This is a genomic window from Akkermansia sp. BCRC 18949 (genome assembly GCF_045011645.1).
In the GTDB taxonomy this organism is placed as follows: Bacteria; Verrucomicrobiota; Verrucomicrobiia; order Verrucomicrobiales; family Akkermansiaceae; genus Akkermansia; species Akkermansia massiliensis.
Map to the genome: position 1 here is coordinate 804,635 of NZ_CP123619.1, position 56,447 is coordinate 861,081.

At 57.6% G+C, this 56,447-nt stretch carries 50 protein-coding genes, 4 tRNA genes and 3 rRNA genes (2 of these 57 running past the window's edge); 37 read left to right on the forward strand and 20 right to left on the reverse strand.

Annotated elements, in window-relative coordinates:
* The 6 genes from tgt to rpsP all read left to right on the forward strand — a co-directional run.
* Positions 1 to 381, forward strand: partial view of a tRNA guanosine(34) transglycosylase Tgt gene (tgt, locus tag P8A25_RS03320; RefSeq protein WP_215442517.1) — the end only. The gene continues 753 nt to the left of window position 1, outside the view; only the last 381 of its 1,134 coding nucleotides appear in the window; its start codon lies off the left edge, out of view; the stop codon is at positions 379 to 381.
* A gap of 8 nt (positions 382 to 389) precedes the next feature.
* Complete coding sequence (gene yajC, locus P8A25_RS03325; RefSeq protein ID WP_240454344.1) at positions 390 to 710, forward strand: preprotein translocase subunit YajC; 321 nt, start codon at positions 390 to 392, stop codon at positions 708 to 710.
* Between the two features lie 109 nt (positions 711 to 819).
* On the forward strand, positions 820 to 1,656 hold the full coding sequence (locus tag P8A25_RS03330) for an EF-hand domain-containing protein (protein ID WP_180973012.1): 837 nt from the start codon (positions 820 to 822) through the stop codon (positions 1,654 to 1,656).
* 11 nt (positions 1,657 to 1,667) lie between these two features.
* Positions 1,668 to 2,570 (forward strand): tyrosine recombinase XerC, encoded by a 903-nt coding sequence (locus P8A25_RS03335; RefSeq protein ID WP_102727680.1) that lies wholly within the window; start codon positions 1,668 to 1,670, stop codon positions 2,568 to 2,570.
* A gap of 14 nt (positions 2,571 to 2,584) precedes the next feature.
* Complete coding sequence (locus P8A25_RS03340) at positions 2,585 to 3,211, forward strand: LysE family translocator (RefSeq protein WP_022397817.1); 627 nt, start codon at positions 2,585 to 2,587, stop codon at positions 3,209 to 3,211.
* 167 nt (positions 3,212 to 3,378) lie between these two features.
* Positions 3,379 to 3,621 carry a 30S ribosomal protein S16 gene (gene rpsP / locus P8A25_RS03345; protein ID WP_012419329.1) on the forward strand — a complete coding sequence of 81 codons (243 nt, stop codon included), beginning with the start codon at positions 3,379 to 3,381 and terminating at the stop codon, positions 3,619 to 3,621.
* 139 nt (positions 3,622 to 3,760) lie between these two features.
* Here the strand turns inward: rpsP and P8A25_RS03350 are convergent, their stop codons facing one another.
* Positions 3,761 to 4,291 (reverse strand): shikimate kinase, encoded by a 531-nt coding sequence (locus P8A25_RS03350; protein WP_180971073.1) that lies wholly within the window; start codon positions 4,289 to 4,291, stop codon positions 3,761 to 3,763.
* A gap of 278 nt (positions 4,292 to 4,569) precedes the next feature.
* Here P8A25_RS03350 and P8A25_RS03355 point away from each other — a divergent pair, with 278 nt between their 5' ends.
* From P8A25_RS03355 to P8A25_RS03390, 8 genes are all read left to right on the forward strand, one after another.
* On the forward strand, positions 4,570 to 5,616 hold the full coding sequence (locus tag P8A25_RS03355) for an L-threonylcarbamoyladenylate synthase (RefSeq protein WP_022397819.1): 1,047 nt from the start codon (positions 4,570 to 4,572) through the stop codon (positions 5,614 to 5,616).
* Positions 5,617 to 5,671: 55 nt separating this feature from the next.
* On the forward strand, positions 5,672 to 6,016 hold the full coding sequence (locus tag P8A25_RS03360; RefSeq protein ID WP_022397820.1) for a histidine triad nucleotide-binding protein: 345 nt from the start codon (positions 5,672 to 5,674) through the stop codon (positions 6,014 to 6,016).
* 119 nt (positions 6,017 to 6,135) lie between these two features.
* Positions 6,136 to 6,627 carry a DUF177 domain-containing protein gene (locus P8A25_RS03365; RefSeq protein WP_022397821.1) on the forward strand — a complete coding sequence of 164 codons (492 nt, stop codon included), beginning with the start codon at positions 6,136 to 6,138 and terminating at the stop codon, positions 6,625 to 6,627.
* A 23-nt stretch (positions 6,628 to 6,650) separates the two neighbouring features.
* A complete protein-coding gene (rpmF, locus tag P8A25_RS03370) occupies positions 6,651 to 6,842 on the forward strand; it encodes a 50S ribosomal protein L32 (RefSeq protein WP_012419324.1) in 192 nt (63 codons plus the stop codon).
* Between the two features lie 149 nt (positions 6,843 to 6,991).
* Positions 6,992 to 8,041, forward strand: coding sequence for a phosphate acyltransferase PlsX (gene plsX, locus P8A25_RS03375; RefSeq protein WP_022397822.1), 1,050 nt, complete (start codon positions 6,992 to 6,994; stop codon positions 8,039 to 8,041).
* A 6-nt stretch (positions 8,042 to 8,047) separates the two neighbouring features.
* Positions 8,048 to 9,802, forward strand: a complete 1,755-nt coding sequence (locus tag P8A25_RS03380) for an HDIG domain-containing metalloprotein (RefSeq protein WP_215442518.1) — start codon at positions 8,048 to 8,050, stop codon at positions 9,800 to 9,802.
* A complete protein-coding gene (ybeY, locus tag P8A25_RS03385; protein WP_215442524.1) occupies positions 9,786 to 10,271 on the forward strand; it encodes an rRNA maturation RNase YbeY in 486 nt (161 codons plus the stop codon). The genes P8A25_RS03380 and ybeY overlap by 17 nt, the downstream gene beginning before the upstream one ends.
* Positions 10,272 to 10,351: 80 nt before the next feature.
* Positions 10,352 to 10,428 (forward strand) — tRNA-Arg (locus P8A25_RS03390).
* Between the two features lie 479 nt (positions 10,429 to 10,907).
* Here P8A25_RS03390 and P8A25_RS03395 read toward each other — a convergent pair.
* Positions 10,908 to 11,534 carry a hypothetical protein gene (locus P8A25_RS03395; RefSeq protein ID WP_404838761.1) on the reverse strand — a complete coding sequence of 209 codons (627 nt, stop codon included), beginning with the start codon at positions 11,532 to 11,534 and terminating at the stop codon, positions 10,908 to 10,910.
* Positions 11,535 to 11,636: 102 nt separating this feature from the next.
* A complete protein-coding gene (locus tag P8A25_RS03400) occupies positions 11,637 to 12,029 on the reverse strand; it encodes a hypothetical protein (RefSeq protein ID WP_022395910.1) in 393 nt (130 codons plus the stop codon).
* Positions 12,030 to 12,354: 325 nt separating this feature from the next.
* On the opposite strand from P8A25_RS03400, the gene P8A25_RS03405 reads away from it, so the two are divergent.
* From P8A25_RS03405 to P8A25_RS03435, 7 genes are all read left to right on the forward strand, one after another.
* Positions 12,355 to 14,490: a redoxin domain-containing protein gene (locus P8A25_RS03405; RefSeq protein ID WP_215442528.1), complete on the forward strand. Its 2,136-nt coding sequence runs from the start codon at positions 12,355 to 12,357 to the stop codon at positions 14,488 to 14,490.
* Between the two features lie 552 nt (positions 14,491 to 15,042).
* Positions 15,043 to 16,554 (forward strand): 16S ribosomal RNA (locus P8A25_RS03410).
* A 170-nt stretch (positions 16,555 to 16,724) separates the two neighbouring features.
* Positions 16,725 to 16,800: transfer RNA gene (locus tag P8A25_RS03415), tRNA-Ala, on the forward strand.
* Between the two features lie 82 nt (positions 16,801 to 16,882).
* A tRNA-Ile gene (locus P8A25_RS03420) sits at positions 16,883 to 16,959 on the forward strand.
* Positions 16,960 to 17,169: 210 nt separating this feature from the next.
* A 23S ribosomal RNA gene (locus P8A25_RS03425) occupies positions 17,170 to 20,005 on the forward strand.
* A 237-nt stretch (positions 20,006 to 20,242) separates the two neighbouring features.
* Positions 20,243 to 20,358 (forward strand): 5S ribosomal RNA (gene rrf, locus P8A25_RS03430).
* Together the 16S, 23S and 5S rRNA genes with 2 tRNA genes alongside form the textbook arrangement of a ribosomal RNA operon.
* A gap of 198 nt (positions 20,359 to 20,556) precedes the next feature.
* Positions 20,557 to 23,070 carry an alpha-N-acetylglucosaminidase gene (locus P8A25_RS03435; protein ID WP_215458453.1) on the forward strand — a complete coding sequence of 838 codons (2,514 nt, stop codon included), beginning with the start codon at positions 20,557 to 20,559 and terminating at the stop codon, positions 23,068 to 23,070.
* Between the two features lie 70 nt (positions 23,071 to 23,140).
* On the opposite strand, the gene P8A25_RS03440 is transcribed toward P8A25_RS03435, so the two are convergent.
* Positions 23,141 to 25,009: an OPT family oligopeptide transporter gene (locus tag P8A25_RS03440; RefSeq protein ID WP_215443632.1), complete on the reverse strand. Its 1,869-nt coding sequence runs from the start codon at positions 25,007 to 25,009 to the stop codon at positions 23,141 to 23,143.
* Positions 25,010 to 25,130: 121 nt separating this feature from the next.
* Here P8A25_RS03440 and pyrF point away from each other — a divergent pair, with 121 nt between their 5' ends.
* The 3 genes from pyrF to P8A25_RS03455 all read left to right on the forward strand — a co-directional run bounded on the left by pyrF (position 25,131) and on the right by P8A25_RS03455 (position 28,528).
* Positions 25,131 to 25,916: an orotidine-5'-phosphate decarboxylase gene (pyrF, locus tag P8A25_RS03445; protein WP_240454291.1), complete on the forward strand. Its 786-nt coding sequence runs from the start codon at positions 25,131 to 25,133 to the stop codon at positions 25,914 to 25,916.
* Between the two features lie 125 nt (positions 25,917 to 26,041).
* Complete coding sequence (locus P8A25_RS03450; RefSeq protein ID WP_022395974.1) at positions 26,042 to 26,815, forward strand: energy transducer TonB; 774 nt, start codon at positions 26,042 to 26,044, stop codon at positions 26,813 to 26,815.
* Between the two features lie 21 nt (positions 26,816 to 26,836).
* Positions 26,837 to 28,528, forward strand: a complete 1,692-nt coding sequence (locus tag P8A25_RS03455; RefSeq protein ID WP_102722913.1) for a putative manganese-dependent inorganic diphosphatase — start codon at positions 26,837 to 26,839, stop codon at positions 28,526 to 28,528.
* 111 nt (positions 28,529 to 28,639) lie between these two features.
* Here the strand turns inward: P8A25_RS03455 and P8A25_RS03460 are convergent, their stop codons facing one another.
* The 3 genes from P8A25_RS03460 to dnaX are packed head-to-tail and all read right to left on the reverse strand — an operon-like array spanning position 28,640 to position 32,255.
* Entirely contained in the window at positions 28,640 to 29,680 is a 1,041-nt protein-coding gene (locus P8A25_RS03460; RefSeq protein ID WP_022395972.1) for an endonuclease/exonuclease/phosphatase family protein, read from the reverse strand.
* Positions 29,681 to 29,692: 12 nt separating this feature from the next.
* Entirely contained in the window at positions 29,693 to 30,007 is a 315-nt protein-coding gene (locus P8A25_RS03465) for a YbaB/EbfC family nucleoid-associated protein (protein ID WP_215443634.1), read from the reverse strand.
* 34 nt (positions 30,008 to 30,041) lie between these two features.
* The gene (gene dnaX / locus P8A25_RS03470; protein ID WP_404838762.1) at positions 30,042 to 32,255 is read right to left on the reverse strand and encodes a DNA polymerase III subunit gamma/tau; all 2,214 of its coding nucleotides are present in this window, start codon (positions 32,253 to 32,255) and stop codon (positions 30,042 to 30,044) included.
* Between the two features lie 246 nt (positions 32,256 to 32,501).
* Between dnaX and P8A25_RS03475 the strand changes: the two genes are divergently transcribed.
* The 4 genes from P8A25_RS03475 (at position 32,502) to P8A25_RS03490 (ending at position 34,569) form a co-directional block, all read left to right on the forward strand.
* Entirely contained in the window at positions 32,502 to 33,251 is a 750-nt protein-coding gene (locus P8A25_RS03475) for a hypothetical protein (protein ID WP_102722916.1), read from the forward strand.
* A gap of 47 nt (positions 33,252 to 33,298) precedes the next feature.
* Positions 33,299 to 34,114 (forward strand): hypothetical protein, encoded by an 816-nt coding sequence (locus P8A25_RS03480; RefSeq protein WP_022395968.1) that lies wholly within the window; start codon positions 33,299 to 33,301, stop codon positions 34,112 to 34,114.
* A 73-nt stretch (positions 34,115 to 34,187) separates the two neighbouring features.
* Complete coding sequence (locus tag P8A25_RS03485) at positions 34,188 to 34,394, forward strand: hypothetical protein (protein WP_146018184.1); 207 nt, start codon at positions 34,188 to 34,190, stop codon at positions 34,392 to 34,394.
* Between the two features lie 82 nt (positions 34,395 to 34,476).
* A tRNA-Ser gene (locus P8A25_RS03490) sits at positions 34,477 to 34,569 on the forward strand.
* Positions 34,570 to 34,656: 87 nt separating this feature from the next.
* Here the strand turns inward: P8A25_RS03490 and radC are convergent.
* The 3 genes from radC to infA all read right to left on the reverse strand — a co-directional run bounded on the left by radC (position 34,657) and on the right by infA (position 37,185).
* Entirely contained in the window at positions 34,657 to 35,397 is a 741-nt protein-coding gene (gene radC, locus P8A25_RS03495; RefSeq protein WP_022395967.1) for a DNA repair protein RadC, read from the reverse strand.
* A gap of 1 nt (position 35,398) precedes the next feature.
* Positions 35,399 to 36,889, reverse strand: coding sequence for an NAD(P)H-hydrate dehydratase (locus P8A25_RS03500; protein ID WP_215443638.1), 1,491 nt, complete (start codon positions 36,887 to 36,889; stop codon positions 35,399 to 35,401).
* Positions 36,890 to 36,984: 95 nt separating this feature from the next.
* Positions 36,985 to 37,185 (reverse strand): translation initiation factor IF-1, encoded by a 201-nt coding sequence (infA, locus tag P8A25_RS03505; RefSeq protein WP_031930865.1) that lies wholly within the window; start codon positions 37,183 to 37,185, stop codon positions 36,985 to 36,987.
* 584 nt (positions 37,186 to 37,769) lie between these two features.
* Between infA and rplM the strand changes: the two genes are divergently transcribed.
* The 3 genes from rplM (at position 37,770) to P8A25_RS03520 (ending at position 39,161) form a co-directional block, all read left to right on the forward strand.
* On the forward strand, positions 37,770 to 38,198 hold the full coding sequence (rplM, locus tag P8A25_RS03510) for a 50S ribosomal protein L13 (protein WP_022396002.1): 429 nt from the start codon (positions 37,770 to 37,772) through the stop codon (positions 38,196 to 38,198).
* A 15-nt stretch (positions 38,199 to 38,213) separates the two neighbouring features.
* A complete protein-coding gene (gene rpsI / locus P8A25_RS03515; RefSeq protein ID WP_022396003.1) occupies positions 38,214 to 38,609 on the forward strand; it encodes a 30S ribosomal protein S9 in 396 nt (131 codons plus the stop codon).
* 117 nt (positions 38,610 to 38,726) lie between these two features.
* The gene (locus tag P8A25_RS03520; protein WP_102726367.1) at positions 38,727 to 39,161 is read left to right on the forward strand and encodes a hypothetical protein; all 435 of its coding nucleotides are present in this window, start codon (positions 38,727 to 38,729) and stop codon (positions 39,159 to 39,161) included.
* Positions 39,162 to 39,165: 4 nt separating this feature from the next.
* Here the strand turns inward: P8A25_RS03520 and P8A25_RS03525 are convergent, their stop codons facing one another.
* On the reverse strand, positions 39,166 to 39,603 hold the full coding sequence (locus P8A25_RS03525) for a 23S rRNA (pseudouridine(1915)-N(3))-methyltransferase RlmH (RefSeq protein ID WP_022396005.1): 438 nt from the start codon (positions 39,601 to 39,603) through the stop codon (positions 39,166 to 39,168).
* Between the two features lie 6 nt (positions 39,604 to 39,609).
* Positions 39,610 to 41,178, reverse strand: coding sequence for an excinuclease ABC subunit UvrC (locus P8A25_RS03530; protein WP_257228106.1), 1,569 nt, complete (start codon positions 41,176 to 41,178; stop codon positions 39,610 to 39,612).
* Between the two features lie 112 nt (positions 41,179 to 41,290).
* Between P8A25_RS03530 and P8A25_RS03535 the strand changes: the two genes are divergently transcribed.
* From P8A25_RS03535 to ispF, 6 genes are read left to right on the forward strand one after another with little or no spacing between them, the layout of a single operon-like run.
* Positions 41,291 to 42,082, forward strand: a complete 792-nt coding sequence (locus tag P8A25_RS03535) for a MotA/TolQ/ExbB proton channel family protein (protein WP_022396007.1) — start codon at positions 41,291 to 41,293, stop codon at positions 42,080 to 42,082.
* 36 nt (positions 42,083 to 42,118) lie between these two features.
* Entirely contained in the window at positions 42,119 to 42,565 is a 447-nt protein-coding gene (locus P8A25_RS03540; RefSeq protein WP_404838763.1) for an ExbD/TolR family protein, read from the forward strand.
* Positions 42,562 to 44,994, forward strand: coding sequence for a tetratricopeptide repeat protein (locus tag P8A25_RS03545; RefSeq protein WP_215443640.1), 2,433 nt, complete (start codon positions 42,562 to 42,564; stop codon positions 44,992 to 44,994). Before P8A25_RS03540 ends, P8A25_RS03545 begins: the two co-directional genes overlap by 4 nt.
* Positions 44,995 to 45,018: 24 nt before the next feature.
* A complete protein-coding gene (locus P8A25_RS03550) occupies positions 45,019 to 46,809 on the forward strand; it encodes a transglycosylase domain-containing protein (protein WP_102722792.1) in 1,791 nt (596 codons plus the stop codon).
* Between the two features lie 30 nt (positions 46,810 to 46,839).
* Positions 46,840 to 47,604, forward strand: coding sequence for an inositol monophosphatase family protein (locus P8A25_RS03555; protein WP_102726370.1), 765 nt, complete (start codon positions 46,840 to 46,842; stop codon positions 47,602 to 47,604).
* 26 nt (positions 47,605 to 47,630) lie between these two features.
* Complete coding sequence (gene ispF, locus P8A25_RS03560; protein ID WP_102728374.1) at positions 47,631 to 48,140, forward strand: 2-C-methyl-D-erythritol 2,4-cyclodiphosphate synthase; 510 nt, start codon at positions 47,631 to 47,633, stop codon at positions 48,138 to 48,140.
* Positions 48,141 to 49,006: 866 nt separating this feature from the next.
* On the opposite strand, the gene yidC is transcribed toward ispF, so the two are convergent.
* The 8 genes from yidC to nadC form a co-directional block, all read right to left on the reverse strand.
* The gene (gene yidC / locus P8A25_RS03565; protein ID WP_215443642.1) at positions 49,007 to 50,902 is read right to left on the reverse strand and encodes a membrane protein insertase YidC; all 1,896 of its coding nucleotides are present in this window, start codon (positions 50,900 to 50,902) and stop codon (positions 49,007 to 49,009) included.
* Positions 50,903 to 50,956: 54 nt separating this feature from the next.
* The gene (yidD, locus tag P8A25_RS03570) at positions 50,957 to 51,205 is read right to left on the reverse strand and encodes a membrane protein insertion efficiency factor YidD (RefSeq protein WP_102730707.1); all 249 of its coding nucleotides are present in this window, start codon (positions 51,203 to 51,205) and stop codon (positions 50,957 to 50,959) included.
* On the reverse strand, positions 51,202 to 51,573 hold the full coding sequence (gene rnpA, locus P8A25_RS03575; protein ID WP_286011383.1) for a ribonuclease P protein component: 372 nt from the start codon (positions 51,571 to 51,573) through the stop codon (positions 51,202 to 51,204). The genes yidD and rnpA overlap by 4 nt, the downstream gene beginning before the upstream one ends.
* 62 nt (positions 51,574 to 51,635) lie before the next feature.
* Positions 51,636 to 51,821 (reverse strand): 50S ribosomal protein L34, encoded by a 186-nt coding sequence (gene rpmH / locus P8A25_RS03580; RefSeq protein WP_012420297.1) that lies wholly within the window; start codon positions 51,819 to 51,821, stop codon positions 51,636 to 51,638.
* 210 nt (positions 51,822 to 52,031) lie between these two features.
* On the reverse strand, positions 52,032 to 54,143 hold the full coding sequence (locus P8A25_RS03585) for a glutamine synthetase III (protein WP_102726373.1): 2,112 nt from the start codon (positions 54,141 to 54,143) through the stop codon (positions 52,032 to 52,034).
* 283 nt (positions 54,144 to 54,426) lie between these two features.
* Entirely contained in the window at positions 54,427 to 55,263 is an 837-nt protein-coding gene (locus P8A25_RS03590) for a D-hexose-6-phosphate mutarotase (RefSeq protein WP_102730708.1), read from the reverse strand.
* A complete protein-coding gene (pdxH, locus tag P8A25_RS03595) occupies positions 55,260 to 55,898 on the reverse strand; it encodes a pyridoxamine 5'-phosphate oxidase (protein WP_022396019.1) in 639 nt (212 codons plus the stop codon). Before pdxH ends, P8A25_RS03590 begins: the two co-directional genes overlap by 4 nt.
* Before the next feature lie 20 nt (positions 55,899 to 55,918).
* Positions 55,919 to 56,447 carry the 3' portion of a carboxylating nicotinate-nucleotide diphosphorylase gene (gene nadC, locus P8A25_RS03600; protein WP_102728376.1) on the reverse strand. 335 nt of this gene lie beyond the right edge of the window, so only the last 529 of its 864 coding nucleotides appear in the window; its start codon lies beyond the right edge, outside the window; its stop codon occupies positions 55,919 to 55,921.

The window sequence follows — 56,447 nt, forward strand, 5'->3', positions numbered from 1 at the left end:
GGGCTGGGCACGCCTCCCCAGCTATTGGAGATGATCGCCCGCGGCGTGGACATGTTTGACTGCGTGATGCCTACCCGCCTGGCGCGCCACGGCGTGGCCCTGACTCCGGACGGCCCCATGCATATCAAGAACCAGCGCTGGGCGGCGGATTCCCGCCCGATCGACCCGGAAGGGCATCCGCATGTCACACAATTCTCCCGCGCTTACGTGCGCCACCTGTTCAAAGCCGGTGAAATACTCGCTTTAAGATTGCTTTCTTTCCAGAATCTGGAATTCTATCTCCGGCTAATGGCTCAGGCGCGTGAGGCCATAGCCGCCGGCACGTTCGGCTCCTTCAAGGATTCATTCATCGCGCGGTACAAAGCAAACGACATTTTATGAATATCTTCATGTTAGCACAGGCTCAGGATGCGGCGGCCGCCGCCGGACAGGAACCCTCCAATATGTTCCAGCAGATTCTCAGCAGCCCCATGTTCATGTTTGTGATCATCATCGTCCTGTTCTGGGTGATGCTGATCCGCCCCCAGAGAAAGGCCCAGAAGGAACAGCAGGCGCGCATCGCGGCCCTGCAGCGCGGGGACAAGGTGGTCACGAACGCCGGGCTGCACGGATTTGTGGAAAAAGTGAATGACCGCACCGTCTCCCTCAAGATTGCGGAAGGCGTGGTGGTTGAACTGGAAAAGAACGCCATCGTTCAAGTGGAGAAGTAAGGTTTTCCGCCTTCCGTACGTTTTCAGCATCCGCCCGTGTCGCCTGACGGCAGGGGCGGATGTTTATTTTTGAAACCGTCTTTTCCCGGCGGGGTTAATAAGAATGATCATGAGATTGCCTCACACGTTCATCCTGTCCTGTTCCGCGGCACTGGCGTTCGGTTTTCTGCCGCCTGCGGCAGGTCAGACCGCGGCTTCCGTAGACCGCAATGAAGAGGAGCCTGTTCCCAGGCCCGGACTGGAATGCCTTCAGGTAACCCTGCTGATTCGCCAGATGGTTCTGGACCGGTATGACAGCACAGGAACGGGCATTTTGTCCGAACAGGACAAGGCCCGGCTGGTGGAGGATGCGCGCGCCGCGCAAAGGGAAGCCCGGAAGAAGTTCCTGATGCAGTTTGACAAGGATGGGGACGGAAAGCTTTCTCCGGAAGAATACAAGGCCTTCCGGGAGCATGTGGAGAAACGCCGCGGTTCCCGCAGGCCGGACGCCGCCCCGGACAGGCGGGGCGAGCTGCCCCCTCCTCCCCCCCCTCCCGGCGAAGGGCGGGAAATGCCCATGGTGGAAATCCGGACGGCGGCCCGGAAGCGCTTCATGGTGGCTCCCGGCCTGTTCCTGCTGACCCGGAACATGCTGATGCAGAAGTATGACGCCAACGGAAACGGCCGCATTGATCCGGAGGAGCATGCCGCTGTCATGAAGGATGCGGCGGCTCTGTACCAGGCCAGAATGAAGGAGATGATGGATCTTTACGACCTGGACCAGGATGGCGTGCTCAGCCCGGTGGAGAAGGAGCAGGCTCTGGCGGACAGCCATAAGGACAGTCCCCTGTATGCCATGGAGGAACCGGACGACATTGACCTGTTCATCCGGGCGAATATCAGTGAAGTGCTGCTGAAGGAGGCTTCCGTGAACAGCGGGGAGGAAAAGGAGAAGGGCACGGAATAATTTTATTCTTCATGATGGAGAACCCTCTGGAACCGGAACAGGCCTTCCTGCAATATCTGGAGGTGGAAAAGCAGGCCTCCCCCCATACGGTGGAGGTGTATGCCCGCGCGCTGCGCCAGTTCCGGGCCTGGGCGGGCGGGATGTTCACGGGGTGGGAAAACTGTACTCCGGACCAGATGAGGGACTGGCTGTTCCAGGAATTGAAGGATGAGGCCGCCACGGCCTCCATCCGCCTGAGGTTTGCCGCCCTGCGCAGTTTTTACCGTTTCATGATGCGGCGGCGCAGCCTGGAAGCGAGCCCGATGACGGGCGTCTCCCTCCCCAGGAAAAAGAAAAACCTGCCCGTTTTCCTGACGCTTAACCAGATGCTGGAATTGCTGGAGCTGCCGTACAAGACGCCCGTTCCTGCGAATGCCCCCGCGTGGCTTCCCTACCGTGACGCGGCTATTCTGGAACTTTTTTATTCCTGCGGGATGCGCCTGAGTGAACTGGTGGGGCTGGACGTCAGCAGCGTGGACCACCGTTTCCGGGGGGTGCGGGTGATGGGAAAGGGGCGCAAGGAGCGCATTCTGCCTGTGGGCGCTCCTGCGCTGGCGGCTCTGGAGGCCTATGCCTCCATGGCCTGCCTGCCTAAGAATTCCCCCCTGTTTGTCTCCCGCATAGGAACCCGGCTCAGCGCGCGCGCCGTTCAGATGATGCTGGACAAGTACGTGAAGCTGTCTTCCATTCCTTTCACCATTTCCCCCCACAAGATCAGGCACACGTTTGCCACGCACATTCTGGATGCCGGGGCGGATCTTCGTTCCGTCCAGGAACTGCTGGGCCATGCCTCCCTGTCCACCACTCAGATTTATACGCATGTGACGCGGGCCAGAATGGCGGAAGTTTACAGGCAGGCGCATCCCAGGGCATAAGGCCGTTTTATCCCATGACGGAAGAACTCATATTCGCAGGAATCCTGCTGCTCTCCCAGGCGTCTCCGGGCCCTGATCAGGCTTTTGTCACCCGGAGCACCCTGGCTTACGGCTTTGGCGCCGGGGTGATGGCGGCTCTGGGCATTGGAACAGGGGTGGTCGCCCACGCGGCGCTGGCTTGCACGGTGGGGGCTTCCGTTTTTCACAGCTCCCTGGGGCTGGTGCTTTTCTGTGCCGCCTCCTGCTGGATGCTGTACCTGGCGTGGAAGATATGGCCGCGGGGGAGGAAGGGCAGCCTTGCCGGGAGCGGGGATATTCCCCCGGCTTCCGGCATTTACCGGGATGCCCTGGTGACCAACCTGATGAACCCCAAGGCCACGTTCTTTTTCGTGGCCCTCTCCGCCCCGCTGCTGGAAAAGAATCATGACCCTTCCTATGCCCTGTTCCTTGGCGCATTGATCGTGGTGACTGGGACGGCGGGGTGGATTCTGTGGGCTCTTGTTTTCCGCTGGCAGCCTATCCGGTCCTTTTATGACCGGCATGCCGGAGGGGTGGATGGAGTGCTGTCTCTTGTGCTGGCGGGGTTCGGCCTCAGCATGCTGTACTCCTTCGGGCGCATGGCGGTGGAAAGTTTTTCCTGATGCGGAGATGGGAGGGAACGGCTTTTTTCTCGGAAAAATAACTCTGGTATTGACAATGACTCCATTATATCGCATACATCTGCACCCGCTGTGGGAAGCTGAACGCGCACGCATGTGAGTGACAAGGCGCGCAAGTTCCCCATTAACACCTTTTACTTATAATTGATATGGCAGTAGCAATCAGACTCAACCGTCAGGGTTCCAAGGACCGTCCTTACTATAAAATCGTAGTTGTCGACAGCCGTGCTCGTCGCGACGGCCGTTACATCGAACAAGTGGGCTCCTATGATCCCATGAAGGAAGGCGTCAACTACACCATCAACCTGGAAAAGGTTGACAAGTGGCTTGCCAACGGCGCGCAGCCCTCTGAAACGGTCAATTCCATGATCCGCAAGGCCCGCAAGGCCTAAGCCCGGTTCTTCATCATCTTTCCTGAAGGCGTTCCTCTGACGGGGACCGCCTTTTGTTGTTTCTTGCGCTGATGCGGGAGAATTGTCCGGTGGCATCCCTGCATCGGGAGCACCCCGTGCATAGAAAAACGGCCCGGCGTCACTGCCGGCGGGACTGGAACACCCTGGCGGATTCCAGAATGCCGAACGCGATCTCATGAATGTGGAGATTGGCCGTGTCAATGGTCAGGTGCGCCGTTTCCCGGTAAAAATCATGCCGCTCTTTCATGAGGCGGCCCAGCACGGCTTTGGGATTGGGCTGCTGGAGCAGGGGGCGGTTGGTGCATCTGGAAATGCGCTGGTACAGGGTGTTCACATCCGTATGAAGCCAGACGACGAAGCCCAGCTTTTTCAGCAGGTCCCGGTTTTCCGGCCTGATAGTGATGCCGCCGCCTGTTGAAATAATGCGGCTTTGCCTGGCCGCTCCATGCAATTGGCGCAGAATTCCGGTTTCAAGGTCACGGAAATGTGATTCTCCATGAGCCTTGAAAATCTGCGGAATGCTCATTCCAGTCTGGTGCTCGATCATCTGGTCCGTATCCGTGAAACGAAGGCTCGTCTCCCGGTGCAATTCCTTCCCGATGGTCGTTTTGCCGCACCCCATCAGCCCGATCAGGATGATGTTTGGCAAGGATGTTGGCGCGGCCCCCTTCATGGCCTGATTGTACTCAATCCGGCGGCGTGAGAAAACAACTTTTTAGCCGTATGGCCTTTTCCGTCTCCCTCTTCTGCTCCGGGCGGAATGCCGCAATGGGAAGGGTCAAGGAGGCCCGGTTAGGCAAATAGGGGAAGGCCAGGAACCTTCATGTCCGGCTGAGATGCCGCACTCCCGCGAATTTGACGGCTTCTCCTCTCCGGGAAAGGAGGTCTTACTTGACGCAGGAGCTTCCTTCAGGCAAGGATAAGGCCATGCAAACCGAAATGTTCGAGGTAGACCCCCTGTCAGACAACCGCAAGCTGTATGTCCGTGCGGCGGAAGCGCTGGCTGCGGGAGCGCTGGTGGGAATCCCCACGGAGACCGTGTATGGCCTGGGAGCGGATGCCTTGAATCCGGAAGCGGTAGCCAGAGTTTTTGAAGCCAAGGGAAGGCCCTCCTTCGATCCCCTGATTATCCATGTTCATCATGGAAAGGAGGTGGACAAATACACCGCCATTCCGGAGGAACTGAAGGAACTGGTGCATACGCTGGCCTCCAAATTCTGGCCGGGGCCGCTGACGATGGTATTGCCGAAGGCGGACATCATCCCGGACATCGTGACCAGCGGCCTGCCTACGGTGGCCGTGCGCGTAAGCGCGCATCCCGCCATGCGCGGGGTGGCAAAAGCGCTGGGCCGTCCCGTGGCTGCGCCCAGCGCCAACCGCTTCGGCCATATCAGCCCTACTTCCGCCTCCGCCGTGCAGAAGGAGCTGGATGGACGCATAGAAATGATTCTGGACGCCGGAGCCTGCTCCGAGGGGCTGGAAAGCACCATCGTGCGTCCCATGCTTGACGAGAAGGGAAAGCCCGCGCTGGAACTGCTGCGTGAAGGTCCGGTGACCCGGGAGCAGTTCCGGAACCTGGTGAAGGTGGTGCGCCGCAAGCCTGCTGTCCGTCCCGTTTCGGAAGAAGCTCCGGCGGATGCTCCGGGCCAGCTCGGCAGCCATTACGCTCCGCGCAAACCCATGACGCTGCTGGAAGCCGGGGAAGAATTCGTGCCCGTGGAAGGAGTGCGGTACGGTCTGCTCTCCTATGAGGGAACGTCTGATCTTGCCCAGGAGGGCAGTTGGACGGAAGTGGTGGCCATGAGCCCCGGCAGCGGACGGCTGGCGGAGGCTGCCGTGCGCCTGTTTGCCCTGATGAGGCAGATGGATGAAAATGAAGCCATTGACGTCATCGTGGCGGAACCCGTTCCGGAAGCCGGGCTGGGCCGGGCCATCATGGACCGCCTGCGCCGCGCCTCCGCCGCCAGGGAATGACTTGTCCACGGCTCCCCGGATATGCTACTGTCACCGCGAATCCCTTTTTGAACTTATGGCCGCTACGTTATTTGAAAAAATCTGTTCCGGGGAAATCCCTGCGGACATCGTGTACCAGGATGAACAATGCGTCTGCTTCCGGGACATCAGCCCCCAGGCTCCGGAACACCTGCTGCTGGTTCCTCGCAAACCCATTCCCCGCCTTTCCGGTGCAGGGGAGGAAGACGCCGCCCTGCTGGGCCATATGATGCTGGCCGCCGGACGGATTGCACGGACCCTCCACCTGGATGAAAGCGGCTTCCGCCTGGTCATCAACAACGGCCCGGACGCCGGAGAGGCGGTACCCCATCTGCACATGCACCTGCTGGCAGGCCGCAAGCTGGAATGGCCTCCCGGTTAGGCCGGAGCGGAATTAGTGCCGCCGGTGGGAGGGAGGGGATGTGTCATTCCTGCCCTTTTCCGGGGATGGTGCCGCCCTGTCTGCTTGTCAGGCGTGGAGTCTGCCTGTAAGATGCATTCATGAAAAGATTGCTGGTAGAGCTTGAAAACTTGCCGGAAGCGGGGAAAAAATACAGCGGTGAGCTGGATTCCGAAATCTTCGGCATCGATGATGAAGAGGTTACTTCCATTGGGCCTCTTGCTTTTGACTTGCAGGTGCAGAGATTTGAAAACGAATTATTCGTACGGGGCAATATTTCCGCTCCGTTCAAATTCCGTTGCGTGCGCTGCCTGGGCTACTTTGACTACGTGGTGGAGGTAAGCGATTTTGCCGCCTCTTTTGAAATTGACGCACAGAGTGTTGTGGACGTTTCAGACTCCATGAGGGAGGAAATAGTCCTGGATTTTCCCGCCTATCCGAAATGTGCGGACGGAGGCATGGAAAATGACTGTATGGCGAAAACTCCATATTTTGGAGTGGACAAAGAGGGGGGAACGGGTGTAAACAGTTCTGCCCCGAGCAAGAATAGCGGCGTGTGGGACGCCCTCAATGAGCTGGGGGATCATCATTAATCACCTTTTTACCAACTAAAATTATGGCAGCACCTAAGCGCAGAACGTCCAAGATGAAGCAGCGTACCCGCCTTGCCGCGCAGGCATGGCGTGCTCCGAAGCTCCGCAAGTGCCAGAATTGCGGCAGCAGCACCCCCGGTCATACCGCCTGCCCCAATTGCGGTACGTACACGACCCGCTCCGGCAAGGAAATCGTGGTGAAGGCGGAAGCGTAAGCTCCGCAGGCGCCGCATTTGCCTTGAAAGTTATCGCCGTACTGCGGCGCTACCATGTAGACCTCTCCAGCCGCTTTTGCTCCGCAAAGCGGCTGAACTTGCTTGAAGCAGGCTGTTTTTTCTGCTAACACACTTCTTCAACAAATACTATGAAGATTGCACTGGATGTGATGGGCGGCGACAATGCGCCCGATATTAACATGGACGGGGCGAAGCGGGCCCTGCAGGATTTCCCTCTCATTGAAAAAATCTATCTTGTGGGGAGGGAAGAGGTGGTGCGCAGCTCCTGTGACCGCTGGGGGCTTTCCGGTCCGCGCGTGGAAATCGTTCCCGCCGCGGAAGTGGTGGAAATGAATGAATCCGGGCTGCTGGCGGTAAGGAAAAAGAAAAACTCTTCCATGTCCGTCTCCGTGGACCTGGTCAAGACCGGGGATGCGGACGCCGTGGTCAGCGCGGGCAACACGGGCGCGGCCGTAGCGGCCGCCACCATCAAGCTCAGGCTGCTCGACGGCGTGGAACGCGCGGGCATCGTGACCCAGCTTCCGAATGAATTCGGAGTCTGCAATGTGACGGACACCGGAGCCAATCCGGACGCCAAGCCCCGTCATCTGGTGGGCTATGCCGTTATGGCCAGCATTCTGGCACGTTCCGTATACGGCAAGCCGATGCCCAAGGTGGGCGTCATGAGCAATGGCTCCGAGGATGAAAAGGGAACGGACTTTACCAAGGGAACTTTTTGTCTGTTGAAGCATCTGGAGGAGCGCGGCGCGCTCCCTTTTAAATTTGTGGGCAATGTGGAAGGCCATGATCTCTTTGAACATGAAATAGACGTGGCGCTGACGGACGGCTTTACCGGGAACGTCCTGCTGAAAACCTGCGAAGCCACCGCCAAGGCGTTCGGCAAATGGCTGAAGGAGGAACTTCAGGCAAACCCGCTCCGCATGATGGGAGCCGCCTGCGCTTCCGGCGCATTCCGCGCCATGAAGGCGCGCCTCTCTGCAGACTCCGTGGGGGGAAGCCCCCTGCTGGGCGTCCGGGGCGTGACGATCATTGCGCATGGCAGCTCCACCCCCGTCGCTATCCGCAATGCCCTGAGAGTCTCCATGGAAATGGTGCAGCAGGGTGTCAATCCCCTCATTGAAGAGGAGATGGCCAGGCTGGGCACTATTCCGGAGGTTTCCGAAGTGTACCCCAAATAATCAATCATGTTTCATTTTCTGAAAAAACATGCCGCAGCAGCGGCAAAAGAAGGAAAAAAGCCGGAAGAGGCAGCCTCCGTTCCCCGTTCCCCCGGTGACCGCCTGGACTCCAGCCTGGCGGTATCCGTGGGCCTGTGCGTGCTGGTCTTCATCGTTCTTCAATGGATGGGCAGTTACAGTCCCCATTGGGGGAAATCCGTCTGGCACCATGTGTCGGAAGCCTTTCTGCTCTTCTCCGTGACGCTGGCGCTGATGCCCATGTACTGGCTCTGCGCCGGTTCCCTGCGCAGGAAAAACAAAACCTTTGTCGTCACGTGGGGGGCCATTCTGGTCCAGCTCCTGTTCTTTGGCCTTATCCGGCATGTGACGGCTGATATTACGTCCGACATCGGCAACGAACTCCTGTACCTGCCCTATATGATGGCACCGCTGATTGTAACGGTGCTGCTGGGGCCGCTGCTGGGCATGTTCGCTACCATCTCCATCTGCATGCTCGGTGGATTCTTCATCCTGCCGGAGCAGTACGTACCGGAAAAGCAGGTCCAATTCTGGATCTTGAGCTCCCTCTCCGGCATGCTCACCGTGCTGCTTACCCATAACCTGCGGAACCGTGCCCAGTTGCTGCGCGCGGGCTTCTTCGTGGGGCTGCTCGTCATGGTATTGTGCTGCATCATGGGCGTCATCAATCTCCAGGCGTGGGACTACAACCTGGTAGGCGTACTGGTATGCCTGGCCGTGGCGTTTGGCGTAAGCATGCTGACCAGCGTGCTGATCAGCGGCGTACTGCCTATTATAGAAGGTGTCTTTAAAATCATTACGCCCATTTCCTGGCTGGAAATGGCGGACATGAACCGCCCGCTGATGAAGAGGCTGCAAATGGAAGCTCCGGGTACCTTCCACCACTGCCTGATGGTCGCCCAGCTGGCGGAAGCGGCGGCGGAAGCCATCGGCGCCAATCCCATTGAATGCCGGGTAGCGGCCTATTACCATGACATCGGCAAAATGCAGAACCCCCTCTACTTCATTGAAAACATCATGGACGGCCCCAACCCCCATGATGAACTCACGCCCAGCATGAGCGCCCGCATCATCATTGACCACGTTCAGGACGGGGTGGAGCTGGCCAGGGCGAACAACCTTCCGCGTCCTCTGGTGGACGTTATTGAGCAGCATCACGGCACCTCGCTGGCCTACTTCTTTTACCGGAAGGCCCTTCAATACCGGGATGAAATCCTGAGCAGGGTGGAAAGCGGGCTGGCCTCTCCGGACGATGTGCCGGAAGTGGTGGAATCCAACTTCCGCTACAAGGGCCCCAACCCCCAGAGCAAGGAAACGGGCATCGTCAGCCTGGCGGACATCGTGGAAAGCGCCACGCGCTCCATGGGAAAAATCTCCTGTGAGGAAATGCAGAAAAGGGTGGATGAACTCCTGAAGCAGAGGGTGGTGGACGGCCATTTGGACGATTGCGGCCTTACCTTCGGGGATCTCAAGAAAATCCGCAACAGCTTCATCAAGACGCTGAAAAGCATTCACCACAACCGCATTGCATATCCTTCCCACAATCCGGAGGCAAAAATTGAAAAGCCTGTTCTTCCTGTGGTGACTGCCATGAAGGAAGAGGAAAAAGCGGAGAAAAAGGAAGGGGAGGGCAAAGCTATTCCGGAAATCATGGAACTGCCCGATGCCGGCCAGCAGGAAAAGCCCGCAGAGGTGGAGCAGAAGGACGGGACGGATACGGAGAAAAATGAAACCGCGTCTTGAACTTTATAATCATCTGGAAGAAGGGCGTCTCAGTCCGTCCGTTGCGGATGCCCTGGCCCGTGCCCTGGATGCCTGCCTCCCCGCTGTGCTGGCATTGCCTGAAGGCCCTGTGCCCGTCCTCTCCGTATTGGACGAGGTGGAAATAAGCGTGGTGGACGATGAAGTAATCCGGGACGTGCACGCCCGTTTTCTGAATGATCCCACGGTGACGGACGTCATCACCTTCCCGCATGGGAACGGAATGGGTGAAATCATCGTCAGTTATGATACCGCCATCCGGCAGGCGTCGGAATTCAATGAGCCGGTTTTCAGGGAGCTCTTCCGGTACATGGTGCATGGTCTCCTGCACCTGCACGGCTACATAGACACGGAGCCGGAAGAACGGGAACGCATGTTCTCCCGTCAGGAACCGCTGGTGCGGGAATTCGGGACTGTCCTGGCAGGCATCTCTTTCCCGGATAACTGCTGACCCGGCGGCTGAAAGCGCGCTTTTAAAAGATACGGGCTTGCCAAGCCGAGATGAACTCTGTTAATCTTTTTCCGCACCATGCGTCCATAGCTCAGTTGGATAGAGCAACTGCCTTCTAAGCAGTGGGTCACTGGTTCGAATCCAGTTGGACGTGCCATCTTTCGGAACCCCGTATTCTTTTTAAGAAAAACGGGGTTCTTTCATGTGAGGGAAAAGTTTCTTTCATCGGTGGAAGCATGCCTGCAAGAACGGTGGAACGGGGCCGGAAATGGTGCAAATGCGGATGGGCGGCCTGAATAAAGCGGCATTATCCCGTGTGGCTGTCTTGCTCCGTTGTCGGAAGAAATAGCAGTTCCCGCTCTTATCTTGTGCACGGAAAAGGAGGCCTCCTGTTCTTCAATCAATCCTGTTGGGCGATGGAACTGATGGAATGGGGGCCGTAGTTAAAAAATCCTTCTGCCGTCATCACACCGGAAGGGGAGGGAAGGGCCTCCGAATGGGCGCCATACTGGATGGAAAGAAACGGCTCAGGCTGGCGGGAATACTGAGGCGTTCCGGAGATGGTCCGCGCACGGGGCTAGTGCATTCAATAGCGCATGTATTCACAGAAAGGGAACCGGGAGGCAGAATATTTTTTTATTCTGCCTGCCGGGTGCAAATCTCTGGGGTTCTGATGAAACCGGAAGTTTGGAGCGGATTTGAATATTCATCCTGAACGAGTACATTTGCGCACAACTCCAGAATTTTATGCATGCCGTACATGGAAAGGTCGATCTCCGGATGGCGTTCCTGAAACTTGTGGATAATGCTCATTTCCGTCTCTGAAAAAATCACGGGAATGGTATTTGATATTTGAATCTTCCAGGGTTCGCCCTCACTCATCAGCTTGCCGATGAAAAGGGACTGGGTGACGGGAATGCTGCCGCGAAAGGCAAACCAGGTGTGCACGGTGCGGACGGAAACCCGGCATTGTTCCGCCAGCCATTGGCGCGTTTTACCGTGTGTGCGGAGCCATTCCTTGATTTTAAGCTTTTCAGGATTGTTTTCTTTCTCAGAGAAAGAAGCGTTTAAATCCGCATCGGCAGCCAGCTCCGGAATGATTCGGGAAAGTGCTTTTTTCGTATTGGCCGATATTTTGCGAACGCTCATCTGTGCGTAAAACGTCTGGGGCCGGATTCCTATTTCCTCCGCCAATTGGTAGGACTTGCGGTTTTGGCATTGCAGCCATTCCTTGACCATGGTGCGTATATCGTCGTCAGACATGAATTGATGCAGGTTATGTGATGAAAGAAAAAATAGGATGGCAGCGTTTGAAACGCTATTTTCTCTTTCCTTGGAACTGTTCCGGGATAGTGAACCCTGCTTTTAACTTTTGCTCTTGATGCTGGAAAGAGCATCCAAAGCCTCACTGGCCCATTCCGGAACGGTCAAACCGTGGCGTTCCGCTTCATTTCTGAACTTCTCATACTTTTGAGGAGTAACGGGAACATAAATACTGTTCGGGTTCTTGGTCTGCACCAAACGTGCGTGTTTGGCGTATTCCTCTTTCATGATTCTGATGATGAGGCGTTGTCGTGCACGGGGAATAGGAACAGTAGAAAGCCATTTATCAACCTGGCTTTTGCTAACGCCGCAAAGATCGGCGAACTCGTCACGTGTCATCTTCGTAAGGGCAAGAAACTTTCTGATGCTGGACTTCATTTCATCCATGCGCGCATTTTTCGCATTCAGAAAAATCTGGCAAGCCATTTCTGGCATATTTTCTATTTTAGAAAATAATATTGTCTTTGTGTATCCGAAAAGGTAAATCGTTTTTCCTAAATCCAATGAAACTCAAAAAAATGTGAATCCTGGAAGCGCCTGTTTTCTTATTTTAGACGAAAAACTTCATGTTTAATATTCTTCCTTCTTCAAGGTATTTTTACCGCTGTTCCGGAAAAAGAGCGCCCGTTGGGAGGGATACTTTCTGGTTCATCTTCTTCTATTGGCTTGACGAAGCCCGTTCCGGGAGTACCGTGTTATCATGTTAAATTCCTCTTTATTCGCCTTGGGGTGTTCCGCGGTTTTTGTGATGTCTGCGGGAATGCCTTTACTGGCTGCCTCTCCTGAAAAAAAAGAAAATAAAACAGCCGCTTCTGCGGATGCTCTTCCCACCCTTTCCCTGGAGGGATTGCCGGAAGTATGGCTGCAGGGAACGCCTGTCAAGGAATGGGAAAAGGACAAGGTATACATCTTTGAATTCTGGGCCACCTGGTGCGGGCCGTGCCTGGCCGCCATGCCCCATATGGAACAACTGCATCAGGCATTTAAAGACAACCCGGGCATGCAGATCATAGGAGTCAATGTCATGGACCGGAAATCTCCGGAGGCTCTGAAGGAATTTTTAAAAAACCGTCCGTCTCCCCTCACTTACACGATGGCGGTGGATGTGGATGGAAAGAGAACCAGGGAAAAATGGCTGGCTCCTATGGATGTGAACGGCATTCCGCATGCGTTTGCCGTAAAGAACGGTAAACTCATCTGGCGCGGACATCCCGTAAAACTCTCGGAAGAAATCATGCAGGCCATGTTGAAACCTGATTTTTCCGCCGCTTCCCTTCCGTCGGAAAATTCTGATGCAGGCGCCCGTGAGTGGAAGCGTTATCGGGAAGTCTCGAAAAAGCTGGGCGAGGTGGTCCGGAAAGAAGGAAAACAGGGAGCCATGGCGTTTTTAAAGCAAATCCAGGATTCAAGGGAATTTCAGCAGGATCAGATGATTCAACTGAAGATGATCCCGTTCATCGTACTGGCGGAAAAAGGAGAATTCCAGGAAGCACAGTCGGTACTTGACAGCTTGTGCAAGGAATATCCGGACAACTACCGCGTGCAGATCAATGTGGCTGGAACCTTGATGGAGGGAAAATCAGTTCCTGCCGGCAAGATGGATGCCGCTCTGGTGGAGCGGTGCCTGAACCGTTGCATTGAAATCTCAAGGAAAGGCAACAAGGAAGCCTCCCTTCCCTGGCGTCTGATGGGTGAACTCCGGGAGCGGCAGGGCAACATGAAGGAAGCGCTTCGGGATATGGAAAAGGCGCTTTCCCTGACCTCCATCAGCAAGGCGTGGACGAAGCTGCAGCAGCTTTCGGGCAATTCGGAGACGTTTCAATCCCTTGTGGACCAGGTAGCTGCGGAAATTAAGCCGGAGCCTCCTCGGAAAATGCAGGAAATGGGGCCTGTGCAGGAAGACAAGGAATACACGCCCCTTTTCAGCAAGCTGAATTGGTTCAATCATCCCGGGCTGACGGGCTTGCCTTCTGACAAAACCGTATTTATCAGCTTCTGGAGAGGAGCTGCGAGGAACAATGGCATGTGGAGTGATGGAGCTCCGGGGAAAACGCTTGATGTAGTCCTGAAAAAATATGGTCTTCTGGACAATCCCAAGGTGAAGGCTGTGGTATTGGGTGTCATTCCGATGGATCAAAAACAGATGCAGGAATATCTGTCTGGTCCGGAAGGATGGACTGCCTACCCTGTCGGTATTCCGTCGGACCATTCCGTGATGGAACTTTTTGATTCCCTGAAGCTTAATTCGTTCCCTGCCGCCGCCGTCGTTCGTGACGGAACATTGCTGTGGGCAGGAGAAATTAAAAGGATGCCCGCGTGGGTGGCGGAAACGGCCCTCTGGGACTCTTTTGACAAGAACCGGTTTGCTGAGGAGGATGCGAAGCGCAAAGCTCATCAGCAGGCCCTGCAGGCTGTCATCAAAAAATCTTTTGAACTGCGCAAGGAAAAGAAATTTGATGAATACAAAAAACTGATTGAGGAAAACGCCGAGCGATTTGCCGATGACGGATGGTTTGCCTCTACAGTGGCGGAAGTTCAGGCGGGGAAAGCCTGGAAGGAGAAGGACTACCAAAAGGTGGCGGACATCATAGACCAGGTGCTGAAGCGTTTTCCGAAGGAAGACTCCCTGGCTTCTTACCTCCTGAAAATCCTGAATGGGTCAGATGAAATGCGTGGATACAACTATCAAGCGGCCCGGCATGCCCTCCAGATCATGAAAGACTTCAATACGCGGGATGACGGTGGTTATAATGCGGCTTGCTATCAAGTCATGATGGAAATGGCCATGGAGAAAAAAGACTACGCCCAGGCGAAAAAAGACGCTGTGAATGCACTCCGGGAATTACCCCTCATGCACCAGTATGTAGCCATGAAGAAAAAACAGGCGGAAGCTTAAGAATTCTGAAACGTTTAGGCCCCTTTCGTGATGAAAGGGGCCTTTTTTGCGGGAAAAGAGAAAAATGTAATACGTTAAGAATCAGTAATATTTAGAATTCTAAAAAAATCTCCGCAAAAACGACTCGAAAAAAATTGACAAGGGGGGTGAAAATGGTAGACTTCTCGGCACGCCAACACGGCGACGGGATGAAAAGCCCGGCGGCAGGAGGGACTCGAAAGAGGGCCTGAATGAAGCCGGGGCCGGCCACCCGGAAGAGCCTCATTAAAGGGGCCGATAAGAAGATTTCAAGGGAATGACTACCGAACCCGCCGAGGGTTTTCCTGAATGCGTCGAGAGACGTGTGAGGGAGAAAAAACCCGAAGGAGCGACCTAGCTCCGAGAGGGGCGGATTGGTAGAAGCAAGGGGAAAGAAAAAAGGTCGTGACGCGCGCCGTGCTTGGCAGAGCGAAGAGGACCTCAAGAGACACAACTTGAGGGAAGAGCTGACTGAAGCATGGCGCAGATGAAATCGAAAGATTCCATTTGGTCCAGCAATTTCAAAAATTATATTTGATGGAGAGTTTGATTCTGGCTCAGAACGAACGCTGGCGGCGTGGATAAGACATGCAAGTCGAACGGGAGAATTGCTAGCTTGCTAATAATTCTCTAGTGGCGCACGGGTGAGTAACACGTGAGTAACCTGCCCCCAAGAGTGGGATAGCCCCGGGAAACTGGGATTAATACCGCATAAAATCGCAAGATTAAAGCAGCAATGCGCTTGGGGATGGGCTCGCGTCCTATTAGTTAGTTGGTGAGGTAACGGCTCACCAAGGCGATGACGGGTAGCCGGTCTGAGAGGATGTCCGGCCACACTGGAACTGAGACACGGTCCAGACACCTACGGGTGGCAGCAGTCGAGAATCATTCACAATGGGGGAAACCCTGATGGTGCGACGCCGCGTGGGGGAATGAAGGTCTTCGGATTGTAAACCCCTGTCATGTGGGAGCAAATTAAAAAGATAGTACCACAAGAGGAAGAGACGGCTAACTCTGTGCCAGCAGCCGCGGTAATACAGAGGTCTCAAGCGTTGTTCGGAATCACTGGGCGTAAAGCGTGCGTAGGCGGTTTCGTAAGTCGTGTGTGAAAGGCGGGGGCTCAACCCCCGGACTGCACATGATACTGCGAGACTAGAGTAATGGAGGGGGAACCGGGATTCTCGGTGTAGCAGTGAAATGCGTAGATATCGAGAGGAACACTCGTGGCGAAGGCGGGTTCCTGGACATTAACTGACGCTGAGGCACGAAGGCCAGGGGAGCGAAAGGGATTAGATACCCCTGTAGTCCTGGCAGTAAACGGTGCACGCTTGGTGTGCGGGGAATCGACCCCCTGCGTGCCGGAGCTAACGCGTTAAGCGTGCCGCCTGGGGAGTACGGTCGCAAGATTAAAACTCAAAGAAATTGACGGGGACCCGCACAAGCGGTGGAGTATGTGGCTTAATTCGATGCAACGCGAAGAACCTTACCTGGGCTTGACATGTAATGAACAACATGTGAAAGCATGCGACTCTTCGGAGGCGTTACACAGGTGCTGCATGGCCGTCGTCAGCTCGTGTCGTGAGATGTTTGGTTAAGTCCAGCAACGAGCGCAACCCCTGTTGCCAGTTACCAGCACGTAAAGGTGGGGACTCTGGCGAGACTGCCCAGATCAACTGGGAGGAAGGTGGGGACGACGTCAGGTCAGTATGGCCCTTATGCCCAGGGCTGCACACGTACTACAATGCCCAGTACAGAGGGGGCCGAAGCCGCGAGGCGGAGGAAATCCTAAAAACTGGGCCCAGTTCGGACTGTAGGCTGCAACCCGCCTACACGAAGCCGGAATCGCTAGTAATGGCGCATCAGCTACGGCGCCGTGAATACGTTCCCGGGTCTTGTACACACCGCCCGTCACATCATGGAAGCCGGTCGCACCCGAAGTATCTGAAGCCAACCGCAAGGAGGCAGGGTCCTAAGGTGAGACTGGTAACTGGGATGAAGTCGTAACAAGGTAGCCGTAGGGGAACCTGCGGCTGGATCACCTCCTTTCTATGGAGAAAGTGCATGAAAAATGCACAGGTCGGATCTCTTCCCGAGGGAAGAGAGAGCGGAACCCGCGAGGGCCCGCAACGAACCAAAGATGTGTAAACAGCCAGTTCGCTTGGAGCGAAACTAGGCACGACGTGCGTGACGACCTTTTTTCAAAAAGAACCGCAACTGGGGGTATAGCTCAGTTGGTAGAGCGCCAGCTTTGCAAGCTGGATGTCCGGGGTTCGAGTCCCCGTGCCTCCACCAGTTTCGGTAAGAAGGCGGGAGCCGGAAAACTTTAGTAACTAAACTTTAGTATTTGGTAACTGTCTCTCAGAGACCCAAAACCGGGCCTGTAGCTCAGTTGGTTAGAGCACGCGCTTGATAAGCGCGGGGTCACAGGTTCAAGTCCTGTCAGGCCCACCAAAAAAATCGATTATTGAGGGAAAGCGAAAATTGACATCTGCGTGGCAAAGAAAACAATTGCTGAGAAGCAATTGCTTTCCAACAAAGTGGGTAGTTGAAAAACAACTACAATACACAATTTAAAACATGCATACCAAGAAATAAGACAATACAGTAAGTCACGAAAGGGCTTTGTGGTATTGTGGAAGTGGTAAAAAACTTTTGCAATATGATGAAGTAAGTAAGGGCGTACGGTGAATGCCTTGGTGCCAACAGGCGAAGAAGGACGCGGCAAGCTGCGAAAATCCTCGGGAAGCTGCAAGCAAGCGATGATCCGGGGGTATCCGAATGGGGTAACCTGATCGAGGCAATACTCGATCGTTCATACCTGAATACATAGGGTATGAAACGCGAAACCCGCTGAAGTGAAACATCTCAGTAAGCGGAGGAAAAGAAAGAGAAATCGATTCCGTAAGTAGTGGCGAGCGAAAGCGGATGGAGCCCAAACCGAAGGTACTCCTTCGGGGTTGTAGGACCACGAGATATTCGACCATACTGGATAGTAGAACAGCCTGGAAAGGCTGGCCGTAGAAGGTGAAAGCCCTGTAGACGAAATCCAGCGTGGGAATTAGTGGGATCCTGAGTAATACATCACACGTGGAACGATGTATGAATCAGCGCGGACCACCGCGCAAGGCTAAATACTAGTTGGCGACCGATAGTGAACAAGTACCGCGAGGGAAAGGTGAAAAGAACCGCTGTGAGCGGAGTGAAATAGAACCTGAAACCGTATGTCTACAAAGTGTCAGAGCAGAGCAATCTGCGATGGCGTGCCTTTTGTTTAATGAGTCTGCGAGTCAGTGTTTGTGGCAAGACTAAGGGCTTCCGGCCCGGAGTCGCAGCGAAAGCAAGTCCGAATAGGGCGAATTAAGTCGCAGGTACTGGACCCGAAGCGGAGGTGACCTACCCTTGGCCAGGTTGAAGCATGGGTAAAACCATGTGGAGGACCGAACAGGTGAACGTTGAAAAGTTCTCTGATGAGCTGAGGGTAGGAGTGAAAGGCTAATCAAACCCCGTGATAGCTGGTTCTCTTCGAAATGCATTTAGGTGCAGCGTCACGTGCTGATGCGCGGGGGTAGAGCACTGACAAGGCTAGGGGGCACACCCGCTTACCAAACCTTATCAAACTCCGAATACCGTGCAATGGAACGTGGCAGTGAGACAGTGGGGGATAAGCTTCATTGTCGAGAGGGAAACAACCCAGACCAGCAGCTAAGGTGCCTAAATAACGCTCAGTGGAAAGGATGTGGGATTACACAGACAGTGAGGATGTTGGCTTAGAAGCAGCCACCATTTAAAAAATGCGTAATAGCTTACTCATCGAGTGATCCTGCGCCGAAAATGATTGGCGATCAAGCGTTATACCGAAGCTCTGGACTTTACCTTACGGTAGAGTGGTAGAAGAGCGTTGCATGCGCGTTGAAGGGTGATGGCGACTGACCCTGGAGCACATGCAAGTGAGTATGCAGACATGAGTAACGTAAAGCCGGGTGAAATCCCCGGCCGCCGTAAACCCGAGGTTTCCAGGGCAACGTGTTTCGTCCCTGGGTTAGCCGGGACCTAAGCCGAGGCCGAGAGGCGTAGGCGATGGATATCAGGTTAATAATCCTGAGCTCGCGACCCTTAAACTGGGGGGACGCATGAGAAAAGATGACTAGGTTATTGAATTCCGAGTTGAGTCCACGGACTCAGCGCATCATTGGATCGAGTGCCAAGAAAAGCCCCAGCGTATGCTAAGCGACCCGTACCGCAAACCGACACAGGTGGGTGGGTAGAATATACCAAGGCGTAAGAGTGAAACCTGGTTAAGGAACTCGGCAAATTAGCCCCGTAACTTCGGAAGAAGGGGTGCCTGCAGCGATGCAGGCCGCAGAGAAATGGCCCAACCGACTGTTTATCAAAAACACAGCACTCTGCAAAGACGCAAGTCGAAGTATAGGGTGTGACACGTGACCAATGCCGAAAGATTAAGGCAAGGGGTTAGCCGCAAGGCGAAGCTCTGAACCCAAGTCCCGGTGAATGTCGGCCGTAACTATAACGGTCCTAAGGTAGCGAAATTCCTTGTCGGGTAAGTTCCGACCTGCACGAATCGTGAAACGAGTTGGGCACTGTCTCAACCAGGCGCTCAGTGAAATTGTAGTGGCGGTGAAGATGCCGCCTACCCGCAGAAGGACGGAAAGACCCTATAGACCTTAACTGTAAGCTGTCATTGTTTCTTCGGTTTTAATGCTCAGAGTAAGTGGGAGACGCTGAAGACGCCCTTTAGGGGGCGTCGGAGTCATCAATGAGACACCACCCTTTGAAACTGGAGGATCTAACCCTGAGCCGTGAATCCGGCCAGAGGACCGTGTCAGCCGGTCAGTTTTACTGGGGCGGTATCCTCCCAAAGAGTAACGGAGGAGCGCGAAGGTGGGCTCAGCCCGGTTGGCAACCGGGTGTCGAGTGCATGGGCATAAGCCCGCCTAACTGTGAGACCAACAAGTCGAGCAGATGCGAAAGCAGGCCCAAGTGATCCGGCGGTAGAAAGTGGAATTGCCGTCGCTCAACGGATAAAAGGTACCTTAGGGATAACAGGCTGATCACGCCCAAGAGTTCATATCGACGGCGTGGTTTGGCACCTCGATGTCGGCTCGTCGCATCCTGGGGCTGGAGAAGGTCCCAAGGGTCCGGCTGTTCGCCGGTTAAAGCGGCACGCGAGCTGGGTTCAGAACGTCGCGAGACAGTTCGGTCCTCTATCCTCTGTGGGCGTTGGAAAATTGAGGGGTTCAGACCTTAGTACGAGAGGACCGGGTCTGACGCACCACTGGTGCATCGGTTGTACTGTCAAGTGCATGGCCGAGTAGCTAAGTGCGGACGGGATAAGCGCTGAAAGCATCTAAGCGCCAAGCCCATCCCAAGATGAGTTTTCCCTATAGGTTCGTGGAAGACCACCACGTTGATAGGTCGCAGGTGTAAGTGCAGCAATGTATTGAGCCAAGCGATACTAATCACCAATAGACTTCATCATATTACATCACTCCCGTTCGTGAATAACAACTTGCTGTTGTCTTGTTCATTGGATGTATGTTTAAAAGTAACACCACCAGCCACGCAGATGTCAGTTTACGCTGATTCCTTCCCCTCGTAACGAGAGGAAATCTTCTTAGCCACACACACAACAACCCTTAAAAAATCCCCCTCAAAGCCCCCCCAAGGGCTCCCGGGCAGGCAGGATGAAGAAAATGAAAAACTCTTCCCCCTGAAGCCCGGTGGCCAGAGCGCAGTGGTCCCACCCGGTCCCGTTCCGAACCCGGAAGTGAAACGCTGCCGCGCCAATGGTAGTCGGACGATAGGTCCCGCAAGAGTAGGTCGCCGCCGGGATTTTTTTCATCAGGCCCCGCCAGTTCCTCAACTGGCGGGGCTTGTTCTTTTCTTGATGGAAAATCTTGAAAACATACTTCTCAAAAATTGCTTTTCCCGCCATTGCATTACTCCTTGAAAGACGCCGCGGATTTTGCATGTATAGTTGGTGCTATGCTTTCACATGCTTTTGCAGTCGGTTCGGTTCTGGGAACGGTCATGTCCCCGCTTGTTTGCGTCTCTGCGGCGGAAATATCTCCCGTAGCGGCCGCTGAAGGCGTGGTGGCGCGCGTGACTCCATCAGCCAAGGACGCCGTGGCATTCCGCTTGAATCCGGCTATGGGCAACAAGATTACTATTTCTGGCGCACCCGGAGGCATCCGGGTGGAAGCATCTGACGTGCGGCGCCTGGTGGCGGGGTACGGATGGTATCTGAAAAATATTGCCAAGGTGCATTTTTCATGGAACGGAGACCGTCTGACGCTTCCCTCTCCGTTGCCTGCTCCGTCCACCCCTGTCACGATTGAGTCCCCGTGGAATACCGTTTTTGCGTATAATTACTGCACGCTGTCCTATACGGCGGCTTTCTGGGACTGGAACCGCTGGCAGCGCGAGATTGATTTTCTGGCTCTGAGCGGGTTTACGCACGCGCTGGTGACGGCAGGCCTGGAGAAGACCTGGGAGGATTTCCTCATTGGCCTGGGGTATCCCCGTGAAAAGGCTCTCCGCTTCATCCCCAATCCCGCTTTTGCCGCCTGGTGGAATATGGGCAACCTGGAAGGACACGGAGGACCGTTGACCCAGCAGCAGATTGACAGGATGGCACAGATGGGTAGGCGCATCGTGTCCCGCATGGAGCAGTTGGGAATGACCCCCGTGCTTCAGGGTTATGTGGGGTTTGTTCCTGCGGATTTTGCGGAGAACGTGCAGATGAAGGGGCTGAAGCTTATTCCGCAGGGGGAATGGGTCAATTTCAAGAGGCCGTGGGTTGTGGACCCCACTTGCGAGGCTTTTCCGAAGCTGGCCGCGGGCTGGTACAAGGCTCTCCGCAAGGTATACGGCATTTCCGGAAAGATGTTCGGCGGGGATTTGTTCCATGAAGGCGGCAGCAAGGGCGACATTAACGTGACGCGCGCGGCGCAGGCGGTGCAGGGCGCCATGCAGAAGGCTTCACCGGGTTCTTCCTGGGTGATCCAGGCCTGGGGGGGCAATCCTTCCCGCGAGCTGCTGGCCGGTACGGACCCGAGGCATGCTCTTGTGCTGCAGCTCACCAAGGACATGGCTGACGGCGGGAAGAATTTGAGGACTTTTGACGGTATTCCCTGGGTCTGGTGCGAGCTGGCCAACTTCGGCGGCAATACGGGACTATACGGAGGGGTTCCCCTTCTGTCCCGGCTGGGGAGTGATTTGGCCGGCTACAGGGACAAGGGCCTGGTGGGAATGGGCACCTTGTCCGAAGGGCTGGAAACGAATCCCCTGCATTACGCCCTCTTCAGCGACCGTTTATGGACGGCGGAGGATATTCCCGTCCGGGACTGGCTAAGGAAGTATGCGCGCCAGCGTTACGGCGCCGCTCCGGCAGCGGTTGTGCGGGCTTTGGAAATCCTGTCTTCCTCCATTTACAATCCCGCCCGTTCGCAGGAGGGGTGTACGGAGTCCATTATCTGCGCCCGTCCGTCCTGGGACGTCCGCAAGGCCTCCACGTGGTCCAGCGGAGAGAGGTATTACCATTTGGGCGACATCGTTAAAGCGGCCCGCGGTTATTTGAAGGCGGCCAATGACCAGCCGTCCCTGGTGAAGGAGGAGACCTTCCGCTATGATTTGGTGGATGTCGTCCGCCAGGCGCTCGCGGACGCCGCTTTTTACCAGCTCCAGCGGGTCAGGAGCGCTTTTGACGCCGGAGACGTACCTGCCTACAGGAAGCAGGTGAAGCTTTTCCTGTCCCTGGTTTCGGATATGGACGCCCTCCTGGCGACGGACAGCCAGTTCCTGCTGGGAACCTGGCAGAAGAAGGCGCTGGATTGGGGGAGCACCCGGCAGGAGAAGGCCTTGATGGACAAGTCCGCCAAGATGCTTGTTACCACGTGGATTGACCAGGCTCCCCGCGCGCTGAATGATTATTCCAACCGCCAGTGGGCCGGGCTTGTGGCCGATTTTTATCTGCCCCGCTGGAAGAATTTTTTTGAATCCCAGCTGGATGTGCTGACTGGAAAGAAGGACCGTGCCGCCGCCCAGGCCGCCTTCATGGATAAGACGGTCCGGGAGGAATTGGCCTTTGCCGGAAATGGAAAGGTGTATTCCACGAAGTCGTCCGGGGATGCTCTGGCCGTCGCCAACCGCGTGATGAATGCCCACCGGGAAATGCTGGACGCCCTGAGCGCGGAAGAAAGACATTCCACGGGAACTCCGTGGGACCTCCAGCAGGGATCCCCGTTGCAGTTCAACGTGACGGACCAGGTAACCGGACCAGGCACGTACACCGCCACCTTCCAGTGGAAGAACGGCCCCAGCGCCCTGAAGATTCATTCCGTCAAGTTGTACGAGGGGAACAGGGAGGTGGCCGCAGATAACCATGAAGGCTGGACCGGCGTGGAGAATAAGGATAATTCCTACAGGCTTGATCTGAAGAAGTACCGCACCAACCTGGATTCCTATACCTTGAAGGCGGAGGTGAGCGGCGTTTCCGAAGGGGATTCCAAGGGTGAAATGACGTTGAAGAAGGAAGCCCGCTGACGCGCCATCGGCCCTGGGCCGGATCTCTGGAATATGCTTTTTTCCGGAGAGCCGGAGTCCGTCAAGGTATTTAGCGTGCCGCCTGGTAAATGCTGAACATCAGGATGGCCATGCCCGTCAGGGCCGCGCCGGCAATGATGCCGGAAGCGGTGGGGATTTTATATTCCTTGGATTTGGCCTTGAAAAAGCGGTCCGCGGCCCAGCCGAGCACGGCCCCTGCAAAGAAAAGGAAGGAGTCGTTCCACTGGATGGCCCAGGCCAGCCCGAAGCCGATGGGGGTGGGGAGCCATTTGCCTGCGGCGGGAAGGTAGCGGGGGACAAGCACCAGAATGAGGCCGAGGATGCCGCCCGCGATGATGGAGAGAACCTTGATGCTGTGCAGGTGGCTGAACCCCATGCCCAGCGCTTCCGCCGTGGCCGCCCATGTTCTGGCTCCAGGAGCATTGAAGGCCTGAAGCGCGTCCACGTCTGGGACCATGGAGCGGAAGGCCAGCACGGAGACGAGGGTTCCCAGGAAGATTCCGGAGAACTGGGCGATGAATTGCTTGCGGGGATTGGCCCCCAGCAGGTAGCCCACCTTGAGGTCCACGAGCAGGTCTGCCGAAGAACTGGATGCTCCGGAGGTGATGTTGGCCGCCATCAGGTTGGCCGTCACGTGTCCCGGCGCGATTCCGCCGAAGATGAGCTGCGTGACTTTCCCCATGGCTCCGGTAGGCGTGATGTTGGCTTCCCCGGTGATCCGGCAGACGACCAGCGCCAGGAAGAAGGAGATGACTACTGCAATGCAGCTCATCCAGTACGGAACGTCAAAGGTGACGTACGCCAGGTAGCCGAGAGCCCCCAGGGAGACGAGCTGGCCTGCCAGGAACCAGCTCATGGGCGTTTCTATTTTTTCCACGTCCGTCAGCTCCCGCCTTTTAGTCAGGGAGAACATGGCGCCCAGGGAGGAGAAGGAGCGGACGATGCTTTTCCATTGGAACAGGAAGGCCACGATGCTGGCGACGACCATGCAGGCGGTTCCTCCCCACAGGGTCCAGCCCACGCTGTCCCGGTAGCCCGCTCCCGCGGGAAGCAGTCCCTGGCTTTCCAGCCACGGTACGTAGAGAGCCCAGCAGACTGTACCGCCTATGAAGAGGCTGAGGGAAGTTTTCATGCCTACCAGCGCGCCCGCGCCCACGAACATGAGGTCCCATTTGAAGAAGATGGTGCGCTGGTACCAGTTGCCCAGGATTTGTTGCTGGGCGGTGCCCAGCCATTGTTCCCCTCCCGCCGCCATGGCGATGGCGTTGGCGGAGGCGAAGAGGGCGGAGTAAAGAAGGGCTTTGGCCTGTCCAGCCGCCTTTTTGCCTTCTGAATAGAGCACCTTGAGGGTTTCCGCCGTGGCGATGCTGTCCGGAAACCTGATTTGCTCAATGTTGATCATCTGGCGCTTCATCGGAATGGCCATGGTGACGCCCAGCACGGCAATGAAGAATATCCAGGCGAAGGTGACGCCCAGCGGCATGTGCTGCCCCGTCAGCAGGAGCAGGGCGGCCACGGCGGAGGTGAGCGTGCCTCCCGTGGAGTAGCCCGCGGAGCTGGCGGCGGACTGCATGCACGTGTTTTCCAGAATGGTCATGGGGGATTTGGAGATGCCCAGGCGCACGAAGGCGTTCCACAGGGCAAAGGAGATGATGCCCGCCGTCAGGGCCACCCCGAAGGACCATCCCATCTTAAGGTTGGCGTACAGGTTGGTAAGGGAGAGGATGGAGCCGAGGATCATTCCTACGATGACGGCTCTCCAGGTAAGCTGCTTCATTCTGTCTCCGGAGCCCAGGTAGACACGGTCATACCATTGCTGTTCGATTTCATCCGGCGTGCCCTGGAAGCCGTCCAGGGGCAGCGGCTTTTCCAGGCAGGAGAGAGGAGCGGGGGAAGACTGGGATTCCGTAGGTGCCATACGGGCCGGAACATAGCATGTGCGGGCGCGGTGGAAAAGCCGTATCTGCCTTTTCCTTTCCTCCGGAATGCCCCCCGCTTGGGGCTTGCCTGCCCGTGGAGCCCGTGGTTTAATGAACGGCATGAGCCAATCTTTTACGGATAAACTTGCCGCCCGCATCAGAAAGACCGGTTCCGCCCTGTGCGTGGGGCTGGACCCTCGCCCCGTCATGGATGATTTGCAGTCGGTTCCTTCCCTGTTGAGGAAGGTCGTGGAAGAAACCGCCCCGTATGCGGCGGCGTTCAAGCCGAATATCGCCTATTTTGAGGCCATGGGCCTGCGCGGCTTGGAAATGCTGGAGGAGTTGCTTCCGGATATGCCGGAGGATGTGCCCGTGGTGCTGGACGCCAAGCGCGGCGACATCGGGGAGACGCAGAAGTATTATGCGCAGGCGTATTTTGAACGCCTGGGCGTGGATGCCGTCACATTGAGCCCCTTCATGGGTTATGATACGCTGGAGCCTTTTCTGAATTATGAAGGGAAGGGCATTTATCTGCTGGCGGTCACTTCCAATCCCGGTTCCGCGGACGTGGAGAGGCAGGAGCTGGCCGACGGCCGCAGGGTTTATGAACTGGTGGGGGACATGGTGCGCCGTTCCATGCAGGAAGGGCGCAAAACTTCCGTAGGCATGGTGGTGGGGCTGACCAATGCGGATTCCTCCATTCTGGAGCGCATTCCGGACGCTCCCCTGCTGATTCCCGGCCTGGGAGCCCAGGGCGGCGATCTTTCCAGCCTGAGCGGTTCCGGACATGCGGCCCCCCCCCTGATTAACGTGTCCCGCGGCATCATGTACCAGAATCCGGAGCTTGGCTTTGCGGAAAAGGCCGGCAGATTCGCCCAGAGCATCCGGGAGGCATTGGGTTATTGATGTCCATGCGTTTTTCCGGCAGATAACAAAATGATAACGGGCTGCTTATGGCGGTGCAGGCGCTTGTCAAAGGGAAGGGCGCTGGTATATTGAACGGGCACTGCCCTTCTCCCTGCCCGTTTTTTATGGATGAAAAGCCCGGAATTGTAAGATTCACGCCCCGTTCCACTTCCAAGTCCGCCATGCTGATTGCGGTGGCGGTGGCCGTGGGCGTTCAGGTGGCTTTGTGCGCCGTGCTGGTAGCCATTCATTTTCAGGAGCTGTGGCTGCCCGCCGTGCAGAACGGGGAGGTGGAAATGGAGTTTGTGCCTCCTTCCGAGGAGGTTCTTCAGGAGCTGGCGGAAGTTCAGCCCGTGCCCGTAGAGCCGGTCGCGGCCCCTTCCACGGTCAGCCCCGTTCCGGAAATTTCCGCAGATGAAGACCTGCTTGCGATGAAGCTGCCGGAGAATGAGGATTGTTCCGACATGAAGGATTTTCTTCCGGAGGAGACTCCCACGGAGTATTTGCCGGAGGAGCTTTCCAGCATGCGGATTTCCATGAGGGAGGTAAAGCCCAGGCGTCCCGTGAAGACTCCGGCGGTTTCCCTGCCGGGGCAGCCTAGCCCGGATGAGAACGTGACTCCTGATAAAAAGGTGCGTTATAAACATGCTCCGTCCTTGCCCAATTCCGTCAATTCTTCTAGAGTCGGGAAGGTGAATGCCGTGGTGAAAGTAGTGGTGGGGGTTAATCCCCGTGGCGAACCTTCATCCGTCAATCTCCTTCAATCAACGGGAAATGCGGAACTGGACCGTCTTTTCATGCGCTGGGTGAAAGAGAATTGGACTTTCTATCCGGCAGAAAAAGACGGCGCGCCCATTGCTTCCAAGGTGGTGGTGCCCGTCAGGTTGAATATAGATTAACCTGCGCAGGAGATAAGAGAGATGCTTCCGGAGAAAATAGAGAAAAGGCCCATTTACGTGATCGGCCACCAGAATCCGGATACGGATGCCATTTGTTCCGCCATAGGGAATGCGGAGTTTTTAAGAACCCATGGCGAACCTGACGCGGTTGCCGCCAGATGCGGGGAGATGACGCTGAGGACATCCTGGGTGCTGGAAAAAGCCGGGGTGCCGGAACCGGTGCTGATTCATGACGTGACGCCTACCGCGGGAACCATCTGCCGCCGTGACGTGATCAGCGTGAGTCCGGACGACACGTTCCTGACGGCGTACCGCCGGATGACGGAGAACTCCCTTCAAACCATTCCGGTGATTGACGCGGACCACAATCTTTACGGCCTGCTGCGTTATTTTGATTTGCTGAGCCTGCTGATGCCCCTGAACATGACGGAGATGAATGTGCGCTCCGTTTTTTCCAGCCTGAGCAACATTGCCACCACCATTGACGGCAAATGCCTGACCGGGGAGACCCTGAGCGAGGAGGAAACGCAGAATATTCTTCTGGTGGGCGCTTCCAGCGAGCCGAGCGTCCGGACGAGGCTTGCCAATTACAAGAGAAAGGGCATCGTCCGCGATCTGATCGTTATCTGCGGGGATCGCCCGAATGTGCAGCTGTATGCCGTGGAGCACGGCGTGCGCGCTCTGGTGACCACGTCCGGGGCTTTCCCTTCCCTGGATATTATTGAGACGGCCCAGACGACGGGTACATGCATTTTAAGCACCCCGTGGGATACGGCCAGCGTGGGGCAGCTTATCCGCTGCTCCCGGAAGGTGAGGGAACAGGTCCACAAGGATTACACGGTTTTCCCGGAGAACATGCCGCTGCCCGAGTTGAGGCAGGCCGCCGTGAAGCGCAAGCAGGCGCTGTTCCCCGTGATGAGCATCAAGACGAACAAGATGATCGGCGTGCTGAGCAAGACGGATCTGGTGGATCCGCCCCGTACGCGCGTGGCCCTGGTGGACCACAATGAATTTTCACAAGCCGTGAAGGGAGTGGAGGAAGCGGAAATTGTGGAGGTGATGGACCACCACCGCCTGGGCACCCAGCTTTCCACACGGGACCCGATCCGCTTCCTGAATGAACCCGTGGGCTCCACTTCCACCCTGGTGGCGCGCAGGTTTTACCACCGTGATGCGGAGCCTTCGCAGGCGGTGGCGATTTGCCTGTGCGCCGGGATTCTTTCAGATACGCTGAACCTGACGTCTCCCACGACGGCGCGGGCGGACCGGGAAATGCTGGAATGGCTGACCGGCATTGCCAGGATAGACGCCAAGAAGTTCACGGAGGAATTTTTTGCCACCGGCTCCCTGCTGCGTTCCAAAACGGCGCCCTCCGCGATTGTCCAGGCGGACAGGAAAACCTTTACCGAGTACGGGCACAAGATCAGCATTTCACAGATTGAGGAAATAGGCATGTTCGGCCTGAAGGAAGTTCAGGATGACCTGGTGAAGGAGCTTCAAAAGCTGGTGGAAGAGGAAGGATTGAAGCTGGCGTGCCTGTTGGTCACGGACATTGTCACGCATGATTCCATGCTGCTGGCCGTCGGGGATGAAGAGGTGCTGGAGCACATCGAGTACGAGCGGTTGGGCCCCAACTTGTTTTCCGCCGCCGATGTGGTCAGCCGCAAGAAGCAGCTTTTCCCGGCTATTTCCCGTGCGCTGAAAACCTTGTAGGTTTCCGAGGAAAATTCTTTCCCCGTAAAGTAAAAGCGCCTCCGTTTGGGGAGGCGGATGGAGAAATTCCTTCTGCCGGAGCGGAATGGCGCGGCCGTGTGGAAAGGGGAATCAGGGCATGGCAATGTCTGCCAGGATGGAGCGGCGGACGGTGTCCGGTATCAGCACGGTGGCGGCTCGCTCGGGTTTGAGCGGCGGCGTGCAGAAAACACGGTCCAGGCGCAGCAGCGGGAAGTTGACGGGTTGAGTGGCTCCGTATCCGGCTCCCTTCAGTTTGAAGCAATCCTGAAAATCGGCGCTGAGCTTGGCGAAAATAGGGGATTGGGGCGCGGCGCTGAAGTTTCCGGCCAGGATGATGGGCAGTTCACCGTGCTGGCTTCCTACCTCCCGCAGGGTGTCAAACAGGTATTGAAGCTGTTTGCGGTGAATAAACCGGAGCGTGTGGAAGTATTTCCAGCAGGCGGGGGAGTACAAGTCAAAGCGGTGTTCAAAAGGCTCCAGGCTGATATTGATGAGCCGTATCGCCAGGGAAGAATTTTCCGGTATCCAGTCCACGATAAGTCCGGCTGTGTCCGTGATGCTTTGGGCCGGACCAATCTGCCCGTGCCGCACGATGATGGCGCAGCTGCCTATCTGCTTGATGTAGGAAGTGCGTCCGAAAATGCTGTAGGCGAATTTGAGTGTCCGGTTGTGGTTGCTGCATCCCTGGATGAAGATGACGTCTGCGCGGAGTTTGGAGATTTGTTCAATGGGCGGATTTTCCACACAACCCCCGTACAGGGTGAGAACCCTGATTTGCCGGGCATCCGGAGCCGGCGGCATTTTGTAATACTCCATTCCCGTTCTGGAAATGGGAGGAAGAAAGTCCGTAATGACGATGCCGTACGCAAACCAGATAATGACGCCAAGCAGCCCTATCCGGGAACCGAAGACCAGCCATGCAATAAGCGCCGGGAAGGAGAAGATGAGGCAGCATGCCCAAGTGGGCAGTGACGTCATGAAGGCCATTGTGTCCGAACCGGTCCAGAAGATGGTGACGACGATGACCCACAGGCACAGAGAGACGCCGCCCAGCGCTATTCCCAGGTGGTTGACCCCGGATAACGCTGGCAGTGGTTCCGCCAGATGTTTGCGTCTTCTGAGCCGATGCACGGTGGTGGTAGGTTAAAGGCCCATGCCGGGAGGGAGGCCCATGCCGCCCGTCAGTTTTTTCATTTCCGCCGCCGCGGTTTCCTTGCCCTTGGCTATGGCGGCATTAATGGTTTGCAGGAGCAGGTCCTGGAGGAATTCTGAATCGGACGGGTCGATGATGGAGGGATCAATCACCAGCTCCGTGAGGTTTCCGTCACAGGTGGCGGTGACTTTCAGCTTGCCGCCCGCGCCTTCCGTGGTAACGGTCTGGGAGGCCAGCTTTTCCTGGGCGGCGGCAAGTCCGGCCTGCATTTGCTGGACCTGCTTCATCATTTTCATCATGTTCATGGCTGTCGTATTTGGAAGTATGGGTTGATGTTGTTTATTGGGAAATGATGCGGGCGCGGAAGATCTCCATGGCGGCGTCAATCAGGGGGTCCGTATAGTAGGAATTATCTTCATCTTTCTCCCTGGCGGGTTCCTGAACGGCTGCGGCGGGGTTTTCCCGCGGCGCCTGGGGTTTGGGAGAAGGTGCGGAGGCCGCGGGGGGGGGAGGCGCCGGCAGCGGGGCCAGTTCTTCCTGAACCGGCTCCGGCACGGAGGAATCCTGGCGGATGGAAATGGTGACGGGGACTCCGCCGCGTTGGGAAAGGTCCGCTTCCAGGGCCGCCCGCAGGGGGCCGGATCCGAGGCTGTCCATTCCCTGATGGTCGGAGGGATGAAAGGAGATGGCGACGAATGCGCCGTCATGGCCGGAGAAAACGCTGTTGGCCAGAAAGTCCGCCTGGAGGGGGAAGTTGGCGGCGGCACGTTCCAGCGCCGTTTTCCAGTCCTCCTCCGTGATGGTTCTTCCGGATTGCGGGGCAGGGGCTTCCGGTTCCTCTTTTACCATGGGAGCAGGGGTGCGGGAAGGAGCGCTTGCCGTGTCGAACAGGTTGTCAAAGAAGCTGCTGGTGCGCCTTTCCGGCGGGAGGTTTTCTTCAGGGTCCATGAAAGTGGGTTCCGGAGAATCCGGAGGAGCCACCGGGGCATCGGAGATGGCAGAGGCGGGACGTTGAGGCTCTTCCGGGGTGTCGGAAGTGGGCTCCGGCCGCGGTTCAGGTGCGGAACAGGAAGGCTCTTCCTGCGGAATGGCGGGGGAGGGGGATTTTGCAGTGGTTGCGGGAGGTTCCGGCGCGGGATCAGTGGGCTGCGGTTCGGGTTCTTCTGCGGGAGCCGGGGCTGGTTGCGCACTGGCAGGTTCGCTCGCCTGTACCGCGGGAGCCGGGAATGGTTTGGCCGGGGAAAAGTCCGGAACCGGGTCCATCAGGTGTTCTTCCGGAGCGGGCTCCGGTTTTTCCGCAGGAAGGGGCGGCTGGGCGTTTGCCGGAGGCTCCGGCGCAGGGGCCGGGCCGGCGGGCGCGGGCATGTCCTGTTCCTGGCGCGGAGCGGGTGCCGGAGAGGAGGATGGGACGGAGGATGCCAGGGGGGCGCCTTCCAGCGCCATGATAATATCGCTGATGCTGGCTTCCGCGAGAGCGTGAACGGCCTTGATCAGGCCCATTTCCAGATGCAGCCTTTTGTTGGTGGACCAGCGCATCTTGTCTTCCGTTTCCGCCAGCACTTCCACCAGGCGCAGGATTTTGTCCGTCTGGGTGCGTTTGACGAGTTCGGAAAGTTCCTCCTTGGAGGATTCCGGCAGGGAATCGAAGCTGGCCTCCGGGTCCACCTTGGAGACCAGGATTTCACGCACGGCGGAGATGATTTCAGAGAGGAACTGGCCCATGTCTCTTCCAGCTTCCGCCTGTTCATGCAGGAGGTGCAGGAGGGAGGGGAGCTCCTTGTTCAGAATCAGCGCCAGCGCATGGGCTACGGTTTCCCGGGACGTGATGCCGAAGATGTGGAGCACCTGCTGTTCTTCAATGTGGTCTCCGCAGAAGGAAACAAGCTGGTCCAGCATGGATTGCGCGTCCCGCATGCCTCCGTCCGCCACCTTGGCGACGGCAAAGGCCGCTTCCCGGCTCAGGCTCACTCCTTCCGCAGAGGCGATGTGAAGCAGGTGTTCCGCAATGATTTCAGAGGGAATGGGGCGCAGGTCGAAGCGCTGGCAGCGCGACAGGATGGTCGGCAGAATCTTGTGGGGTTCCGTAGTCGCAAAAATGAATTTGACGTGGGGGGGCGGCTCCTCCAGCGTTTTCAGCAGGGCGTTGAAGGACTCCTTGGTGAGCATGTGCACTTCATCTATATAGACGATGCGGAAATTGCCCCTGCTGGGAGCGAAGCGCACGTTGTCCCTCAGGTCACGGATATGGTCGATGCCGCGGTTGGATGCGCCGTCTATTTCCAAGACGTCCAGGCTGCGCCCTTCCGCTATTTCCTCGCAGATGTCTTCGTGCGGGTCAAAGTCCACCCTGGGACCGCCGCTGCAATTCAGGGCTTTTGCAAAAATTCTGGCGGTAGATGTTTTTCCTGTTCCGCGGGGGCCTACAAAAAGGTAGGCGTGGGCGAGGCGGTTGTGCTCAATGGCGTTTTTCAACGTCTGGACGACATGATCCTGTCCAAGGACGTCATCGAATGTCAGAGGACGGTATTTTCTGGCAAAGACCTGGTAACTCACGGTTCAGAAAGACTAGAAGATGAGTCCGTGTTTGAAAAGAAAATAGAGCGTAATTGTTTTAAAATGTTGATAAGAGAACTCTTGCGGTATCCTGTTACGGAGCTTCCCTGAAAAAAATATCAAGAAAACAGTGAGGATGACATTTTGATGTTGAAATCTGAAAATGTTCATGCCAATCTCACAAAAGTAACAGGAACCTTCTCATCTCTATTATTTCCTATGTGGGTCAAAGTATCAATAGCAGCCTTGGTCATTGCTCTTCTCGGCGGAGCCATGTATTATCTTGATAACGAGGAAGCTCTAACCAAGGAGCGTAAGGAATGCGTCTCCCGTTATAAGAACCTGAACGGTCTTCGCGGCGAGTTTACGGAAGAAAAGACAAAATATGTCGACTTCCTGGTGAAGAATGAGGCTTTGACGAACGATATCAACGCCCTGACCAAGCAGAAGGACGAGCTGGAAGCCAAGAACCAGGAGCTGGCCGCCGCCAATGAGGCCAAGAAGACGGACCTCCAGGCGCAACAAACAGCCCTGGCGGAACTTCAGTCCAAGAGCAAGGACATGGAAAGTATCCAGGCCATTGCGGACAAGATCAAGGGACTGGAAGAAGAATCCAAGCAGCTGGAAGTAGTCAAGCAGGCGGAGCAGGGCAAGCATGACGCCATCGTTGCTGAAACGGAACAGCTTGTCGTGAACAATGCGGCCCTTCGCCAGCTCAAGGCGGACCAGGATGCGCACCTTTCTCCGCCCAATCTGAAAACGCGGGTTTCCCAGGTGATTAATGATTTCAATGTAGTTGTGATTGACGGCGGTGCTGCCGACCTGGGCGTAGTGCCCGGCTCCAAGCTGGCCGTGATGAGGGATGGCAACAAAATTGCCGAACTTGACGTAAGCGCCGTTGAATCCCGTGTTTCCACGGCCACCATTCTCCCCAGCACGGTAACCGCCGGCGAACGTGTTGAAGCCGGAGACGTCGTTGTATCCGTTCGTCCCTAGTCCTTTCCCGGTTCAATACACACCATACACTCTCACATACATACACAATGAAAACTGTCTTAGTAGTTTTATTGATTCTTGCAGCAGGTGCGGGCGCCTGGTTCTCCGGTCTCAGCGGCCTCTTCGGCGTCAACGGCCAGTATCAGGACTTCAAGGAGATGATCACCTACCGCAAGGTTCTGGACAAGGAAATCCGGAATTGGACGGGATTGCGCAATGACATGATCAAGAACCGCGGTCTGGCTGCGGAGGAAAACCTGAGCCTGACCTCCAACAAGGCCTCCGTGACTCAGCAGCGTGACGAACAGCTCTCCAAGGAAACGGAGCTGAAGGAAGAAGAAGTCCAGCTGAATGCGGACCTGTCCAAGATCAACAAGCAGATGGATGAGCTCAAGGCCAAGCTGAACGACTTCGGCGTTTCCAGCGTGCAGGAAATCCAGGCGAAGATGGAATCCATGGAAGCCTCCAACAAGAAGCTTCAGGAAGACATTGACCAGATCAAGAGCGCTACGGAAGTGGCCGCCAAGAAGCGTGCCGAGCAGGCTACCGAGCTGGCCGGACGTCAGAAGGAACAGGCCGAATACCGCGCCGCCCTCGCCAAGAATGGAGATGAATATCCCGTTCTGTCCGTGGACCCGCAGTGGGGCTTTGTGGTGATTGGCGCCGGGCAGGGCAGCAACATTGATCCGAATACGGTTCTGCTCGTTACCCGTGACGGTCGCAGCATCGGCAAACTGAAGGTGACCTCCCTGGAAAAGAACCAGACGGTGGCTGACATCGTCAAGGACAGCGTGCCCGCCGGCATGAGCATCCAGCCCGGCGACATGGTGCAGCTTCTGCGTCCGTTGCAGTCCGCCAAATAAGGTTTCTGCCGCGTATTTTCCTTGAACCCCGCTGTGCCCTCCGGCATAGTGGGGTTCAACTTTTTAAAAGGAAATGATGAAACGATTCACAGCCTCCCTTTTGCTTACGTCTTTCTCCCTTCTTCTGGTCTCTTCCTGCTCCTGGCTGATGGAGCCGAAGGAACGGGAGCGTGTTCCGCAGCCGCCCCCCGGCCCGGAAAAGAGCGCTCTTCCCCATAACAAGACCCAGAGATTTGAAGCGGAAGCTACGCTGGGACCGCTGGCTTCGCCAAGACGTTAAAGGCGTTCAAATAACGGTTGGCGGTGATTCTGTTCTTTACAGCATCCCGCAAACCGGATACAAACGCTCCCGATTTCCAAGCGGAGAGATGGCTGAGCTGGTCTAAGGCACTCGACTCGAAATCGAACGTGGGCTTTAAAACCCACCGTGGGTTCGAATCCCACTCTCTCCGCCAGTTTTTTTTAAGAGAAAGCCCGTCGCAAGACGGGTTTTTTGTTTTTATCAGGCGTCGTTCCGGAAGAAAATTCGCGGGAACGGTTGTTTAATGATAGAGAGGGAGGCCCTTGTCGGCTTCCCGGAGCCGGTCTCCGTTGGGATGATTGTAGCTGTAATAGTTTCTGCGAACGGTTTCGGTAGGTTTTCCGATGATCACGTGGTCCAGGAACCGGACGCCCAATAGCTTGGCGCATTCCCGCACGCGTTCGGTCAGGAGGTCGTCCGGGCGGCTGGGAGCCGGGTTCCCGCTGGGATGGTTGTGCGCCAGGACGAAGCCGTAGGCATTGTGGATGACGGCGGGACGCAGAATGTCGCGCGGATGGGCGATGGATTCGTTCAAGGTGCCGCTGGAAATTTCCACGGGTTTGATGAGACGGCTTTTGGTATCCAGCAGCAGGACGAGTACCGTCTCCTTGTCCTTCCAGCGCATGGCTGTTACCAGGTAGTCATAGACGTCTTCCGGCGTCTGGATGGGTTGCCGGGCCAGCGTTTCCCGGAGAGCCCGCGCTCCCAGTTCAAAGGCGGCGCTCAGCGTGGCCGCTTTCGCCATGCCTATTCCCTTGCAGATGTCCGCTATTTCTGCGGCCTCCATGTGGGCCAGGGCGTCCAGAGAGCCTGCCGACTGGATCAGGTCCGAGGACATGTCCAGCACGTTTTTTCCCTTGATGCCCATCCGCAGGAAGATGGCGAGCAGTTCCGCATTGCTGAGGCTGTGCCTTCCCTGGCGGAGCAGCTTTTCCCGCGGCAGGGATTGGAAGGGAAGGTCCTGGAGTTTTCGGTAGGCCATTTTAGTAACAGAGACGTGCGGTGGAAAGAATGGCGGCGGGCAGATGGCGCAGCGTGTCTCCCGCCGTCAGTGTCTGCTGGGTGGAATCTCCGGCGGAGATGGCTATTTCAGAAGCTCGCCCGCAGAGATAGGTTCCCAGAACGGCGGAGACCAGCAGGGATTCCCCCTGGGCCATGAATCCGCCGCAGACGCCTGCCAGCACGTCTCCCTGGCCGGCGGTAGCCATGCCGGGGCCTCCGGTGATGTTGTAGAAGAGAGGTTTTCCCCGCTGGGTGACGATGGTGCGGGCCCCTTTGTAAATCAGGGCCGCTTCATGCTCCGCCAGGAAGCAGTCTGCGATGTCCGCCCGGATGGCGCAGTTGTCCGCGTCCGGCAGCAGACGGCGGATTTCCCCATGGTGGGGTGTCGCCAGAATATGTTCTCCCAGGCTCCATTGCATGGCGGCGGCCAGATTAAGGCCGTCCGCATCCAGGACGGTGGGAGTGCCGGTTTCCAGAATGAGGCGGATGGCTTCCGCGTCTTCCTCCGATACGGAGCCGATGCCGGGGCCAATGAGAAAGGCGCTGAACGTCCGGATGGAGACGTCCGCATAACTGTCCACGGGTTTGACCATGACTTCCGGCGGCATGGACGGCGCTATGAGGGGATAGACGTTCCGGTGGACGTGGAGCGTCACCAGTCCGGCTCCGGCCCGGAGGGCGGCTTCACAGCAGAGCCTGGCAGCGCCCAGCATTCCTTCCGATCCGGCAATGACGCCGATGTGCCCGCGTTTGTTCTTATAGTCCGTATAGGGTCTTGCAGAGAGGAATTTAGTGAGCCGGGAGGAGGTGATGAGTTCCGTGGCGGGAAGCGCCTGCACATGGAGGCCGGGAAGGTCGATGCAGGCCAGGCGCCCCGCATGCAGGGTGGCGTCGTCATCCAGCAGCCCCTGCTTGACCGCTCCTATGCACATCGTGAAATCCGCCTCTACGGCATTTTCCTGGGGCATCCCCGTATCCGGGTCAACTCCGGTGGGAAGGTCGATCGCCACCGTGCGCACGGCTCCGCAGCGGTCCCGCAGGTAGTTCATTTCCGCGCAGAGGGCGGAGATTTCCTTGCGGAGCAGCCCTTTTGCTCCAATGCCCAGCAGGCCGTCCAGCAGAATCATGGGCTTGCCCGTACGGGGCAGCGGCGCTTCCTGGTATTCCTGGGGCGGAGGAGATATTTCCGCGAGCTGCCGCACGGGCAGTTCCCCCCATTCCGCGCGCGGGTAGGCGGCGCGGAAACCTGTTTCCCATCCATGCTGTTTCAGGATATTGAGGACGGTGAGGGCGTCTCCGCCGTTGTTGCCTTTCCCCACGTAGGCTATGCATAACCCGGGGACGGGAAAGAACTGCGTGACGGCTTCCGCAATGCCGGCGGAAGCCAGCTTCATGAGGGTTCTGGCCGGAGTTCCGTTGATGATGAGCTCGCGTTCCGCGATCTGCATATTTTCCGTGGAGCAAACTTTCATGGCGCGCTGATGGGGTCAGTGTGCACTGTACGTTAAAAAACCTTCTCCTGCAAGCCGGAGAAGGTTTTTCGCAAAAGGAGTGAATCCGGGGGCGGTTAACCGATGCGGAACGTGATGCGCGCCTTGGTCATGTCGTAGGGGGACATTTCCATGCGCACCTTGTCGCCCACAACGATTTTGATGAAGCGCTTGCGCATCTTGCCGGAAATGTGGGCCAGCACTTCGTGCCCGTTGGGCAGGCGCACCTTGAACATGGTGCCCGCCAGCACGGCGCAGATGGTGCCTTCCACTTCAATTTCGCTTTCGGAGTTTTCTTCCTTGGGGGCCGATTTGCTGAAATGCCTCCTGCCCTTGGTGTGGCGGCCCCCGCCTCCCTGAGGGCGCGGCCGGTTGGGTCCGCCTCCGGGGCGTGGTCCTCCGCCTGTTCTGGCGCCTCCCGGGCCAGCGGACTGTCCGGCCGGGCGTGCCGGGCCGGTGCCACTCCCGGCGGGCCGGGGCTGTCCGGGACGGCTGGCGTTGCCGGCCGGTCTTGTGCTGCTGCCTGCCGGCCTGGGGCCGGGGCGGGAATTCTGACCGCCGCTGGGGCGGTTGCTGGGTCTTGGATTCGGGCTGATAGGATTCTCCTTGTAAGGTTAAAATGAACGCGCGTGTACGAATTTTCGCGCAGGCGAATAATAGGCCATATTTCCACGAGGGCAAGTCCTGAATGTGGAAACGCCGCAATTAAGCCGCGATTCTGCGGAAGGGACGGAAAAAAGGCCGCAAAAGGGGAGTAAAAGAGAAAAAGTATTTGACATTTACGCGAATAATCATTAGGAATGCGCCCCCGAATTGGAAGATTACGGCAGGATGCCGAAAAACGAGAACGAAGAATTGAACCATGAAGACCTTCTCAGCCAAACCGCAAGAAGTAGAGCGCAAATGGTATGTTATAGACGCTGCCGACAAGGTGCTCGGCCGTGTTGCCGTTGAAGCGGCTAACATTTTGCGTGGCAAGAACAAGACAATTTTCACCCCCCACGTTGATTGTGGCGACTTTGTCATTATCGTGAACGCGGACAAGGTGGTGCTGACCGGCAACAAGGAAAACGCCAAGATTTACACCCGTTTCTCCGGATACGTCGGCGGCAAGCAGGTGGACACTCCGCGGAAAATCCGCGCCCGCCGCCCCGAACTTCTTCTGGAACTGGCCGTCAAGGGCATGGTGCCCCACACCCGCCTGGGCCGTCAGCAAATGACCAAGCTGAAGGTTTATGCCGGCGCCGGTCATCCTCATGAAGCCCAGCAGCCCACTGCCATCACTCTCTAATTGATTTCCCCAGACATGAGTCAGACAACCCCATACAACGCCACCGGCCGCCGCAAGACCGCCATTGCACACGCTTGGCTTACTGAAGGTGCCGGCCGCATCACGATCAATCGTCGCGGTTTTGAAGAATACCTTCCCACCGTCCAGTTGCAGAACGCCGTTCTCCAGCCCTTCCAGGTTACCAACACCATGAACAAATTCGACGTGAACGTCGTCACCAAGGGCGGCGGCATTCACGGCCAGGTGGGCGCCATCCGCATGGCGATTGCCCGCGCTCTGGTTCAGGTTGATGAAGCTTCCCGCGCCCAGCTGCGTGAATTCGGTCTTCTGACCCGTGATTCCCGCATGAAGGAACGTAAAAAGCCCGGTCGTCCCGGCGCCCGCAAGCGTTACCAGTTCTCCAAGCGCTAAGCTTGGCTGGCTGCGAAGGAACTGGCTTTACCATTTCTTTCTCGGAAAAGGAGTGCTCCCTGCGGAGTACTCCTTTTTCGTTGCAGGGGAAGCTGGTTGCTGTTACGATTAATTATTATGGAAGAAGGTCGGCAGCAGGACGGAATTCCGGATTCTTCTCCGGAAGAAGAAAAAACGGAAAGAAGCGTTTTCCCTATTGCTCCTTTACTGCTTGCGCCGCTTTTTCTGGTGATAGCCTCTTTTCTGAAACATTCCCATCGCATGGCGGGCAATGTCTCCGGCCTCAGGAAGGTAGAATACGGTCCTGCTTTCCCTTTGTTTCAATTTGCAGGCGTGGCCTTGTATTTCTATCTGGCTTACGTGGCCTTTAAGAAAGGCTTTCCCGGCTGGGGCTGGGTGTTTGGTTCCCTTGCGGTGGCGTTCAATCCTTTTCCGGCGTTTGCCACGGGAATTGCGGGCGACTCCATGGCATGGGGTGTGGCCGTGCTCGCGGCCGCTTCCGTGACGGTGAAAGCCTTGATGGACTCACCGCGGCAGCGAGGAAAGCTTTAGCCGTTTACCGGTGGTACGGCGTTCCCGCCAGAATGGTATGGCAGCGGTAAAGCTGTTCCAGCAGGACGACGAGCGCCAGCTCATGCTGGAGGGTGAATTTGCTCAGGGCCAGGATATGGCCGCACCGGGAACGCAGTTCTTCCGTGTGGCCGTCCGAGGCCCCGATGAGGAACGCGATGCGGCGCACGGAACGCATCTGCCAGTCCCGCGCCAGTTTGACCAGCTTCTCCGTGGTCCAGAGTTCTCCGCGTTCGTCCATGGCGATGCGCAGGCAGCCCTCGCTGGCGGCCAGCAGGCGTTCTGAAACGTCTTTGGAGCTTCCGTCTTTGACGAGTTTGAGTTCCGTCTTGCCGAAAGGCTTGAGGCGGTTGAGGTAGAGTTCCACGCCTTCCCGGGCATAGCCCAGGGCCGGCTTGCCTGCGGCCAGAATCAGGAATTGCATGAGAAGTCAGGAATTGGAGGATGAATTGAGGTAGTTCAGCAGGTTGCGGGCCCAGGTTTCCGAAATGCCGCGGATGGCGGCGATGGAAGCCGGGTCCGCCCTTTTGATGGCGGCCACGGACTTGAATTTTTCCAGCAGCATGCTTTTTTTTGCCGCGCTCATGCCCGGGGCGTCGTCCAGGGCGCTTTCCCGCATGCGCTTCCGGTAAAGCAGTTCGTTATAGCCGTTGGCGAAGCGGTGGGCTTCGTCGCGGATGCGCTGCATGAGCTTGAGAGCTCCCGTGCTGTGCGGCAGGCAGAGGGGCTGTGGCTGGTGGGGGAAGAAGATTTCCTCCCGCTGCTTGGCGAGGCCGACGATAGGCATGTCACCCAGTCCGATGGCTTCCAGATCGGCCAGGGCGGAGGAGAGCTGGCCCTTGCCGCCGTCCACCACCACCAGGTCCGGAACCTTGATGGGGGCTTTTCCTTCTCCGCTGAGCTTTTTGAGCCACCGGTACAGGGTCATGTCCGCGGGCCGTGAGGCTACGGCGTCGCTCTCCGCCAGAATGCGGGAGTAGCGCCTCCGGATCACTTCAGACATGGAGGCGAAGTCATTCTGCCCGTCCACCGTGCGGATGCGGTAGCGGCGGTAGGCCTTGTTGTCCGGTTTGCCGTTGGTGAAGCGCACCATGGAGGCCACGATGTGGTTGGAGGAGACGTTGGAAATGTCAAAACATTCCATGATGGCTGGAGGCTCTTCCAGGCCCAGGGCCAGCCCCAGTTCCTTCATGTCTTCTTCCGGGCGCACGGTGCCGGGCAGGTTGGGCGTTCCCTTCTGGAACCGCCGCGCGGGCTCCAGAACCTTGACCAGGTTGTCCCGGATGTCCCGCAGGTACGCTGCGCGCTCGAAGTCCAGCTCGTCGGAGGCCTGCATCATTTCCCGGGTGAGCTCGTCCAGAGTGCTTTTTTTGCCGGTCCCCTCCAGCAGGCGCGCCGCCTGGTCGAAGTTCCGGTTATAGTCGCTCACGGAAATGCGCCCGATGCACGGGGCGGAGCAGTTGCGTATCACGTCCGCATGGCAGTGCTTGAACTCGTGGAGACCCGGATTTTTGGCCTTGCAGGTCCGCAGCCGGAAATGCCGGTTCAGCCATTCCTGCGTGGCGTAAAGCGCCTGGGAGTGGACAAAGGGGCCGAAGTAGCGCGCTCCGTCGTCCTTGCGCACCCGCGCCAGCTGGAAGCGCGGCAGTTTTTCCCCCTTGGGAATCTTCAGCAGGGGATAGCGCTTGTCATCCTTCATCTGGATGTTGTAATGCGGGCGGTACTGCTTGATGAGCTTGCTTTCCAGCAGAAAAGCCTCCTGGTCGTTCCTGGTTTCAAAGTAGTCGAATGACGCAATGGCATTGATGAGCGCCCTTGTCTTGTGGTTGGACAGGGTGGCCCCCGTGGGGGAAAAGTAGTTGCCCAGGCGGCGGTGGAGGTCCTTGGCCTTGCCCACGTAAATGGTATTCCCCAGGGCGTCTTTCATGATGTAAACGCCGGGTTTATGCGGAGTTTGCCTCCAGAGTTCCTTCAGAGATGGTTTCTCACGATCTGCCACGGGGATTATTATGCCATATGCGGCAAGAAATGAAACTGCGGAAACGTACTGCATTACGGCTACTTGGCTTGCCTAGGAAGACTTCTTCTGTATAATCCCCTACGTCTTTTGTATGAATCCTGTACCGTTTACCACGCTGGCTGCCGCCATGGACTTTGTGGTGGGAGATAGAAATTATCCCCTCTCCGAGCTGTTTATGAAAGGCGGCTTCATCATGTGGCCGCTGCTCCTGTTATCCATCGCCGGGGTGGTGGTGCTGGTCATGTGCTGTTTTTCCACCCGCGCCTCCGCCGTTCTGCCCACCAAGCTGGTGGAGCAGGCGGAATCCTTCATCCGCAAGAGGGATTATACGGGCCTTTCCATCCTTTGCAAGGATGGGGACTCCTGCTACGCGCGCGTAATGCTGACGGTGGCCAGTTTCATGCTGCGCAATCCTTCCGCCCAGTTTGAGGAGGTGAGGGAAATAGCCGCCGCGGAAGGCGGCCGCCAGGCGGGCTTCCTGAGCCGCCAGATTTCCTGGCTGTCGGACATCGGCGCCCTGGCTCCCATGCTGGGCCTGCTGGGAACCGTAGTCGGGATGATGAAGACCTTTTTTGAGATCGCCAACGGTGATTTCTCCGGCGGCAAGCAGCGCATCGACATGGCGGGCGGCGTGGCGGAAGCCCTGATTACGACCGCGGGCGGCCTGATGCTGGGGATCCCCGCCATCCTGGCCTATGTGTACTTCCGCAGCCGCGTTCACAAGCGCGTGGGGGACCTGGAAGCCGCCGTGACGCACAGCGTTTCCGTAGTAGCCACCCAGCTCCAGAAGCCGCGTGCCGGCGTAGCCGGAGCCTTCCATGAGGAAGAACTTCCCAGGGTTCCCGTTGACCCCACCTCCCTGCGCGACGTGCGCGGGCTTTAGCCGGAAGCGGCCATCCCCACCACACCGGAAGAACGTATGAAATCCCACTATAAAATGCCCAGCCCCATCGGGTTCCAGCTCGCGCCCATGCTGGACATCGTGTTTCTGCTGCTGGTGTTTTTCATCGTGACCCAGACGTTTGAGGATGACGAGCCGGACCTTTCCATCAACCTCCCCTCCGCGGAGACTCCCAAGCCCGGTGAAAACGTTTCCAATGAAATCATCGTGAATATCCGGAAGGACGGCACCGTGGTGATCAACCGCCAGGCGTATACCATGCCGCAGCTGGAGGACAAGCTTCTTTCCGTCGCCCGGCTGGATAAAACCATGCTCGTCCGCATCCGCGTGGATGAGAAGGCGGAATCCGGCGTGGTGGTGCATGTGATGGACGCCTGCCTGAAGGCCGGGCTGAACAATGTTTCCTTCTCCACGCGGCCTCCGGCTCCCTCTTCCGTCAATGTTCCCAACCCCCAGGCTTCATGAAAGCGTTACTTTTCATCAATGCAGGTTTAATGACTTTGGCGGCGTTCGCCGCCGCGCAGGAAAACATTCCGGACGCCGCTCCCATTGCGGACGGTCCGCTGGTCGCCAATCCGGAGCAGGATTCCCTGGACATGGCGGACATGCTGTACAAGCAGGCCCAGGAACCGGCGACGAAGGCAAACCGGCAGGAATATGGCCGCCTGCTTGATTTGAGCCTGCGCAAGTATCTTGAATTTGCCCAGCGTTTCCCCCAGTCCGCCCAGGCTCCCCTGGCGGAGTACCGCGCCGCCATGTGCCTGGAGGAGCTCGGCAGGAAGGAGGACGCGCACACCCTGTTCCGCAGGCTGACCCAGACGGGCGGCCCGGCTCTGGTTGCCGCTTCCGCCTACCGCCTGGCGACGGACGCCTCCGCTGCCGGGGAAACGGACAAGGCTATCCAGTATTACCAGCTCGTGGTCCGCAATGCGGAACAGAATGATTTGAAAGTGGACGCCCAGTACCGCCTGGGACGTCTGTTTCTTGCCAGCGGGAATCCGGACGCCGCCGCCACCATGTTCTGCGCGGTGATAGGCAATCCGGAAGCGGATGCGAAATTTGTTTTGGTGTCCCGGATGGGGTATGCCGCCCTGTGTGCGGATACGGGCCGTCTTGGTGAAGCCTATTCCGAATACCGCAAGGTGCTGGAAACGCCAGGCGTGGATGACAGGAACCGGGGCATCGCCACCCTTCAGGCCGCCATGCTGGCAACCAGGCTGAAAAAGACCGCGGAGGCCCAGAACCTTTATGAACGGCTTTTGAAGGACGAATCCCTGAAGGAAATGGCGCCGGAAGCCCGCATGGGGCTGCTGCTGGGGCTGTACAACATGGGCAAGTACAAGGAGATCCTTTCCCAGCACGAGCAGCAGAAGGACATGAAGATGCCGACCAAGGACGGCCAGGTGCGCCTGCTGATGCTTCTGGGCCAGTCTGCCTACAAGCTGAAGGAGTACCAGAAGGCGGCGGATTTCTTCCTGGAGGCGGAGAAGGCCGTTCCCTATACGCAGGAAGCCATGCAGGCCTCCTTTTACCGTCTGCTGTGCTATAATGAACTCAAGCAGAAGGACCTTCCCCAGCGGGCACAGAGCTTCCTGAACCATTACGCCAAGGCCTTTCCGACCAGCGAACTGCACGACATGGTGCGCCTGATGGCCGCGGAGAACCTGTTCAACACCAATCCGGCGGATGCCGCCCGGTTTTACGCCAGCATTGATTTTGACAAGGTGCCCCCCAGGATGCGCGCGGATATCCTGTACAAGAGCGCGTGGGCGATCGCCCAGGCCGGGAACCGGGGCGTGGCCGCCAAACTGCTGACGGATTTCATCAACGATTTCCCGCGGGACCCGCGCATTTGCGAGGCGCTGACCCTGCGCGGGGACATGTACGCCAAGACCAAGAAGGAAGCGGAGGCCCTGATGGATTTTGACCGGGTGATCGCTCGCTGGCCGAAGGCGGAATCCGCCGCCGCCGCGTGGCAGCGGGCCGCCCAGATTTATGCGGGCCGCCAGGATATGGTGAACATGGCCAAGTATTATGAAGGCCTGATTCAGAATTTCCCGAAGGCGTCCCCCGCCGCTCTGGCGGAAGCTCATTTCCTGCTGGGGCGTGCGGCGTTTGACCAGGGAGACTTCAAGTCCTCCATCAGCCACATGGCGGAAGCCAAGACGCTGGACCCCCAGAAGTACGGGGAACAGGTCAATGTGCTTTCCGTTCTGTCCTATCACAAGCTCCAGGACGTGAATAAATTGAAGGAGGCCCTGGAAACCCTGCAAAAGGAAAACCCCTCCGCCGTGGCCCGCGTGCCGGACGTCATCCCCGCATGGCTGGGCCTTCAGGCCTATGGCATGAAGGACCTGGAAACGGCGGACAAGTACATGACCTGGGCTACGCAGAACGACCAGCTTCAAAATGTGAAGAAGGTGATCTGGCGCAACCTGGCGAAGGTGCGCCTGGCGCTCAAGAAGTATGACCGCGCCCTGGTGGCTTCCAACAACTTCCTGAAGGATGAGGACCAGCCCTACCGCCGTGCGGACGGCATGCTGGACAAGGCCTCCATCCTGCTGGGGCTGGGCAAGTACGCGGACGCCCGGAAGACGGCGGAGGAAGCGCTGGCCCTGGGAGTGGAAGGCCCCCTGATGGCCTCCCTGAAAATTGTTCTGGGGGACATTTCCTATGCGGAGAAAAAGTTTGATGAAGCAGCCAAGCATTACGGCGTCACGGCCGAGTTGTTCGTCAATGACGCCGAATTGAAACCCAAGGCCCTGTTCAAGGCGGCGGAAGCGCTGGACAAGGCCGGCCGCAAGTCGGAGGCTTCCCAGTACCGGGCGCGCCTGCAGAAGGAGTTCCCGGATTGGAAGCAGGATGACGAATCACTGCCCCCGGATGCCCGCTAGGCGTCCCCAAGGATCGGAACCGGAATGGAGAACAGGCGTAAAAGATGGTATGATCTGTTCGGATTGCTGCCGCGCAATCTGGGCCGTCTGCTGCTGTGGCTGGGCCTCATTCCTATTGCCTTCATCATCGTCCTGCTCGTTTACGCCTGGAGGGCGGACCAGTATGAACTGGACGAGGTGCTGGCCCCCCTGGAAAATTGCGCCGCGTATGACCGCAACGGCCAGTGGATAGGCACCCTGACGGACCACGACCGGGTGTATGTGGCCCGCAATGAACTGCCTGACAACCTGGTGAATGCCTTCATTGCCCGGGAGGACGAAGCCTTTTTCGATCACGGAGGAATCGTGTATTCCTCCATCATCCGCTCCATTTGCCGGAACCTGACCACGCTGTCCTATGCGCAGGGGGCTTCCACCATCACGATGCAGCTGGCGCGGAATTGCTATGAACTGGGGGGGAAGACCCTGGACCGCAAGGTTCTGGAAATGGCCGTGGCGCGCCGCATAGAAGGCAAATACTCCAAGGATGAAATTCTGACGGCCTACCTGAACCGCATCTACTTCGGACAGCAGTGCTACGGCATTGCGCAGGCGGCGGATTTGTACTTCGGCAAAAAAGTGGCGGACCTGACGCTGGCGGAATGCGCCACGCTGGCCGGGCTGGTGCGCGGACCTTCCATTTACAACCCGGTTTACAGTCCGGAGGCGGCCGTCAAGGTGCGCAACGCGACGCTGGAAAGGATGTTTGAGTGCGAATTCATCACCCAGGAACAACTATGGCAGGCGTCCCGCGAACCGATGACGGTGGCGGGAGAACGGGAAGCGCGTCCCGGCTCCTATCCCATCCTGGTCATTTCCCGTGAGCTGAGTGACCTGGACTGCTGCGACGAGCAGGAGGGAACTTCCAGCATTTTTGTAATGACTACGCTGGATTTGGAATTCCAGCGGATGGTGGAGGAAATAAGCGAGCCTGCGCTGACCGCGCTGGAAGTTTCCCCCGTGTGGGCCGGACTGCCCAGGAGAGTGGACAACCAGTTGAAGAATTGCGTGCAGGCAGCCGTGCTGTGCGTGGATTCCCGCAAAGGGGACCTGCTGGCCGTGACGGGGGGGCGCTCTGCGCTGGACGGCGTGGACCGGTGGCAGACGATGGTGATGCCCGGCGACCTGTTTACCCCCGTCGTCAACCTGTGCGCCGTGGACCAGCGCAGGACTGTTATTCGCAGCAGTCCTGAAGTGACCGGGCGCGGGGTAGGGTTCAATACGGTGATAGAAACGGCGCAGAAGGCCGGGTACAAGGGGGACCTTCCGCGTTCCCCGGATTTGTATGCCGGCAGGTTCCGCGCGCCTCTCTCGCATGCCGTCAATGCGCTGTACCTCATCGGCAACGACGGGCGCAACGTGCAGATTTCCTCCGTCAGGCAGGTGGGCACCACCAAGAAAAACCTGGTGATGGTGAACGCTCCCTCTCCGGAAGAAAGCCGCCGGGAAATCCTGCCGCGTGAATCCGCCCACCTGGTAGCGGCCCTTCCTCCCTTCCGTTACGACGAACGCTCCAGGAAGACGTCCGTCAATGTCAGGCTGCCGGAAAACACGGGGCATTTCTCCGCCGTCATGGGGCGTTATTTCACGGTCTTTGTCTGGGTGGGCTTCGACGAGCCGGATGAAGCCGTCTATAAAAAGAAGGGCGTTGCCTCCGCACTGGCGAAGACCTCCGCCGCGCTGGCCGGGGAAGTGTATGACCGGGCGGAGGAAAACCGCCGCAAAGCCGTCCGGGAGCGCCGGGAGAAGGAAGCTCCTGCGGAGCAGGACACCTGATGGCATCCAATTTTCCATTAATAGAATATCATGAACCACTCACCTGAAATGACCGCGGCCATCCTGGCCGCCAAATCCGCCGGAGCCTTCCTGAAAAAGCATTTTTACGACCAGAAGAAGGTGGATGAAGCCAGCCAGAACGACATCAAGCTGGAGCTGGACAAGCTCTCCCAGAAACTGATTACGGAGGAAATCCTCTCCGTGTTCCCCACCCACGCCGTTTTGGGCGAGGAAGGGTATACCGGAGACCGCAACAGTGAATATGAATGGATTGTGGACCCTATTGACGGGACGGTGAACTACTTTTACACCATTCCCTGGTTCTGCGTCTCCATCGCCCTGCGCCGCCGCGGGGAAATAGTGCTGGGCGTGATTTACGATCCCATGATGGACGAATGCTGGCATGTGGAAAAGGGAGGCATTCCGTACATGAATGACCATCCCATGCATTGCAGCCGCCGGGAAAAGATGGCGGAGGCCGTGGTGTTCGTGGGACACGGCAAGACGGACGGTTCCAAGGAAAAGGGAATCGAACGCTTCGCCAAAATCGCCTGGCAGGTACGCAAGGTGCGCAACAACGGTTCCGCGGCCCTGGCTCTGGCGTATATTGCCTGCGGCAGGTTTGATGCCTATGTGGAAAGCGTCATTTCCATCTGGGACATCGCCGCCGGGGTTCTGCTGGTGGAAGCTGCGGGAGGGAAGGTTGTCCTGGAACCGAAGGAGGACAATCCGGAACAATTCGCCATCATCGCCTGGAACGGCCGCATTCCGATCATGGAAGCGCTGGACGAATAACTTGAACGACATTGCCGCAGTATTGTATGAAAGACATGATTGCACTGACCGGGCTGGGATATGATATCCACCGTTTTGCGGAAGCTCCGCGTCCCCTGATGCTGGGCGGCGTGCACATTCCTTCCGCCCGCGGGCTGGACGGCCATTCCGATGCGGACGTTTTGTGCCACGCCATTGCAGACGCGCTGCTGGGTGCGGCCGGATTGCCGGACATCGGCTACTGGTTCCCGCCGGGAGACCCTGGCTGCAAGGATATTTCTTCCCTGGACATCGTGGCGAAGGCCGTTTCCCTGATTCGTGAGCGCGGCGGCCGCGTGGTGAACGTGGATTCCTCCCTGATTGCGGAAGCTCCGCGCATCTCCCCCTACCTGGAACAGATGAAGGGCGCCCTGGGAACCGCCCTGGGCATTTCTCCGGCACGCGTGGGGGTGAAGGCCACCACCAATGAACAGCTCGGCGCGCTGGGCCGCCGGGAAGGCATCGCCGCCTTTGCCGTGGCGGCTATTCTGATGCCGGAAGATTTGACTGCGCCGTAAGAAGACGTCCGCCATATTTCCTTTTTTGGGCTCTTTTTTCAGAAGGGGTGCGGGGGCGGCTATGCCGCAGGCTGGGGTTCAGGCTTTAGAGCGGCAGACGGATTTAGAATCCGGAGTCAAGCCTACAAAACTGAAAGAAAAACGTTTTCAGGGGATTGAACTTGCCAATATCCTGGGAATTGCCCTAGGGAGTTCTTGATGTGACGGGCTTTCTTTTCGTTCCGGCAATCATTAATAACCGTCTTTACACTTCGGCGGCGGTAGCCATCAGGGCGGGGTGCCCTGTCTCCCGGACGGTATGCGGCTGTGAAAGGGAACGGTGGAATATTGATGGAGGGCGGTTTTGCGATTGCGGGGCCTGGGAACGGAAGGCTCCCTCCTTTCGTTGTTGAAACTCTTTCTGTAGCGCAGCGGAAGCTTCTTATCCAATAGCCCCCGGGCCTCTCCACAGGCGGTCCATCAGGACCGGGATGCCCTGGCTCCCGGGGCGATATGCGGCTGTGAATAGGAGATGGAAGAAATGTTGGCGGAGCGTCAATTTGGACCGTTTTGGAGCATAGCGAAGGGCAGTATTTCCGGCTATGGAATCCATACCGGATTCTAAATTCGCTAAGTTGATTCTGGTGGGTGTTTGGCATTTTCTGCCGGGCCGCTCCAATTAGCTACACAAAGAATATATGACGAGGAAAACCGGGCTTCTCCGAATGGAGGAGTCCGGTTTTTTTGAGGGGGCTGCCGTATGGAAATTTCCCTTTTCTTCCAGCGCTTGTCATGGGGGGGATTTTCTTTCCATCATCCGCCCCAATAAAAAAGTGCGGCCGTGTGAACAGCCACACTTGCAGGGAAGAGAGAGTAAAGGCGCGCCCCTACTTCTTGGGCGTTATGTTGCGCATGTTGCGGCCCTTGGCCTTGCGCTGCTGTTCCTCCAGGGCCACGCGCTGCTGGTCCATCATCCTCTGGAAGAAGCCGGGCTTCTTCTTTTTGGCGGCGGAGAGCACGGGCATGGGCAGGCGGCGGATGAGGGCCGTCTGGCCGATGGAAATCAGGTTCTGCGTGGTCCAGTACAGGGCCAGGGCGGAAGCGAAGTTATAACAGAAGAGGAAGAACATCAGGGGCATCAGGTTCATGATGATGCGCTGGGAGCGTTCGCCCGCCTGCGGGGTCATCCGCATCTGGACAATCATGGTCACGGCCATGATGAGAGGCAGGATGTTGATCGGGATGCCGAACAGGTGGCCTACGGTGTCGGGCAGGGACAGGTCCGTCATCCACAGGCAGAAGGGCTGGCCCCTCAGCTCCGCGGAATACTGGAGCACGCGGTAGAAGGCGAAGAAGATGGGGATCTGGATGAGCATGGGCACGCAGCCGCTGGCAGGGTTGATGCCGTATTTCTGGTACAGCTTCATCATCTCCATGTTCACCTTCTGGGGGTCGTCCGGATATTTTTCCTTGAGCTTGGCCATCTCCGGCTGAACCAGGGACATGCGCTTCATGGCCATGTAGGATTTCTTGTGCAGCGGCCAGATGAGCGCGCGGACGACGATGGTCATGCAGATGATGGCCACGCCCCAGTTTCCGAACCATCCGTGGAAGAGGTTGAGCAGCCAGTTCATCGGCACGCTCAGGAAGACGAGCCAGCCGTACGCCATGATGTCGCTGATGGCGGGGTAGGTGAGGTTCAGGTCGCGCAGGTAGGCGTTGAATTTGGGACCGGTGTAGATGTCGTAGGTGAGCGTCTTTATTTCGTTGGGCGCCATGGTCAGGTTGGGGATGCCCATGGCTACGGTGACGCCGGGCACCAGCGTGTTGTTTTCATGCGCCAGCGGGAATTCCTGGCGGGTGGCGTACACGGTGGAGCCCTTGGACTCGTTCTGGGGAAGAAGAATAGTGGCGTAGTACTGGCTCATCACGCCGGCATAGGTCAGGTCCTGCAAGGGGCCTTCCAGGACGCGGGCCTTTGCGGTGCTGAAAAAGCCGCCCGTGAAGTAGGAGGGCACTTCCTGTTCCAGGGAACCGTCCGCATGGTAGAAGAAGTGGGTGTAGGTGTCCTTCGGTTCACTCTTGGCGATGGGGTAGGCGCTGCCGCCGAAGATGCCCATGTAGCGCAGATCCTGGACGTTGGGGGATTTGTTGAGCAGGGAGACGGTCAGGCGGATGAGGTATTTGCTGCCGGGCAGTACTTTTCCTTCCAGATTCTTGACGGGGTGCAGGGTGTAGGTCTTGGAGATGAAAAGCTGCCGTGCGGGATCATAGCCCTCCAGGGTGACGGAGTCCGCCGTGCGGCTGACTTCCTTGTACACGGTGTTGTCATAGGACGGGTCCTGGGTGGCGTCCATGTTGAAGACGAGTTCGCCAATGCCCCTCTGCTGGGCTTCGTTGATGGTGATGTTGTGGTCCGCGACTTTTTGGGAGTCCACAATGTCGTTGTGGAGGGTAACGGCGCCGATGGAGCCTCCGATGCGGTTGAAGGTGTACGTGATGAAGGGTTCCTGCTTGCCGTCCGCTTCCTGCGTGGCCGTCAGCGTGATCGGGCTGGTCTTGTCTTCTTCAAGGGCCTTGCTGGCGGAAGGCTGTTCCGGGGCGCTGGGAGCGGCGGGCGCCTGTGCTCCGGGAGCCGGGACGCTTGCCGGAGCGGCGGCCGTCTGCTGGACGGGAGCGGGAGCGGCGGGGACGGGCTCTTCCTTTTTATTGTTGCCCATGTAAATGTTCAGGCCCAGAAGGGCGGCGCAAACGCCTATGACGATCCATGCTGTGCGATCCATAATGTGATATAGCTTGATTGAAGTTGGTTGGGAGGGAGGGGAGAGAAAGGTAATTTAATGCGGCGTGCGGGCCGGAGGCACGGGATCATACCCTGAACCGCCCCACGGGTTGCATCTTAAAATGCGCCATGAGCCAAGAAGAAAGCCGCGCCAGGCTCCATGGACCCGGACGGCCTGGATGAAGTACTGGGAACAGGTGGGAGTATAGCGGCAGCCGCTGCCGGGGCCCCCCAGCGCATGCAGAGGGGCGCTGATGAAGGTTTGGTAGCCCCGTACCAGGGCAATGAGCAGCCATTTCATCATGCTTTGTCTTGTTCCCGGGAAAGAAGTTGAAGTTTGAGCTTGCGGGCGGCTTTCTGCCAGTCCCGCTCCAGGTCTGCATAGCTGGCTTCCACGGCCCGCCAGCGGAGGACGCACACCAGGTGCACGCCGTGTTCAAAGGGGGCTCCGTGCGCCCTCAGGATTTCCCGTACGCGTCTCCGCAGCTTGTTGCGGACGACGGCGCAGCCGATTTTTTTCGTGCAGATGATGCCGAATTTGGAGGGTTCTCCCGGATGTTCCAGCGGGGCTGCACTTAAAACAATAAGCCGACCTGCTACGGATGGTCCCTCGTTGCGCACCCGGGCAAATTGGAATGCCCTGGTCATGCTTTGTTGACGAGTAAGACGCATCTCCCGCGGGTCGGCCCGTGAAAAAGTTCCAAGGAGGCGTTAACCAAGTCCTGGCGGCTGAATTAACGGCCGTGCTGGATGGTATGGCGCTTGTACTGGATTTCGGCTCCCTTGGGAAGCAGGCGCTTGCGGCCTTTGGCGCGGCGGCGGCGAATGATGTCTGCCCCGTTCTTGGTAGCCATGCGTGCACGGAATCCGAACTGACGCTTGCGGCAACGCTTGGATGGTTGATAAGTCCTCTTGCTCATGATGTTGAAAGATGCTTCTTGTGAATTACTAGATTCAGTGCCGTCCGTCTAAGCGGCCTATGCACAACCGGACAGAAAGGATAACTATTTTGGCTGTTTTGTCAATCCGTCAGGCGATTAATTTGCCCTTTTTCTTGGGGAAGGTACTGGAATAAGTGATGTTTATGGTTGATAGCCAGTTATTTTCTGTTCCGGAGGGAGCCCTTTGTTTTACAGAAAGAGCAGTTCCGCATAGGTGGGAACGGGCCACAGGTCTGCGTCCGTCAGGCTTTCCAGCATGTCGATGGTGCTTCTCAGATTGTCCATGCCCGTCTGGATGACCTTTGTCTCGGCTTTGTCCACGGCGCGGCGGAGTTCCTGCACCTGGGTGGGGAGAAGGTCCAGCAGCGTGCCGATCTGGTTGGCGCGGTCCGCGGTGGCTTTCATGCCCGCCTTGATGCCGGCGGCTTTCATCTGGGCGATGGCGGTGGTGAGCTGCGTGAGCTGTTCCGTCACGGCGGGGATGTAGAGGGTTTCCACCATCAGAAGGGCGGTTTCCGCTTCAATGCTGATTTCCTTGTGGAATATTTCCGTCTGGATTTCATGGCGGGCGTGGAGCTCCACGGGGCTGACCACCTTGTATTTTTCAAAGAGGGCCTTGGCCTTGGGCGTTTCCAGCGCGGCCAGGGCTTCAATGGTGCCGGGAACGTTGGGCAGTTTGCGGCGTTCCGCTTCTTCAATCCAGGCTTCCCCGTAGCCGTCTCCGCTGAAAAGGATGCGCTTGTGCTTCTTGATGATGTTCTGAAGCAGCTTGTTCAGCGTGGCATGGAATTCCTCCGGCTTGTCCTTGACGGGTTCCAGGATGGTGCAGATTTCATCCAGGCTTTCCGCCACGATGGTGTTGAGCACCGTCATGGGCCAGGCGCAGGTCTGGGAGGAGCCTACGGCGCGGAATTCGAATTTATTGCCCGTGAAGGCGAAGGGGCTGGTGCGGTTCCTGTCGGAGGCGTCCAGGGGGAACATCGGCAGGGTATCCACGCCGATGTTGATGGTTTTCTGGGTGCACGCCTTTTTGGTGCCGCCCTTTTCAATCTGCTCAATGATTTCATCCAGCAGATCCCCCAGAAAGATGGAGATGATGGCCGGAGGCGCTTCATGGGCGCCCAGGCGGTGTTCGTTGCCGGATTTGGCGACGGAGGCGCGCAGCAGGTCCGCGTGTTCGTCCACGGCCTTGATCGTGGCGCAGAGCAGGGTGAGGAAGATGGCGTTTTCCTGCGGGCTGGAACCCGGGTTGAGCAGGCTGCCGTAACCGGGCGCGGAGAGGGACCAGTTGTTGTGCTTGCCGGAGCCGTTCATGCCGGAGAAGGGCTTTTCATGCAGCAGGCAGACCATGTCATGCTTGTTGGCGGTCTTGCGGAGCACTTCCATGACCAGCATGTTGTGGTCCACGGCCAGGTTCTGGCTTTCAAAGATGGGCGCAATTTCAAACTGGCCGGGCGCAACTTCATTGTGGCGCGTTTTGGCCGGAATGCCAAGTTTCCAGAGGGCTTCGTCCACGTCCACCATGAATTCCAGCACGCGGTCCTTGATGGAGCCGAAGTAGTGGTCTTCCATCTGCTGGTGCTTGGGGGGGACGTTGCCGAAGAGGGTGCGGCCGCACATCATCAGGTCCGGGCGCAGGGCGTAAAGCTGCTTGTCCACCAGGAAGTATTCCTGCTCCGCGCCCAGATCGGCGCTGACGTGGATGTTGGACGGGCCGCCGAAGCAGGACAGCAGGCGCCTGGCCTGGCGGGTGACGGCGGTCATGGAGCGGAGAAGGGGAGTCTTTTTGTCCAGCGCCTGTCCTTTATAGGAGCAGAAGGCGGTGGGGATGCAGAGGGTTGCGCCGTTTTCCGTCCGCTTGATGAAGGCAGGGCTGGTGGGATCCCAGGCAGTGTAGCCGCGGGCTTCAAAGGTGGCGCGGAGGCCGCCGGAGGGGAAGCTGGAGGCGTCCGGCTCGCCCTGAACCAGGCTCTTTCCGGAGAATTTGAGTTCCAGATTTCCTTCCGGGTCCACGTCCACGAAGGAGTCATGCTTTTCCGCCGTGCTTCCGTTGAGGGGCTGGAACCAGTGGGTGTAATGGCTGGCGCCCTTTTCCAGAGCCCACGTCATCATGGCCTGGGCCACTTCATTGGCAATGTCCGGGTCCAGCTTTTCGTCCTTGCGGATGGTAGCCAGCAGTTTCTTGTAGACGGGACGGGGCAGGTAGTTGCGCATGGTCTCCATGTTGAAGACATCCTGACCGTAAATTTCCGCAATGAAGGTTGCGGCGTTGCCAACATCGGAAGGTGGGTTTGTATGCATCTTGGTAGGGAACGCGCCAAAAGGCTCGGAATCTACCAAACCTTAAAAGGGGGGTTTTTGCAAGCCGAATCCTGTCGGAGAGCTCCACGGAGGGATGATTCAGGGAACAAAAGTTCCGGGGGAGTCCAATTTCACCTTTTGAAGGGGAGGACGGAAAGGCTGCCGTTCTTCATGCTCCCCTGTCCGGAAGCGGTACGGAACGGCCTGGGAGGTCATTCCCCGCGCATGGGGTTTCCTGCCAGCCGTCCGTTCATCCGGAGGCGGAAGGGAGGGGGAATGCCTGCTATTCCAGCGGTCCCACCGTGATTTTCTGGCACAGGGTGTGGGATTGTCCGGAGGCGAGGGGAATGCAGCGGGAACCGGCATTGCCCATTTCCACGCACAGGAATTTGTTCCAGGATTCCGCGCCCAGATCCGCCATGTTTCCGGCTCCCTGCTGTCCCGGGTTCCAGATGATGACGGAAGAGGCGTGGTCCCGCTCCACGGTGATGGCGCGGTTCAGCACGAAGTCTTCCAGCACGATTTTCCCGGAACAGGCCGGGCAGTCGTAAACGCGGTCCAGGCACCCCAGGGGGGCCAGCGGGCGTTCTCCGTGCTTCATGGGCTGGGCCGCTTCTTCCCGGAACGGTACGTCGTCCAGCCCGTGTACGCGGCATTTGGTCAGGTTGCCGACGGCAAAGTAGTTGTGAAAGGCTTCCGTGAGCTTGCAGGGCTGCATGCGGGCGGTGGTTTCCAGCTTCATGGCCAGCGTGCGGCCCAGCGCCAGGCGCAGGATGGCGGCGGGGTAGGATTCGTCTTCCGGATAGAAGGCCAGGGAAAGCAGGGCGTTCCCCCGCTTGTCCGTCTCCTGGTGATGGAGGCGCCATTCCGAGGTGCGCGCCACGCCGTGGGACGGTTCGCCCTTTCGCGGACCGAACCAGGGCCAGCAGACGGGAATGCCGCCGCGGATGGCTTTGCCGGGCGCAAAGACCGCATTGGGGGAAAGGAAGAGGCATTCTTCCTGCCCCTCCGGCTTCCATGACGTGAGGTGCGCCCCTTGCAGGCACAGGGTGGCTGTACAGAGCGGTGTTTCCACGTCCAGGAAAGTGACTCCCTGGTCTGTTGCTCGCCGGGTAATCATGGCTGGAGGCGTTCGATCGTCCAGGAACCGTTTTCCTGGAGCTTGTACATGAAACGGTCGTGAACGCGGCCGGGACCGCCCTGCCAGAATTCAAAGGTGTCCGGAATGATCCGGTAGCCGCCCCAGAAGGAGGGCAGGGGGATTTCTCCCTTGGAGAATTTGTTTTTCAGCTCCATCAGCTTCATTTCCAGCAGTTTTCTTCCGGAGATGACGGAGCTTTGCTGAGAGACCCACGCGCCAAGCTGGGATTCCTTGGGACGGGTGAGGAAGTATTTCAGGGATTCCGCGCGGGAAACCTTGACGGCCTTCCCGTAAATGATGACCTGGCGTTCCAGCATCACCCATGGCAGCATCATGCAGACCTGCGGGTTTTCTTCAATGTCATGGGCCTTGTGGCTGCCGTAGTTGGTGAAAAAGACGAAGCCTGTCTGGTCAAAGTATTTGAGCAGCACCGTACGCAGGGAGGGCCTGCCGTGGGCGTTCACCGTAGCCAGGGAAAAGGCGTTGGGTTCCGGAATGTCCGCTTTCAGGGCCTGTTCAAACCAGGTCTGGAATTGTTCAAAGGGGTTTTCCGCCAGGTCTTTTCTGTGAAGCTGGCCCTTGAGGTATTCTTCTCTGAAATTGGACAGGTCCATGATAGGGTGAAAGGTAAGTGTTATTCCACGCTGAAATCCAGCCCCAGGTCCAGGGAGGGGGCGGAGTGGGTAACGTAGCCCACGGAAACGAAGTCCACGCCGGATTCCGCAATGGCGGCCACCGTGTCCAGGTTGACGCCCCCGCTGGCTTCTATCAGGGGCGTGGCGCGGTCGCCGCGCATGGCGACGGCCTGCTTCAGCATCTCCGGCGTCATGTTGTCCAGAAGAATGTGGTCCACTCCTTCCAGCTTGAGGAAGGCTTCCACCTGTTCCAGAGTGTCCGCTTCCAGCTGGATTTCCACGCCGGGCTTTTCCGCGCGCAGCCTGTTGATGCACTGCTGGAGGTGTTCCGTGTTGCCGTCCGTCATCAGGTGGTTGTCCTTCACCATGGCGCGGTCATAAAGGCCCATGCGGTGGTTGGTGCCTCCGCCGTGGGCCACGGCTGCCTTTTCCAGCAGGCGGTAGCCGGGAGTGGTCTTGCGGGTGTCCAGGATGCGGGCGCTGGTGTGGGAAACGGCCTTCACGTATTTCCTGGTGAGCGTGGCTACG

What these genes read in the sequence shown, in the direction of transcription:
- yajC (WP_240454344.1), top strand. Translation starts at nt 390, where the DNA reads ATGTTAGCACAGGCTCAGGATGCGGCGGCCGCCGCCGGACAGGAACCC.
- P8A25_RS03330 (WP_180973012.1), top strand. Translation starts at nt 820, where the DNA reads ATGAGATTGCCTCACACGTTCATCCTGTCCTGTTCCGCGGCACTGGCG.
- P8A25_RS03335 (WP_102727680.1), top strand. Translation starts at nt 1,668, where the DNA reads ATGATGGAGAACCCTCTGGAACCGGAACAGGCCTTCCTGCAATATCTG.
- P8A25_RS03340 (WP_022397817.1), top strand. Translation starts at nt 2,585, where the DNA reads ATGACGGAAGAACTCATATTCGCAGGAATCCTGCTGCTCTCCCAGGCG.
- rpsP (WP_012419329.1), top strand. Translation starts at nt 3,379, where the DNA reads ATGGCAGTAGCAATCAGACTCAACCGTCAGGGTTCCAAGGACCGTCCT.
- P8A25_RS03355 (WP_022397819.1), top strand. Translation starts at nt 4,570, where the DNA reads ATGCAAACCGAAATGTTCGAGGTAGACCCCCTGTCAGACAACCGCAAG.
- P8A25_RS03360 (WP_022397820.1), top strand. Translation starts at nt 5,672, where the DNA reads ATGGCCGCTACGTTATTTGAAAAAATCTGTTCCGGGGAAATCCCTGCG.
- P8A25_RS03365 (WP_022397821.1), top strand. Translation starts at nt 6,136, where the DNA reads ATGAAAAGATTGCTGGTAGAGCTTGAAAACTTGCCGGAAGCGGGGAAA.
- rpmF (WP_012419324.1), top strand. Translation starts at nt 6,651, where the DNA reads ATGGCAGCACCTAAGCGCAGAACGTCCAAGATGAAGCAGCGTACCCGC.
- plsX (WP_022397822.1), top strand. Translation starts at nt 6,992, where the DNA reads ATGAAGATTGCACTGGATGTGATGGGCGGCGACAATGCGCCCGATATT.
- P8A25_RS03380 (WP_215442518.1), top strand. Translation starts at nt 8,048, where the DNA reads ATGTTTCATTTTCTGAAAAAACATGCCGCAGCAGCGGCAAAAGAAGGA.
- ybeY (WP_215442524.1), top strand. Translation starts at nt 9,786, where the DNA reads ATGAAACCGCGTCTTGAACTTTATAATCATCTGGAAGAAGGGCGTCTC.
- P8A25_RS03395 (WP_404838761.1), bottom strand. Translation starts at nt 11,534, where the DNA reads ATGTCTGACGACGATATACGCACCATGGTCAAGGAATGGCTGCAATGC.
- P8A25_RS03400 (WP_022395910.1), bottom strand. Translation starts at nt 12,029, where the DNA reads ATGCCAGAAATGGCTTGCCAGATTTTTCTGAATGCGAAAAATGCGCGC.
- P8A25_RS03405 (WP_215442528.1), top strand. Translation starts at nt 12,355, where the DNA reads ATGCCTTTACTGGCTGCCTCTCCTGAAAAAAAAGAAAATAAAACAGCC.
- P8A25_RS03435 (WP_215458453.1), top strand. Translation starts at nt 20,557, where the DNA reads ATGTCCCCGCTTGTTTGCGTCTCTGCGGCGGAAATATCTCCCGTAGCG.
- P8A25_RS03440 (WP_215443632.1), bottom strand. Translation starts at nt 25,009, where the DNA reads ATGGCACCTACGGAATCCCAGTCTTCCCCCGCTCCTCTCTCCTGCCTG.
- pyrF (WP_240454291.1), top strand. Translation starts at nt 25,131, where the DNA reads ATGAGCCAATCTTTTACGGATAAACTTGCCGCCCGCATCAGAAAGACC.
- P8A25_RS03450 (WP_022395974.1), top strand. Translation starts at nt 26,042, where the DNA reads ATGGATGAAAAGCCCGGAATTGTAAGATTCACGCCCCGTTCCACTTCC.
- P8A25_RS03455 (WP_102722913.1), top strand. Translation starts at nt 26,837, where the DNA reads ATGCTTCCGGAGAAAATAGAGAAAAGGCCCATTTACGTGATCGGCCAC.
- P8A25_RS03465 (WP_215443634.1), bottom strand. Translation starts at nt 30,007, where the DNA reads ATGAACATGATGAAAATGATGAAGCAGGTCCAGCAAATGCAGGCCGGA.
- P8A25_RS03480 (WP_022395968.1), top strand. Translation starts at nt 33,299, where the DNA reads ATGAAAACTGTCTTAGTAGTTTTATTGATTCTTGCAGCAGGTGCGGGC.
- P8A25_RS03485 (WP_146018184.1), top strand. Translation starts at nt 34,188, where the DNA reads ATGATGAAACGATTCACAGCCTCCCTTTTGCTTACGTCTTTCTCCCTT.
- radC (WP_022395967.1), bottom strand. Translation starts at nt 35,397, where the DNA reads ATGGCCTACCGAAAACTCCAGGACCTTCCCTTCCAATCCCTGCCGCGG.
- P8A25_RS03500 (WP_215443638.1), bottom strand. Translation starts at nt 36,889, where the DNA reads ATGAAAGTTTGCTCCACGGAAAATATGCAGATCGCGGAACGCGAGCTC.
- rplM (WP_022396002.1), top strand. Translation starts at nt 37,770, where the DNA reads ATGAAGACCTTCTCAGCCAAACCGCAAGAAGTAGAGCGCAAATGGTAT.
- rpsI (WP_022396003.1), top strand. Translation starts at nt 38,214, where the DNA reads ATGAGTCAGACAACCCCATACAACGCCACCGGCCGCCGCAAGACCGCC.
- P8A25_RS03520 (WP_102726367.1), top strand. Translation starts at nt 38,727, where the DNA reads ATGGAAGAAGGTCGGCAGCAGGACGGAATTCCGGATTCTTCTCCGGAA.
- P8A25_RS03525 (WP_022396005.1), bottom strand. Translation starts at nt 39,603, where the DNA reads ATGCAATTCCTGATTCTGGCCGCAGGCAAGCCGGCCCTGGGCTATGCC.
- P8A25_RS03535 (WP_022396007.1), top strand. Translation starts at nt 41,291, where the DNA reads ATGAATCCTGTACCGTTTACCACGCTGGCTGCCGCCATGGACTTTGTG.
- P8A25_RS03540 (WP_404838763.1), top strand. Translation starts at nt 42,119, where the DNA reads ATGAAATCCCACTATAAAATGCCCAGCCCCATCGGGTTCCAGCTCGCG.
- P8A25_RS03545 (WP_215443640.1), top strand. Translation starts at nt 42,562, where the DNA reads ATGAAAGCGTTACTTTTCATCAATGCAGGTTTAATGACTTTGGCGGCG.
- P8A25_RS03550 (WP_102722792.1), top strand. Translation starts at nt 45,019, where the DNA reads ATGGAGAACAGGCGTAAAAGATGGTATGATCTGTTCGGATTGCTGCCG.
- P8A25_RS03555 (WP_102726370.1), top strand. Translation starts at nt 46,840, where the DNA reads ATGAACCACTCACCTGAAATGACCGCGGCCATCCTGGCCGCCAAATCC.
- ispF (WP_102728374.1), top strand. Translation starts at nt 47,631, where the DNA reads ATGAAAGACATGATTGCACTGACCGGGCTGGGATATGATATCCACCGT.
- yidC (WP_215443642.1), bottom strand. Translation starts at nt 50,902, where the DNA reads ATGGATCGCACAGCATGGATCGTCATAGGCGTTTGCGCCGCCCTTCTG.
- yidD (WP_102730707.1), bottom strand. Translation starts at nt 51,205, where the DNA reads ATGATGAAATGGCTGCTCATTGCCCTGGTACGGGGCTACCAAACCTTC.
- rnpA (WP_286011383.1), bottom strand. Translation starts at nt 51,573, where the DNA reads ATGCGTCTTACTCGTCAACAAAGCATGACCAGGGCATTCCAATTTGCC.
- rpmH (WP_012420297.1), bottom strand. Translation starts at nt 51,821, where the DNA reads ATGAGCAAGAGGACTTATCAACCATCCAAGCGTTGCCGCAAGCGTCAG.
- P8A25_RS03585 (WP_102726373.1), bottom strand. Translation starts at nt 54,143, where the DNA reads ATGCATACAAACCCACCTTCCGATGTTGGCAACGCCGCAACCTTCATT.
- P8A25_RS03590 (WP_102730708.1), bottom strand. Translation starts at nt 55,263, where the DNA reads ATGATTACCCGGCGAGCAACAGACCAGGGAGTCACTTTCCTGGACGTG.
- pdxH (WP_022396019.1), bottom strand. Translation starts at nt 55,898, where the DNA reads ATGGACCTGTCCAATTTCAGAGAAGAATACCTCAAGGGCCAGCTTCAC.